This is a genomic window from bacterium, assembly GCA_037128595.1.
GTDB lineage: Bacteria > Verrucomicrobiota > Kiritimatiellia > CAIKKV01 > CAITUY01 > JAABPW01.
The window spans coordinates 1-40393 of sequence record JBAXWB010000038.1; the positions used below are offsets into that span (position 1 = coordinate 1).

Sequence of the window (40393 nt, forward strand, 5' to 3'; positions counted from 1 at the left end):
GAGTGCCGAAATATAAGTTAATGGCGGAGAGGGAGGGATTTGAACCCTCGGTACCAGTCCGCCCTCAAAATATACACTTTTGCTCAATATTTAGACATCTAAGATGTCGTTGACATCCCTAAACGTTATCCATTACGTTATCCATAGATAGAGGGGAATGTCTGGGTGCTGACTATATACAGAAAGAATATCTGATGCCAAGCATACACCGAAGGGATGGCCGTCCGTATTGGTACGCCGCTTTTTACAACAGCGATGGACTCCGCACCTTGAAGTCTACCGGAACCGACAACAAGAAGGAGGCCATGCGCCGCTGCCTCGAATGGGCAGAGGCAGCGAAAACCGGCAGGGAAGGCCGGTTGACCCAGGAACGCGCTCGCAAGGTCTTGGCGGACATATTCGCCAGAGCCAACAAGGAAACGATGTCCGCGAGCACGGTCAAAGAATTCATGGAACACTGGCTTGCCAAGAAAGAGCTGGAAGTTGAGGAATCCTCCCTTGTCCAGTATCGGAGTGCCGGGAATGCCCTTCTTGACCACCTGGGCGCCAAGGCAAACCGCCCCATTGAAACAATTGCCTTGAGGGATGTGTCGTCCTTTCGGGACGCCATGGCGAGGCGTATGGCGGCCGCCAGCGTGAACAAAGTGCTGAAGATCCTGGGGGGTGCATGGCGGCAGGCGCGGAAGGACGGATTGCTGGATGATGACCTGTTCTCAAAGATTACCCCCATAAAGGGAGCACGAGGCACGCGTCGCCCATTTACGATGGACGAATTGAAGCTCATTCTCGCTGTCGCGGATACTGAATGGCGAGGCATGATCCTTTTTGGCTACTACGTCGGCGCCCGCCTTTCGGATATCGCCGGCCTGACATGGGCCAATGTGGATCTTGCCTCTAGCGATCTTCACTACACCGCCCAGAAAACAAAAAGGCCGATGCACGTCCCACTGGCTGGCCCGCTGGTCGAATACATAATGGCTCTGCCTTCGAGTGATGATCCCCAGGCACCTTTGTTCCCAACGGCATACGAAGGGAATCGCACAGGGACCTTGAGCAATCGGTTCTACAACATCATGGTCGATGCCGGTCTTATGCCGAAACGCACCCACGGAAAGCAGAAGAAGGGACGCGAAGCCAAGCGGGCGTTGAATGAACTCTCATTCCATTCGTTGCGCCATACGGCGGCAAGCGCCTTGCGGAATCACGGAGTGACGGATGTTGTGGCCATGGCCTTGCTGGGTCACGAATCGGCGGCCATAGCCCGGCATTACACGAAAATTGATCGCGCCACCCTGCGACGAGCCGTCGACGCCCTGCCAAACCTGACCAGTAAAGAGAAATAAGGGGAATGCCATGAAAAAGATGCCCACCAAAATGAAGAAGATTCGCAAACAGAAACCCACGCGTGCCACCAAGCGGGCGCCGAATTCATCCCGGAAACCCTCAGCTACGCTGGCGAAATCCGATCAGCCACCCCAACCCCCCAAAACCACTGTGGACGCTTGGAGGGAACGACGGGATCAACGGAAGGCGGAACATGCCACCATGATCGCCGAGGACCCCTGGAAGGCATCGCAGACCGCCCAGGCTCAACTGGACGATGCGCTCGAGCTTTTCTCTGCCTTAATTGACAAAGGGGCACTTCACTACAGGCTGAAGAGTGTGGACGGCACCCAAGACCATTCCACCGATGAGGCGGCCCAGTGTCTTTGTTCTCGCATATCGTATTTGACTCGGTTGGTTGCCAGTTTCGCACATGCCGGTCACCCCGACTTCGTTGCGTCGGCATGGGGGGACGCAAAATTCCTAACGGAGTTAGTTCATGACCTTGCTTTCGACAAAAAGACGGCCCCCGTACTGGAGCGGTATGCTCGCCGATCCCTCTTCCTGCCCTCACTCCGGGCACGGCCGGCAACTTTCACTCATGACTTTCAGACGGTGGCCGAGACCCTTCATCTGTCGGAGGACTGCCTTTGCCATATGGAGGGCGCTTCGACACACAAACTCGATTCACCGATCACTCACTTGGTAGCCGAAGTGGTCGAGCTCATCGGGTGGATTCAGGAACACTTGCGGTCAGGGCGCGAGTTGTACACCCATTCTCGTAAGGTTTACGCCGAGCAGCGATCCAAGAAGCACCCTTCGAAGGGCGATAACGCTTTCGCGAGCCGCATTGACGCCATGACTGAGGACGAGTACCTCGTCTCATTCCAACATTGCCGCCCTGCAACCCTGCATTATGACAAATTGCCGCCGCTGACAAAGGCCACGGCGGACGAATGGTGGAACAAGGCTGTCCGGCCAGAAATCACACTCCGTTTTGCGACCCTCGACGGGACGCGAGTGTATGCCCTGCTGAATGGTAACAAGCCTCACGAGAAACTGGACGATCTCCGCCGGCGCGGGAAAAGCGCGTTACGAAGCCTCTCCCGGCCCACCCCTCAAGACCCCCACCCCTCTTGAGGGTACCCCCTCTTGAGGGGATACCCTCTTGAGGGCCACCCCATATGTAGAGTGCGGCGTGTGGCATTTTAGTCCGGCAACGTGTCAGAGTGTCCCCCATGCAAAGCAATGAAGCTTTGCGGAAATTAAAAGGGCACAACAATGACACGAAACATGATTCTAACCGAAGCGCCAGCGGACTCCACGGCTGGAGGCGATGAGACATACCCCGCCAAGTGGATCCGTCTCCCCACCCGCGGCCGCTGCCCGCACACGGGCCTGAGCCGCGCCGCCTACTACGAGCTCATCAAGGCGAGCCGGATCCGGACGGCCAACCTGAAGCGGCCCGGCGCGCTTCGCGGCACCCGGCTTGTCTGGTTGCCCTCCATCATGACCTATCTGGACCGTTTCGCCACCGGCGGGACTGAAACGTAAAAAACACAGGGCGGTTTATGAACGCAGTACCATCACCACTTCTGGATCCCGCCGAGATCAAGCGCGCGCTGGCTGTCATGGTAGCACCGCAACAGGCGTTTGAAATCCGGATACTGATCCCATACAGGTCGGGCCGGAACTATCAACCGAAGACCATATTCGGATACTTTGACGATCCCGGCCGCGTGGTGGAGTCTCTCATCGCCTTGCGCCTGGATGCCGCTAAGGGTATCTACATTACCCTTAACCCCATTGACCCCGCGCTCCTCGCACGGAGTCACAACCGTTTCACAGAAGCGAAAACAGATAGCACGACCCCCGACAAGCACATCCTGTCCCGCCGGTGGCTCCTCGTGGATTTCGACCCGGTCCGTCCTGCTGAGATCTCCGCCAGCGACGAGGAGAAGGCCCAAGCCCATGCCCGGTGCCAGGACGTTTACCGGGCATTGCAGGCTGCTGGCTGGCCGTCGCCCATCGTGGCCGATTCGGGCAACGGCTACCATCAACTCTATCGCATTGACTTGCCGAATGATGACGAACGGGTCAAGCGATGCCTCAAGGCGCTCGATCTGCGCTTCTCTGATACCGCGGTGAAGGTTGACACTGCCGTATTCAACCCTTCCCGCATCGTGAAACTCTATGGAACCAAGGCCATGAAAGGCGACAACTGCCCTGACTTGGGCCGTCCACACCGCATGTCACGCCTGCTCCATGTTCCGGATCAGATTGATCCCATTCCCGAAGGGCTTCTTGACGCCATAACTGGTGGTGATGTCGTCGAAGAGGAGCCCAAACCGCCCCGCGCCCAAGATCCGATGAAAAAGGGTAAAGTCAGTTGGGACAAAGCCCGGATGGAGGAGTTCATTGACCAGCACTTGTCCCATTGCGAGCCTGGGCCGGCCACACCTTACGCCGATGGCCTGAAATGGGTTCTGCGCGTCTGCCCGTTCGAGCCCGCCCACGATGACCGCTCCGCCGTCATAACCATGCGTGCCAGCGGGGTTCTCGGCTTCCGCTGCCAGCACGACAGTTGCCAGGGGAACAACTGGAAGGCTCTGCGCGAAAAATACGAACCCAAGACCGATAAACCGGTCAGACGGGAAATCCAGACCGTGACGGCGGCCGGTGGAGACGAGGAACTCGTGGCGCAATGTGGCCCTCCAATCCTGCTGGACGGCAACGACAAACCCACGGAAATCAATCAGATGTTCGTTGCGGCCCGCCACAAGCGCGACAATCTCATTCTCTTTGAGCCAACGCTGGCCATGTTCTACTGCTATGACGACCCCACCGGATTATGGAAACCCAAGACCGAGAGCCGTGTCGTGGTGGAAATGGGAGATAGCCTTCAGGTTCTGCTCAATTCCTATGGTGCAGCCGAGTTGCTGCGCAAACGCTCGGAGTCATTCATGAGCCAGATTCTGCGGTTTCTCAGGGGTATGGCGGAGGAGGCGGACGCTTTCCTGCGTCGGCAATCCGTCATCCATGTCGGCAATGGCGTCATCCACCTGGATGAGGATCCACCTGCGCTCCACGAGTTCAGCCCCGACTATTACTCCCGGAACCGGTCGGAAATCTGTTACGACCCGGACGCAACATGTCCCCGCTTCCTTGACGACCTGCTCCGGCCAGCCTTGCCGGAAGAGGACATCAGCCTGCTGCAGCGCTACGCCGGGCTCTGTCTCCTGGGCGGCAATCCTGCCCAGCGGTTCCTCGTCATCCGCGGAACTGCCGGGGGCGGGAAATCGACTCTTGTGGAGATCCTCGAGACCATCATCGGCCCCCACAACGTGGCACAACTCCGAGTCCAACTGCTTTCCGAGCGGTTCGAGATTGCCGGATTTCTGGGCAAGACACTCCTCTGCGGCAAAGACGTTCCCGGCAATTTCCTGGATAACCGGGCGGCCCATGTACTCAAACCCCTGACCGGCGGAGATCGGCTCAGTGCTGAACAGAAAAACGTCAAACACCGGTTTGAGGTCATCGGGGACTTCGCCGTCATTATCACCACCAACACCCGGCTCCACGTCCGGCTGGACTCTGACACCGAGGCCTGGCGTCGGCGCATGCTCATCGTTGACTTCACCCAGCCCCCAACGGCCAAGCCGATACCGAACTTTGCCCGCGAGTTAGTCCGGACTGAAGGCCCTGGTATCCTCAATTGGTGTATCGAGGGTGCCATGAACTTGATCGAGGAACTCCGTGTACACGGGCGTATCCAACTGACCGAGACCCAGAAGCACCGCGTTGACGGACTACTTTGCGAGTCTGACAGTGTTCGCCACTTCGTTTCCAAATGCGTTACACAAGACCCGTCCGGTGATGTGACCGTGTCAGAACTTCTCACCGACTACAACCTTTTCTGCGATTCCCAGGGCTGGCAGCCCGTTTCAGTTCGCCAGTTCGAAATACTGGTTTGTGATCACATGGTATCGCTCCATCACGCCCACAAACGGACCGACATCCGGCGGAATGACAAGAACCAGCGCGGCTACGCCCACGTCGTTATCCGGGATGGCAAATATGTCGTGGATTCCTTTGAGCCAGACCAGCCTGAACTGGTGCCATTCTGATGGTTATTATCGTGCTTCGTGACCGTATTTTCAGCCTGATCCTGTGCGGGTCAGAGAGAAATATGACTCCAGAGCGGCCAAAAGATCCTGCGGACGCGGCATGGCTGCACCAAGATCCGCCTTCAATGACTTGAGCAGATCCGGCCATTCTTGCGATTCGAGAGCAAACGCGGTGACGAACCGCTGGAGATCGGCGCGCACGGACTCCGCGATCACGGGACCGGTGTTGGCGGGCAACGCGGCGGCCAGGCGGAATACATCGCGGCGATGCTTTCGGATGTCCTTGTCATCCACTTGCTGGCCAGCCTCGCGCCGCTGCGTCAGGTCAAGCCAGGCGCGCGCCTTGAGCGGGATGAGCGCCGCGGCGGTGACGATCGGGAGGTCGCCGGACATGATCCTGCAGTCGAGGATCAGCCGGTAGTAGTCGTCATCCATCAAGATGGCGGAGAGGCTGGAGAGTTCGTCGGCGATGGCAATAGGCACGATTTCCTGACCGGCCGCCAAGTCTAGGCCCTCCGGCTGCCGACTGAAGATCTCGACGATGGCCGGGAAGTCCGGCTCTGTCGGTTTGCTGAAGCGGTAGTAAGTCCGTTTGCCGGTCGACCGGTGGCGGTTGTCGTACTTCCCGGCACGAACGAACTCCCAGAAGCGGGACACGAAGGCTGGCGTCAGCGCCTCGATGATGAGGACCATGTCCACGTCCTTGGTAGGGCGGAAGGGAAGCCCCTGCAGTCCCAACCACTCGTCGCACGCCACTCCACCGATCACCACGAAAGTGTCCGGATGATCGCTGAAGTATTCCCGAAATCTCTGGAGGCCCTTTACCATGGCATGCCCTCCAGAAGGGCGGTCAATGCTTTCTCGATACGTTCGTCGTGTGTGCCGCGCAGGCTCAGATACAGAGACAATCGGTCAACGGTGGGTTCGTCCGACAACAGTCGGGGATCGTAGGCCCAGCACTCCACGCGCGCTTGGGCGTCTTCAGGACCGAGGCATCTGACTATGTCTCCTCGCTCCAACTGGGCCCGATAGTCGGAGCTCTTCATGGCGTAGGTGGGAAGTTCATCATCGGAAACCATGGAAGATGATGCCAAGGCGGTCAGGCCCGCGTGGAGATTCCGCTCGTCCTTGCGAATGAAACGAACCCAATGGCGCGCTTTTACCGGACTCAGCAGGTGTGACTCGGCGCGCCCCCAAAGCTCGCGCATGGGTGCCGGAAACTCCATGTGAGTGCTGCGGCCTTGCTGGATCGACTTGCAGAGCTCCAAGGATTCCAGTTCGATCCGTACGGTGCTCAGGGTCATTGCCGAGTAGCCCAGTTCACCTGCCAGTTCGCGAAGTGAGACTCCCTCGACGTGTCTGCCTAGAAGATGCCGGAGCAGAACCACCTGTGCGGCGGCCGCCAGTCGGCTGACAGGCTGGCTTGTCGTCCGCGGGAAGCGTTCGTGCAAGTCAACCATCATGGGCGGAAGGAATGCCTGGCGATGCGGAACCACGAAGGGTATTCCCAGACGGACGAGTTGCTGTCGACCGTAGGAAGAAACCTGTTGCAGTACCAGCACCACCTCGTTGTCTAAACTGGACCGGAGTGTATTGTGATGCCGCGCGTATTCCGACGGCGTGGCGGTGTCTGTGTCGGGATTTTGGATGGCCAGCAGGGACTGGCGACCGAAAAGCTGAGTCTTCGCCAGTCGGTAATAGCTGCGCAAATAGAGCGGTAGCCTTCCGGATATCTCGCTCTGGACTTCTTCGATGAGGGGGGCGGTGCCGGTTGCTTCCTCTATGTACCGTCTATACTCTGCTTCAAGGTTCACGGGGGTATGTAAATCAATTTCAAACGATAAAGCAAGCAACTTTATCGTATCAATGATTGTTTACATGTGGCAGGATGAATGAATCTGGTTATCCTTGGAAAGCCACCATTCTGACGTAAATACTCTTTGATGACGTTTTAATTTCTGCTATAGATAAATTATGAGTTCACCTGTACGCACAAACATAATCAAGCGACTTCAGTCCTCCTTCCCTCGAGGGAGGCCGATCGACGTCCGCGATCTGACTTCAGTGGGGGTGTATCCCGCATTGGCCTATCGCTATGTCCAATCCGGCTGGTTGGAACGGCTGGGCAGGGGTGTATTCATGTTCGCAGGAGATCAGCTACAGCGCGACCCCAGTTTGGGCGTTCTTGCACGGCGTATCCCTGGCCTCCATATCGGAGGAAAAACAGCCTTGGCTTGGCGAGGCCTAGCGCATAACGTCGCGTTCCGGGAAACACTCTCTTTGTGGGGACCCAGAAACGTGCGCCTTCCGCCGTGGTTTGCCGAAAGATTAGCCTGCCGATACACGAGTCGCGGCCTCTTTGATGCCACCTTGGAGCCTGGGCTTGCTTTGAGCTCACTCCCCGAATCGCCAGGCGGTGTGGCCGTGTCGGAGCCAGAACGCGGGTTACTCGAACTGCTGAGTGAGGTGGGCCTCCGGCAGGAAATCGAAGAGGCTCGGAGTATTATGGAAATGACCTCATTTCTAAGGCCCGAAATCATAATCGCGCTCCTACGGGGTTGCCGCCAGATCAAGACGCTGCGGCTTTGCATCCAATGGTCAAATGAACTCGGCCTGCCATGGGCCGAACAGGCCCGTGATGCGGTTTCCAACCGGCTTGGCAGCAGCCGCTGGGTCAAGCAACTCCCTGATGGGCAAACCCTCATACTCAAGGTACCATGAACAAAACATGAACCTCGCCACCGGCAATTTCTTCTCAGCCTTGTGCTGGCCGAACCCGATTGGAGCCTGATGCAGTGCCCCCATCTGGCCGACCTGCCAGCCTTGCGCTGGAAACTCCAGAACTTGGGAAAGACGGGTTAAGCAATCAAATCGCAAGAAATTTGATCAGCAATCAGATGAATTGCGAGCGCATTTCAAAGCTTGACCAAAGAAGTTCCGAAACTTAGTGGCTGACTATGCCCAAACATTATAAACATATCGAAACGACGATCATGGCTTTTTTCAATGAGAAGGGCATGAGCGTTGAGATTGAGCCCTCGGGATCTCGCGGGCCGGACGTGCGCGGGGTGACATGAGCATATCCCTGCCGGGATTGACGACCTGAGCAATGGCGCCAGAGGGTGGGTTGCCGTTATTTGCGGCCAACTGCGGTATATGGTGAAGAAGGCAGGAATCACGCAGGGGTGGATTGTATACGAGAATTTTGATTCGTTTGAAACCAGTCTCCTGCAAGCCGCATCCTTTCTGAGAGAGAAAAGAATAATCACTTTTCATTCACCTGAGCACATGGAAAATGTAGGATTTCTCCAGGCAGATTACCTTTAAAATCAATTTCGCCAGCGAGACTTCAAAGATCGTTCAGTCCACCACCCTCCGGCCCAGCAGCAAATTACTGATCGGCAGAAGGCGATTGTTACCCGCGATTTGCTGAATCGGCGCCGTGACTGGTGCCGTTCTGGCAGGTATTTCCTCTTCCCGGGTATTCCCATCTACCTCCCAGCATCCGGCTGATACATGCCATGGCGGAAAAGAGATATTGATAGCCAACGACTTACGCGGCAGGTGCCTGTCCCTGATCCCTGATGAGGTTCGGCATGGAGAAGTTGACCCCCGCATTGCCAATGCAGTCGGATATCTTGCCAACGTCATCCTGAAGGCGCTTGAACAAGGCGAAGTCGAAAGCCGACTGGCTGAATTAGAGGCGGCGGTCAAAGGGCACCGCACCCCATCAAACTTAACCATAATGGAGGCATCATGAGCATTGCAACGAGCGAGAAACGTATTGAAACCATAGAAGCGCAACTGACCCCGAAGGAGTGGGCTATCCGGTTTGTCGATGGAATCAGGAAATATCCTTCGCTGGCCGATTTTTCCCGGGCTGACATCAAGGGAGGGGTACTGTTTTGCCAAAAAGCTCAACGGATGCTTATTAAGCAGGGAGAAGCCAGGTTTCCCGAAAAGAAGCAGCTACGCGAACAAAAGATTGAGGTCAAGCGGCTGAGTAGTGAGTATGCCATGCTGAAACATCTGGTATTCACCGTTAATATGGCCATCGGGACCCGGAACGACAAAGCTAAAGCTGAATTTGCGATGTATCAGCTTGCCCTGCAGGGAATAAGCCTGCAGGACGCCTTTACTGAGGCCGCTGAAAAGGCTTATGAATGGATCGTCGGCCAAAGAGGTCATGGTGGGGCGGGGGAGTCACAGCGCGCCGTTCTTGACGAACTGGAGGCATGCCATGCTGATGCCGAAGCGACAACTTATCCGTTTATAGCTGGTTTGGGCGCTGAGACCGTCTTGTTGCTGCCTTTTGACCTGATCTGCCACAAGGCGGCTGTTGGAATCCTGACTGAGTCATATTTTGAGGGGCACGGCATACTCTCCCGGGAAATTGAGGAGGAATTGAATAGCCACATAACGGCGATTGACGACTTAATATCCCAGCACAACGAGAAGCTGACGGTCCGGGGAAGGGATGGGAATTGGTTAAGAATCGATAAAGAGATCATGCCGGCCACTGCCGAGTCGGCCAGGGCCCTGGCGGATACATGGATTCAGGTTGCCCGGGACGCGGCGATCATCGACATTTTAAGCTGGATGCAGGAGTACGCTGAACGTGAATCATACCGCCGTCAGGTTGTCAGGCGTATGCTTGGCGTGGCCGAATGATCCCGCGAATCTCGTTCCTTCGGATATGTTCATGGAAATCGAGGCCTGTGTGGGGGGGGCGAAACGCTGACTTCAGGCTGTTTGATGAGCATTGAAGTGGAGGCCGCTTAGCATCCGGCTGATACATGCCAGGTCGGAAAAGAGATATTGATAGCCAACGATTTACGAGGCAGGTGTCTGTCCCTGGTTTCCCACCGTCATATCGCCTGAGGAATTCCTCGCCTTGCTGGAGATGGAACGCCGATCCAATATGTAGGGACAGGGCTCGATGGCGGTGGATAAGGAACCCCGCACACACAGGGGCGGGCCTTCTTGTAATCGCCGTGATATTCCCTTTGCTGCTGTCTTTGGCTGGAGCCCAGAACAAACTGCCAGTCATCGTGGCCGGGGATATGATTTCACTTCCGCTGGGCAACACTCCAGGCACATTTGTATCTTAACGGGCGAAAACCAGGTCGACGTGCCTGGGCACCCTGGCGGTGGGAACTTGAAGGCGTCAAGGCCGGAGAGAACCGATGCCAATTGCGGGTTCACGGCAATGGCGGAAACCTGCACAAGTTGATCTGCTCCAACCAGGCCCAAGGGTGGCTGGGGTGGGCTAGGTTGTGGCTAAATTAAGTAGCAATAAGCTATCGTCTCGCAAAAGGATCTCGTCAGGCGTGTTCCCAAACGGTGGTCATTACAGAGGCAATTGCGGAGCACCAGCGGACGGAATCAACGCTTACGCTTGCGCCGGTTCACAGGTGGGCTTGCCTTGTTGCGATCCTTCCAGAGGTGGGTGCGGTAGTGGGTGGGGGATTGCCCGATCTCCTGCATGAAGGCCCGGCTGAAGGCATAGATTGAACTGAAGCCGCAGGCTTCGGCAATGTTGGTGATATTCTGATCCGTTCGGCTCAGTAGGGCGCACGCGGCAAAAACCCTCGCCCTGCGGATATAGGACACGACCTTAAGTCCCAGTACCTTCTGGAAGCAGGTCCGGAGATAACTGGTTGATGTGAAAATCTTCTTCGCTACCCCCGTGACTGACAATTCAGGATCGGCGCGATGGGTTTCGATGAACCGGCAGGCCCGCTGCACAAGCCGATGAGCCGGGAGTGCTTGACGTGAGTCCCAACGGACGGTGGGTTGCTGTTGGATCTGTCGGAGCAGACGCAAGAGCAAGATGCTGAGGAGCACAGGGACAGCGTCGGCAGGTTTCTCCGGGTAAGCGGCCTTATATTCCTCCATCAGGTTCGTCACCAGGGGCCAGAGATCCGGAGCAATATTCACGGGATGATTGTGAAAGTCGGCCAGTAATTCAGTGTCCGGCATTTCGAAGGTAATGAAAAGCATAGCGGCGGAGGTGTCGCCATGGGCAAGATAGCGGTGGGACTGGAAGGGGAAAACGAGCAAGGCCTGCCCCGGCTCCAAATCCAGCAGGATGCTGTCCAGCATCAGTTTGATCTCCACCTTCAAGTTGAGAATTAACATGTACCGGTGATGGACGTTGCTTACCTGGCTCACGGGAAACTCCTTGCTGCAAAAAATGAGGATATTGCAGGGAGCGGGCATGCGACTATCAGGAAGACCTATAAAAAAGTTCTCAGGGAAGACGAGTTGGGTCGCCTGTTGTAATACGTCGGGAGGCGGCAGTTGCGATTTAGATAAACTTCTGGTCGTTTTAGCCATTTGTTTCTTCATAACAAAGATTCATGATGGTTTCAATAGATCAAATAAGGAATTGGCCATGACAAAACGACGGTTTGTACAGGTGGGGGTGGGCGGGCGTGGCGAGATGTTCTCGCTGGCGATCACAGGAAAGTACGCGGCGAGTTGTGAGTTGGTGGCGTTATGTGATGTCAACGAGGGACGCCTGAAACTGCGCTCGCAGGAAATCGAAGGCGCCGTGACGTATCAAGTGAAGACCTACCCCGCCGAACAGTTTGAAAAAATGATCGCGGAGATGAAGCCGGATTGCGTCATCGTCACCTGTATCGACCGGGAACACGATAACTACATTTGTCGCGCCATGGAGCTGGGTTGCGATGTCATTACCGAAAAGCCGATGACGATTGATGAGCAGCGGTGCCAACGGATTGTTGACACCCAGCACCGGACTGGCAAGAAATGCATCGTCACCTTCAACTACCGTTATGCTCCGGCCCGTACCCATGTGAAAGACCTGCTGATGTCCGGTGTAATCGGCCGTATTCTCTCGTTGGACTTCCAGTACCTCCTCGATACGAGCCACGGCGCTGACTATTTCCGGCGCTGGCACCGGAACAAGGCTAATTCCGGAGGCTTGATGGTTCACAAGTCGACGCATCACTTCGATGTGATCAATTGGTGGCTATCGTCGATTCCGGTTTCTGTTTATGCCGAGGGGCGTCGAGCCTTTTATACGCCGGAGCAAGCCAAGCGCTATGGGCTGAACAACTGTGGCACGCGATGCAGCGAATGCGTCGAAGTGGAGAAGTGTCCGTTCAAAATGAAGTTTGCTGATCATCCGTTTCTGGCCAAACTCTATCAGGCTAATGAAAAATATGATGGCTACTTCCGGGACCAATGTGTTTTCAGTCCCAAAATCGACATTGAAGATTCGATGAATCTGGTCGTCCGTTATCAGAATGGGGTACTGATGACCTACTGTCTGAATGCCTTTACTCCCTGGGAAGGCTTCCGCGTTGCGATTAACGGGACCAAAGGACGTCTAGAACATTCCTGGGAAGAAGCCGTAGCCAGCAAAACGGGGCAGGTTCCCGGTTCAGGCGAGACGATCACCATTTTCCCCCATTTCGAGCCGCATTACAGTGTGGAGCCTTGGAAGGGCCAGGGCTTGCATGGTGGGGGTGATGAACGGTTGCTTGAGAACATTTTCAATCCCGCCAGCATCAAAGAAGATAAATATATGCACGCGGCGGACTATCGTGCGGGGGCTTATTCCATCCTGACCGGGGTTGCGGCCAACCGCTCGATGGCTACGGGGCAGCCGGTACGTCTGGATAGCCTGATCAAGAATGTTGCGATGCCTGATTTTCCAGCGATGCCCGAGTGATTTTCAAAAAGTTAATTCAATAGAAAAGGTATGCCGTTCATAAATACTGAAGAGTGCGATAGAATGAAGTCGTATGGGGTTCGCCCCTCGGGCTCCATGGGAATGGTACTGGCGATGATGATGGGTGTCACCTCCTCGGCCTATGCACAGTCCCTGAGTGTCACCAACGGACTCGAACTATGGCTGAAAGCGGACGCCATTTCTGGCGCTAACGAGGGTGATGAGGTGGCTACATGGCCGGATGCATCAGGAAACAAGGCCGATGTTAGCGCGCCGGAAAGCAAACGACCTGTATTCCGGAAGGACTTTGCCAATGGAAAACCCGCCCTTGCATTTTCTGGTGGTCAAGGATTGGCCTCATCCAAGCGGTTCTCATTCAAGGACTTTACAGTATTTGTGGTATTCCTTGTCGAAGGATCACCGACCTATTATGAACGATTGGTCGACCATGGATTTACCGATGGGTTTTGGATTGGTCGCGATGGGATGAAATCCGATAGCTGGGGAGGGGGGACACCCGGGGCGAAGTTGTCTCCTTACGGAAATTTTAGCCGTTATAGCCCTCGAAGTCCTGGTTTCATGGTGGTATCGAGGAACGGTATGGTACAAAAAGTTGCGGGACCCCGAATTCGCCGGTGCAGGGAAAGGTCAGTGAGGATAAAACCAAGGAGAATCCCATCGCCATCGGCTATGAACCGAGGTCTGTCGAACGGAATCTTTGCGGTCAAATAGCAGAAGTCCTGGTTTATGGGAGAACCCTGACGGAGGCAGAGCGTCAAAATGTAGGTGGATATTTATGTGGGAAATACACCCTTATGGAATCAGTTGAATCTGAATCGAAATCAGCTGGAGCGGAAGCTGTCCGGCCAATGAAAGATCTGTCGGTCAACGTGGTGAGTTCAAAAGACGGTGCGCTTCAAAAAGCCATTTGTTTTGTTCCTCCCGAGGCGGGGAAAGGCCAGCCAGGGGAGTCAGTGCCACTGTTGGTGTTTTTGCACACTTGGAATGGTACCTACTAGCAGGGGGTTGATATCCTGCCTGAGGTGAAACAGCGGAAATGGGCATTTATAGCCCCTGACTTCCGCGGACCTAACAAGACCCCGCAGGCTTGTGCCTCGGAATTGGCTATCCAGGATGTTCAGGATGCTGTCGCGTATGCGCGGAATCATGCCAGAGTAGATCCCTCCCGGATTTATCTTCTGGGAGGCTCGGGTGGTGGTCATATGGCGTTAATGATGGCGGCGAAAGTCCCGGCGCTTTGGGCGGCAGTGGCGGCTTGGGTACCTATTACCGATCTCGCCCAATGGCATACTGAAAGCCTTGCCAGGACCAATGAATATGCCAGATATCTTGAGCAAACTTGTGGCGGGGCTCCTGGAATGAGTGGACCGGATAAAGAGTACCAGTCCCGATCTCCCCTCTTTCACCTTGAAGCCGCCAAGGGGCTGCCCATCGATATTGGGGTGGGAATCCACGATGGTCACAAGGGTGGTTCCGTCCCGATCAGTCATTCACTCCGGGCATTCAACACCCTGGCTGCGGCGAATAAGTGTGAGGATAAGTTGCTCAAGGAGAGTGAGATTGTGTTCATGACCGAACGCGAGCAAATTCCCCGGGAACTTTTCGGAGAGAAGGAGAATGATTCTGAACGCCGGCGTGCCATACTGTTCCGCCGTGTTGCAGGACCTGTTCGTATTACGGTTTTCGAGGGTGGGCATGAGGGTGAATATACGGCCTCCTATAAATGGTTAGCGCGCCAGCAAAAGGGTAAATCAGTGGTCTGGCGCCCGGAAAATCGTTCAGTGGGTGTGTTGCCTGGGACCGATAATGTCAATCAAGTGGCACGCTGATGATACCGTTACCTAAGGAATGTACATCCGAGTGAAAGGACGTGAGCGAATGTCAGGAATGAAGATGATGACGACGGTAGCGGTGCCACCATGGCGTGAGCCGGCGATACTTGATGAGTTGGTCGCGATGTGTCAGGCGAGCGGGACAACGGATGTTGCCATCATGTACATGTGCCATCCACAGGGATTTCCATTGCTTCAGAAATTCGGGGATTATGCCGCCCAATTTAGACGTATCAAGGTGCGGCTTGATGAAATTGGCGTGCGGTCGGGTATTCTCTTCCAGACCCTTGTCAACCATAGCGATCGGTTGGAGCCACTGTCTCCGGCTCCCTTTCAGCGTATCGTCGGTTATGACGGCACCGGTTGTCCCGCCTGCTTCTGTCCGTTGGATCCGGATTTTCTGGGCTATGTCAATGGCATGGTCACCCAGTTGGCCAAGGCCGGGCCATCCTTCTTTCTGGTGGATGATGATGTCCGGCTCGACAATCATTCTCCCGCCAAGTGGGCGTGCGCGTGTCCTCGTCATATTGAGCTTTTCAACCGGTTGTCGGGGCATTCCTGTACCCGTGAGGAACTGTTTCATATCATGCATCAGGAGGATGAGTCCGGGCGTAAGGCGAGGATTTCGTGGCAACAGGCGGGTGACGAAAGTCTCTTGTCGCTCATGCAAGGAATCCGGTCAGCCATCGATGCCGTTGATCCAACCATACGATGTGGAAAGTGCATCAGTTATGGCAAGCACATGTTCCGCAGTGAGCCCATCATCCGGGCGCTTGCCGGTGGGACCGTTCCGCTGGCAAGGTTGGCGGGGGGCTATTACAGCGCCACCTCCGTATCCGGATTTTCCAATGCCGTCACCCAGAACGCCATTCAGCGCAGTTTAATGGGGGCTGGCATCGAACTCCTGTGCGAGGCAGATACGTTCCCTCACAGCCGGCATGAAACGTCAGTCAAAGGCTTGAGATGTTTTATCACGACGACGCTGCTGGCGGCTGGCGTTGATGTTCCCTACACCTGGATACCGGGCGTAATGGAATGGATCCGCAAGGACGTTGATGCGTATTCGCACATGCTGGGAAAGAGCGCGGGTTATTTTGGTGTCGTAAAGGAAATTGGCAAGAGCGTGACATGGTTGGGCCCCACCGTGATTTACAAGGGCCCTTCCCCCATCAATAAGCCCTGGAGTCAAACGGCCGTGGAAAATGTCGTCGTCGGCCTTTGGGGTAGTTCGGTGTGTGGACGCTTGGGAATTCCCTTCACCTGCAATGATCCGGTAGCCTCCGTCAAGATGTTGGATGGCGACGCCGTCTATGGCCTGACGCGGACAGAGACCGAAGGACTGTTTTCAGGAGGGTTGCTCCTGGATGGGGCGGCGGCCATCAATCTCTCCCGCATGGGGTTCGATGAGTTGATGGGGGTACATGTGCAGGATGGTGATGAGGACTTGCGGTGCGACGCTGAAGAATTCGGGAGTGATCGTGAACTGAACGGGACTTCGACGGGAAAGTCCGAATGGGTAATGCGGTTCAATGCCCGTGACTTGAAGCGCATTACACCGGTTTGTCAAGGAGTCAGGATTGCCTCAGAGTTCGTGGCTTCGCCCTGGTTCAACAGCACTGAGCGGCGAGGGGTGTCTCCCGCCTTGACGGTGTTTGAGAACCGTCAAGGCGGCCGTGTGGCCGTGTATGCCCACACTCTGGGTACTTTTCCCGTGCATGTCGGTTTCATGAATGATATCCGCAAAGAGCAGTTGCTTTGTGTGATGTCGTGGCTTGGTGGGGAGCGATTACTGGGCGTGGCCCACGCCGGGGTGGATACCTATTGCCTTTATGGGCAGGATACTCGCAGCAGGGACCAATTTGCGTTGATTGTTGGCCTTGGTCCCGACGATATCTTCCCCCTTGTCCTGAATGGCGGTTCCGTTCCGCCGCTGGGGGTTGAGGTTTTGAAGGATGATCAGCATTGGGAATCCCTGAATTTCACCTGCAGTGAGGGACGGATCGCAGTTGAAATCACCCTGGGAATGATGAATCCCCTGGTGATGCGAATCCGATACGAATCATAACCCATCCGCTATGCGGTGAGTGGCGATATGGATAAATATCCACTCGCTACGGCCATTTGTTTTCGTGAAACAAAGGTCTAAAGTAATCTCAAATAAAGGGAGGCCTGTGTTTATGCGGAAGATCGGAATAGGGTTGATCGGTTGTGGCGGACGGTTGCGCGACGTTGTCAAACACCTGACGCGGGCGACCGACCAGGTGGAGGTGGTGGCGCTCTTTGATCCGAATCCGCAGTCCATCAAGGCCGCACAGGAGGCGTTTAATCCCGATGCCCGGGTCTACGGGGATTACCTCGAGCTGGTTCGAGATCCTGCGTTGGATTGGGTGATGATCGGGTCCTGGAATTGTTTCCATGCGCGCCAGGCGGTGGCGGCGCTTGAAGCAGGCAAGAATGTCTTCTGTGAAAAACCACTGGCACTGTCGGCGGCCGATTGTATTGCCATGCGCGACGCCTGGCGGGCGTCGCAGAAGATGTTCATCATTGGTTTCACCCTGCGGTTCTCGCCGCACTACCATCGCATCAAAGAGATCATTTCCTCGGGTCGAATTGGGAAGATCCGCAGCCTGGAGTTCAACGAGACGCTTCATTTTGACCATGGCGGTTACATTCACTCCGATTGGCGGCGCAAGACTGAATGGGCCGGTAGCCACTTGCTCGAAAAGTGTTGTCACGACCTCGATCTGGTGAACTGGATGACCGACTCCGTACCGGTCAAGGTCGCGTCGTTTGGCGGCTGTGATTTCTTCAAGCCTGAGAATGCGTATCATGTGGCGCGGCTGGGGCAGGCGCCGGGCGGTAAGGTTCCCTTCTCGACCTGGGACGTGACCAGCGAGGCGGGTCGTTTGACGACACCGTTCAGCGACGACAAGGATATTGTGGATAACCAGGTGGCCATCTTTCAGTTCGCCAATGGGGTTCGCGTTTCATTCCATACCGACTGCGCCACAGCCATTTTCGAGAGGCGGATGGTCCTGTGTGGAACGGAAGGGACCTTGCGGTCGGATGTGGTTACCGGTCAGATCGAGGTGGAGCGGTTCGGGTATAACATGGTGCGCGAGGATTGCCGCACGGATGCCTCGGGCGGACATGGCGGTGGCGATGAGGTGTTGGGGCAGGGTCTGGCGGATTCCATTCTGCATGGCAAGCCGCCGCCAGCTTCGCTGGACGAGGGATTGCGAGCGGCGTTTGCGGCGTTTGGCGCCGATGAGGCGCTGCGGACCGGTACGGTGGTGGATATGATGCCGCTGTGGCGGCAGGCGGGGATAGAATTGTAGGCGAATTGCGATGGGGAGGGGGGTTACATGAATACTAAAACAATGGGTTGGGCGGCGAGGTTGCTGGCGTGCTCCTTGATGTTCACGGCAGGGGTAAGTTTTGCCAACACGTGGACCGGTGGGGGAACGAGTTCCAATGCCAGCGAGGCGGCGAACTGGTCGGGCGGCGTGCCCACGACTGGCAGCGCCATTGTGCTCGATGGCACGAGCAGCAGTAAGAATATGAACTGGGACGCGCCCACCAACAGCCTGCCCTATTCGGTGGCCTCCTGGCTTCAGACAAACTACACGGGGACCGTAACGGTCTTCACGGTGTACGGTTCGAACGGGTTCACCAACTTCACGATCACGGGCGACTGCGTCATCAGTAACGGCATGTGGACGCATCTGGGGAACACGGGCGGGGAGACGAATCGGCTACGCGTGACCGTGAATGGCAATTTCACGCTGGGCTCCAATGCCAGTATCAATGTGCAGGGCAAGGGGTACGCGGCGGGAAAAGGACCGGGTGCGGGTTCATCGTATAGTGGCAACGGCGAACCGGCGGCCAGCTACGGGGGCATGGGGGCTGATGCGATCCGTAACACCTATGGTTCCATCGTCTCGCCGATCAATCTGGGTAGCGGTGGTAATGTAGCAGGTGGCGGGGCTGTCTGGTTGACGGTTAATAGTGCGGCGACCATTGATGGAACCATTTCGGCTCAGGCGACACAAGGCGTTCTGGCGGGCGGTTCTGGGGGCTCGATCCTGATTGAAGCGAGTAGCCTGACAGGGAGCACCAACGGATTGCTTGACGTATCGGTGCCGTACAACTCAAACAGCAGCAGCCAGCGGGGTGGCGGAGGCGGACGTATTGCGGTCATTTTGACCGGATCCTCCTTATTTGGTTCAGTGCGGCTGAAAGCCAATGGCGGTCAAACTTGGGATGGTATTTTTGGGGCGGCGGGAACGATTTACCTGCAAACCTCCACCCAGACGGCGGGGACGGGGACGTTGTTGATCGACAATGCGGGTCTGAACTCTCTGGCCCAAACATTGATGACGCCCGCAGACACGAACTTGAATGCCTTCGCATCGATCATCATTACGAACAAAGGCATGCTGGGTTTGAACACGAATACGGTTTGGAATCTTGGCAATCCTGTGAACCTGATCGCGTATGGCCCTGCAAATTCGTTTGTGGCGGCGGCGCAGACCAATGGGTTGTCGATCCCAAACGACTGGACACTCTCCGGTGGTTATACCCTGCGGTTGTACACGAACCTGAATATTGGAGGCAATCTGACGGTGAGCAACGCCACTTTGGAGTTGTTTGCCGGCTGGCGGACCAATTTACATGTAGGCGGCAACCTGCTGGTGGCGACGAACGGCACCATCTCGCATGCCGCCAATAACACCAATGAGCAGTATCGCCTGGCCCTGCAGATTGACGGAGATCTGACAGTGGCTGCGGGCGGCTCGATCGATGTGACCGGGAAAGGTTACACGAAATCGGCGGGACCGGGCCGGGGGGACGGGAGCAACTCCAACAATAAACCGGGGGCGAGCCATGGCGGCCTGGCCGCCGAATGGACCAGCGCCTGGGCCTATTGGGTGACCTATGGTTCTGTTACGGCACCGACCAACCTGGGCAGCGGCGGCATCGGGGCAAGCCTTTCAAGCGGGATTCTTTGGGCGGGGGGGGGCGGCGCGGCCGAGATCCGGGTCAATGGGGCGACTCGGTTGGCCGGTTCCATTCTGGCAAAGGGTTACCTGTCGAATATGGCGGGGAGCGCCGGAGGTTCCATTTTCCTGACAACCGGTACCCTCGCGAGCAATGGAGTCATTGACGCGTCGGCTAATGCGACCACTCAATACGGCGGTGGGGGCGGGCGGATTGCCGTGGTTCTGACCGGCGGCGACTCTTTCGATTCTGTGACCATGAGGGCGTTTGGCTCGGGAACCTACCGGGGTGCCGCTGGCACGATCTATCGGCAGACCGCCAGTCAGGGGGCCGGGCGCGGGGTGGTAACCCTCTATGGCGATGCGGCCACTTACACCACGAACACGGTCACTCGGATACCCGCGTCCACCAATGCCGCGGCCGGCGAGATTACCAGCCTGCAATATGTCACGCTGACGGCCACCAACTATGCCAACGTGGCGGTGACGACCAACCTGACCATGGGGGATTTGTACCTGACGGACGACAATGCCAAACTCCGGTTGAAAGGGTATACGCTCACCCTGGGCGCGGAGTATCACGCCTCGTGGGGCGCGTCGAATCGGGTGGTTTTCGACGGGGGCCAGATCGTGTGGTATCCCGGCGCTTTGGGCGTACAGGCACTGCCGCCGTCGAATGTTGGCTCTAACTTCGCGACCCTGAACGGGCAAGTGATCAATACCGGGGGAGCGGAGAATCCGCACACGTACTTTTGCCTGGCCTACGTGGACGCAGGCACCCTGAGCACCGGCGATTGGCTCCGTGTGGTCGACATGGGGAGCGGATACGGCAAGTCCGCCGGGTTCAGCACCAATCTGACCAGTTTGCTCCGAGGCAGCACCTACGTCTATCGCTGCTACGTCACCAATAGCGTCGGTCAAGCTTGGTCGGTCACGAACGGATCGTTTCTCACCGTTGTCCTGCCGACCGTCGCCAACCCCGGTGCGACGGCCGTGGGCGGCCACACGGCCACGCTGCGGGGACAGGTGACGGACACGGGTGGCGAAGTACCGAGCGTAGGGTTCGAGTACTGGGTGAACGGCAGTTCGACCACGACGACGGTGTCGAAAGGGACGCAGGCGGGCCTCTTCACGGCAGATCTGGGCAGTCTCCTCATCGGCAGCAACTACACCTATCGCTGCGTGGCGTCGAATGGGGCCGGCGCGGTGTGGTCATCGGCAAGCGGTTTCCAAACCCTGTCCAATGAGTATATCTGGTCGGGCGCCGGGGCGGACCAAAAAGCAAGTACCCCTGGTAACTGGCTGCAAGGCGCTACGCCCACCCATGCGACCGATCTCGTCCGATTCGACTCGGCATCCGGCACCAACATAACGTGGGACCTGACGAACACCGTGGCGGCATGGATCCAGACGTCGGACTACACCGGAACCGTCACCATCGCCACCACTTATGGGAGTTCATTCCCCTCCCTTGTGGTCGCAGGGGACTGCACGGTGCTGGGCGGCGTGTGGACGCATCTGACGAACTCCGCTGCGGAGACGTACCGGCTGGCGGCCAGTGTGGGCGGCAACTTTACGCTCGGATCCAATGCCAGTATCAATGTGCAGGGCAAGGGGTATGGAGCGGGGCAAGGACCGGGGGCGGGTGGGAGTGGCAACTACAATGGGTTGTCGGCGGCCAGTCACGGCGGCATGGGGAATGGGGCGGTCAACAATACTTACGGATCCATCGTTGCCCCGACCAATCTGGGCAGCGGGGCCTATACTGTTGGCGGCGGCGCTATCTGGCTGACGGTCGATGGCACAGCGACGATCGAGGGGACGATTACGGCCCAAGCGGCGCAACCCAGTTTGGCTGATGGCTCCGGCGGTTCGATCCTGATCAAGGCGAGAACTTTAGCGGGGAGTACGAATGGCCTGCTGGATGTATCCGTGCCGTATAACAGCACTGGGTCGGGTCAGAAGGGCGGCGGCGGCGGACGGATTGCGGTGAAACTGACCGGCTCCACCTCCTTCGGTTCGGTGCGCATGAATGCCGGTGGGGGGCAAGTCCATAACAACTACTACTCGTCTGACCTCTATCGCTATCACGGTGCGGCGGGCACGATTTACCGGCAAACCTCCGCGCAAGCCGAAGGAGCGGGAACACTGTTGATCGACAATGGGGGGTTGGTCAGTTTGGCTCAAACTCTAATGACGCCTTCAGACTCCAACTTGAATACTTTTGCGATGATCACCATCACTAATCAAGGCGTTCTGGGTTTGAATACGAATACCGTCTGGAACCTGGGCAATCCCGCGAACCTGGTGTCATACGGGCCGGCGCAGTCTTTCGTGGCGACGGCGCAGACCAATGGGTTGAGTATTCCAACCGACTGGACGCTCTCCAGCTATACCCTGCGGTTGTACACGAACCTGAATCTCGGCGGCAACCTGACGGTGAGCAACGCGATGCTGGAGATGTACGCCGGGTGGCAGACCAATGTACACGTGGTCGGCAATGTGCTGGTGGCGACGAACGGCTCGATCTCGCATGCCCCCAATGGGACCTCGGAAGTCTACCGCCTGGCTCTGCAGGTTGACGGCAATCTAACGGTGGCCGCCGGTGGCACCATCGATGTGACCGGAAAAGGTTACGGGCAAGGAAGCGGGCCGGGGCGCGGGGATGGCAACTCCTATGGTGTGGGTGCAAGTCACGGCGGTCTGGCCGCTGAATTCTCGACACCTTGGGCATATTGGGTAACGTACGGATCCATCCTGGCACCCACCAATCTGGGCAGTGGGGGCATTGGGGTGGGCGGCGGTTCGGCCTGGATTCAAGTCAACGGGACGACGCTGTTGGCGGGGTCCATTCTTGCCAAGGGGTTGCCCGGCACTTATTCGGGCAATGCCGGTGGCTCCATTTCCCTGACGACTGGAACACTCACCAGCAACGGGGTCATCGATGCGTCGGCCAATACGACCGCCAACTACGGCGGCGGAGGCGGTCGAATTGCGGTTGTTCTGACTGCTAGCGACTCGTTCGGCTCTGTGTCCATGCAGGCGTTTGGCGCGGGAACCTCTCGTGGCGCCGCCGGCACGATCTATCGGCAGACCGCGAGCCAGGGAACCGGGCGGGGGGTAGTGACCATCTATGGCGATGCGGCAACTTACACCACGAATACGGTCACTTGGATTCCTGCGTCCACCAACGTCACGGCCGGTCAAATCAATAGCCTCAAGTATGTCACACTGATAGTCACTAACTATGCTAACGTGGCGTTGACGACCAATATGACCATGAACGATCTCTGCCTGACGGATGATAACGCCAAACTTCGCTTGAACGAGCACACGCTCATATTGGGACAATATTATCACGAGTCCTGGGGGACTTCGAGTCGGGTCGTCTATGCCGGGGGGGATATCCTGTGGCCGCAGGGGACGATTTATAAGATTCGTTGAGATCAATAAAGGAGATTGCATGAACTGGGATACACCGGGTTGGGCGAGTAAGCTGCTGATATGTGTCATAGCATTTATGGCTTTGCCGGGCTATGCCAATACCTGGACTGGTGGAGGAACGAGTTCCAACGCCAGCGAGGCGGCGAACTGGTCGGCTGGCGTGCCGGTGAGCGGCGACGCCATTGTGCTCGATGGCACGAGCAGCAGTAAGAATATGAACTGGGACGCGCCCACCAACAGCCTGCCCTATTCGGTGGCCTCCTGGCTTCAGACAAACTACACGGGGACCGTAACGGTCTTCACGGTGTACGGTTCGAACGGGTTCACCAACTTCACGATCACGGGCGACTGCGTCATCAGTAACGGCATGTGGACGCATCTGGGGAACACGGGCGGGGAGACGAATCGGCTACGCGTGACCGTGAATGGCAATTTCACGCTGGGCTCCAATGCCAGTATCAATGTGCAGGGCAAGGGGTACGCGGCGGGAAAAGGACCGGGTGCGGGTTCATCGTATAGTGGCAACGGCGAACCGGCGGCCAGCTACGGGGGCATGGGGGCTGATGCGATCCGTAACACCTATGGTTCCATCGTCTCGCCGATCAATCTGGGTAGCGGTGGTAATGTAGCAGGTGGCGGGGCTGTCTGGTTGACGGTTAATAGTGCGGCGACCATTGATGGAACCATTTCGGCTCAGGCGACACAAGGCGTTCTGGCGGGCGGTTCTGGGGGCTCGATCCTGATTGAAGCGAGTAGCCTGACAGGGAGCACCAACGGATTGCTTGACGTATCGGTGCCGTACAACTCAAACAGCAGCAGCCAGCGGGGTGGCGGAGGCGGACGTATTGCGGTCATTTTGACCGGATCCTCCTTATTTGGTTCAGTGCGGCTGAAAGCCAATGGCGGTCAAACTTGGGATGGTATTTTTGGGGCGGCGGGAACGATTTACCTGCAAACCTCCACCCAGACGGCGGGGACGGGGACGTTGTTGATCGACAATGCGGGTCTGAACTCTCTGGCCCAAACATTGATGACGCCCGCAGACACGAACTTGAATGCCTTCGCATCGATCATCATTACGAACAAAGGCATGCTGGGTTTGAACACGAATACGGTTTGGAATCTTGGCAATCCTGTGAACCTGATCGCGTATGGCCCTGCAAATTCGTTTGTGGCGGCGGCGCAGACCAATGGGTTGTCGATCCCAAACGACTGGACACTCTCCGGTGGTTATACCCTGCGGTTGTACACGAACCTGAATATTGGAGGCAATCTGACGGTGAGCAACGCCACTTTGGAGTTGTTTGCCGGCTGGCGGACCAATTTACATGTAGGCGGCAACCTGCTGGTGGCGACGAACGGCACCATCTCGCATGCCGCCAATAACACCAATGAGCAGTATCGCCTGGCCCTGCAGATTGACGGAGATCTGACAGTGGCTGCGGGCGGCTCGATCGATGTGACCGGGAAAGGTTACACGAAATCGGCGGGACCGGGCCGGGGGGACGGGAGCAACTCCAACAATAAACCGGGGGCGAGCCATGGCGGCCTGGCCGCCGAATGGACCAGCGCCTGGGCCTATTGGGTGACCTATGGTTCTGTTACGGCACCGACCAACCTGGGCAGCGGCGGCATCGGGGCAAGCCTTTCAAGCGGGATTCTTTGGGCGGGGGGGGGCGGCGCGGCCGAGATCCGGGTCAATGGGGCGACTCGGTTGGCCGGTTCCATTCTGGCAAAGGGTTACCTGTCGAATATGGCGGGGAGCGCCGGAGGTTCCATTTTCCTGACAACCGGTACCCTCGCGAGCAATGGAGTCATTGACGCGTCGGCTAATGCGACCACTCAATACGGCGGTGGGGGCGGGCGGATTGCCGTGGTTCTGACCGGCGGCGACTCTTTCGATTCTGTGACCATGAGGGCGTTTGGCTCGGGAACCTACCGGGGTGCCGCTGGCACGATCTATCGGCAGACCGCCAGTCAGGGGGCCGGGCGCGGGGTGGTAACCCTCTATGGCGATGCGGCCACTTACACCACGAACACGGTCACTCGGATACCCGCGTCCACCAATGCCGCGGCCGGCGAGATTACCAGCCTGCAATATGTCACGCTGACGGCCACCAACTATGCCAACGTGGCGGTGACGACCAACCTGACCATGGGGGATCTGTATCTGACGGACGACCGTGCCAAACTGCGCTTGAACGGGCACACGCTGACGCTGAAATCTTCACAGCATACCGACTGGGGAACTCCCAGTCGGGTCGTTTACGATGGCGGCCAGATCATATGGACGGTGCCGGGGACGGTGCTGTTCATCTTTTAAAAAACCCGATAAAAACGCAGACAATATGAAAACAAATGTGTTTGTGGTTGGCGGTGGTCACCCTTGATGCGTCCGTGTGGAGACGCTGCCGTATGCAGAACCAGGCGGCGGGAATCCGGGGTTATGATCTGGGCCTCGCAGTAAATGTGCGAGGAGGGTATTTCTCCTTCAGTGAGTTGATAAATCATCAATCCCTTTGGACTTTGAGGTGCCAGCAGATCTTGTCGTGGTCGCATTGGTTAATTTCCCTGTTTAATTCCTGGATGAGTACGCTCCAAGTTTTTCACAAATAGGGCGAATGGGAAATAGCGGAAAAAAGTTGTTTTGGTTAAAAAGTGATGTGTTTTAGCCATTGTTTTGATTGGATTATGGGGCAAAATAGTCCTTATAAATTGTGGAAGAACTTTTATCTTAATTCATCTTGCAGACGGAAATGTGATGGGGCGTGGGCTCACATGAATCGAAAATTAGATAGGAACATAGACGACATGAACCGAAATTTGCGATGGGGTTTTGTTATTTTCGCCGCTGGCGCACTTGCTGTGTCCACGACGGCTAGGGCTACGGACGTTCCGGCGCGACCTGTGCCAGCCGGCGTGGTGCGCATCACGCCGGTCACGCGAAATTCCGCCGTGAGCAAGGCATCGTTGAAGCTGGCCGAGAAAGGCAAGGCACTCCTGCCGATCATCATCTCGCCCAAGGCATCCCCTGCCACAAAAAGCGCCGCGACCGAACTCGCGGGCTATCTGACGCGCATCTCCGGCGCCCCATTCACGGTAACCAATGGCGACGGACTAACCGGTATTGTAGTGGGGTCACTGGCTGAATTCCCGGCCCCGGAACTTGCCGAACCGCTGGCGATCTTCAACACCTTTGACGGCCGTGAAGCGTATGCCATCCGGACACAGGCGAAGCGGCTTCTCCTGATTGGTGCCACCGACCTTGGGGCGTCCCATGCCGTCTTCCGCTTTCTGGAGGAACTTGGTGTTCGCTGGTTATTTCCGGCTAAGGAGTGGGAAGTCGTACCGAATATCCCCGCTTTGCAATTCAGTCGTGACATCACCGATCGACCGGCCATCCTGTCGCGTGTGATCTGGTTTGAGGCGGGTTCCGGCGGGGAGCGACAGAATGCCGAGTACGCCGCCTGGAAGCGGCATAATGCCCAGGCCGAATCGTTCGTCGTGAATGCCGGGCATAACCTTGACACGGTGATTCGCCTCAACCAGGCGGTGTTCACTGCACACCCGGAATACTACGCCCTGGTCAAGCAGAAGGATGGATCTCTGAAACGGGAAGGGCCCCAATTGGAACTGTCCAACCCGGCCGTCCGCAAGATGGTTGCGGATTACGCTGTGGGCTATTTTAAGAGTCACCCAACGGCCGATATGGTGTCGTTGGATCCCGCCGACACGGCGTCACATTCCGTGAGCCCCGAATCGCTGGCGATGGGCAGCGTGAGTGAGCGGGTCTTCGGGCTGGCCAACGAAGTCGCCCGGGTTATTCAGAAGGAGTATCCCGGCAAAATGGTGGGGCTGTATTCGTATAGTGCGCACTGGGATCCGCCCTCGTTCAAGCTGGAGCCCAACGTGCATGTGTTGCTGGCCTCGCTCGGTCAGGGCCAATATACGGGCCCGGAGCGCGAAAAGGTGTGGTCCGAGAGAAGCCGGAACCTCGGGTTCTATGAGTACTTCTCCGTCTGGATGTGGAGTTACGACCGTCTGCCCGGCAGTGGGGTCAATGACCTCCGGAGCACGCAGGCGCATATGCGTGATATTGTGGCGCGCGGGGCGACGTCGGTCAGCGCTGAGAGTACGAGCAGCTGGGGCTCAAACGGCCGCGGCTATTATGCCGCCACGAAGCTGTTGTGGAATCCGGATCTGGATGTGAAAGCGCTTGCAAGAGACTTTTATGAGAAGGCGTTTGGTGCAGGCGCAGATGCCATGCAGCGATACTATGAGCGTCTCGACCCTGGTAATCGTCCTTTCCTCAGCAAACACCTGCTGGGGCTGGCCTACCGCGACGTGGACGAAGCGAGCCGGAAGACGTTTGACCGGCCCGATATCCAGGCCCGGCTTGACCACATCAAACTCTACCTCCGATACGTACACCTCGATTGGATGCGCAACCGCGAGAAGGTCTCTGCACATGAAGGCGAAGCCCTTTCCCTCGAGATCATGACGCACCTCTATCGCACGCGTTTCCTGGCCTTGACATCCTGGGAAATGATCCGCCAGCAATGGGGGAAGTCTGCAAAATCGGCTCCCTGGATGGTGGAGGTGCCCTATACGCATGCTGGTATTGAAACCGAATTTCAGGAGGGACTTCGCTATTTCCAGCCTCGGGATATCGGCCAGGCCGTCAGCTTCTCGGCTGATCTGGTTCCCGTGCGCTGGGCGGACCGTCCGGCGGTCAAGAGCGAACAGACCTATCAGGGTGGGGCCAGGTACTATCTCTATAGCGTCACAGGCGAGCCGCTTGAGTTCACGACGTGGGCGGGAACGGCCTGGGGCGGGATCAACCGTTTTACCGTCACCGACGCCAAGGGCGCGGAAGTTGCCAAGGGCCAGCTCCCCAACGGCACGAATACCCTCCACGCGATTAAGGTGCCAGGCCCGGGGTTGTATGTGCTGGACTATAAGGATAATGGTTCGTATTGGTCCATGACCGTGGAGGCGGGGAAAGCCGCCACGCTTCCCATGGGCCAATCCCACGACTTCCGCAACTCGAAGGTCATGCAGGACATGTTTTTCTACGTGCCCAGGGGAACACGGCAGATCGAATATTATTACACAAAAACACACTTCCAACCCGGTGGACCTCACCAAGTGCTCGACCCGGCGGGGGTGGTGGTAAAAGCGGTCGACGTCAATGGAGACTGGGTTTCGGTCCCGGTTCCGCCCGGAATGGACGGCAAACTCTGGCGGTTGCGCAACCCGGTACTGGGGCTATTCTGGTTCAACAACATACCGAACTATATTGCGGCTTCGCCGGACGCCTTGCTGGTGCCCCGTGAGGTGGTGGAGCGGGACGGACTTCAGAAATAAGAAAGGAAAAGTAATATGACAGTAGTAACCATGTTGGGTGCGGGTAGTGGATTTACGGCGCCACTGATGCGGGACATCATGCTGATTCCCGGAATGGATCAGGGTGAAATCAGGTTGGTGGATATTGATACCAAACGCCTGGCGCAAATGCAGGCGTTGATTGGGGTCATGGCTAAACGGCTCAAGGGGGACGCCTGGAAGGTGAGTTCCACCACCGATCGCAAAAAGGCGCTGCGGGGCAGTCACTACATTGTAAATTGTATCGAGGTTTCCGGCTTGCATTGTGTTCGCTTTGACAATGATATTCCTCTGCAATACGGCGTTGATCAGTGTGTTGGCGACACCATCGGGCCGGGCGGCATTTTCAAGGCGCTGCGCACGGTTCCGGTTTGGATTGATATCCTGCACGATATCGAGCAGCTCTGCCCCAAGGCGCTGGTGCTGAACTACACGAATCCCATGAGCATGATGATACTGGCAGCGGTACGTAATACCAGCGCCCAGGTGGTGGGGCTCTGTCATTCGGTGCAAGGCTCCACCCGTGAGCTGGCCCAGGTCGCTGAGATTCCGTACGACGAGATGGTCTATCGTTGTGCCGGTGTTAATCATCTCGCGTGGATCACGGAATTATCGCATCACGGGCGGAATCTCTATCCCCGCATATTTGAGAGGGTCCGCAAGGAGTCGGCCATTTATGAGCAGAATCCCGTGCGTTTCGAACTCATGCTTCAGTTCGGTGCCTTCGTCACGGAATCGAGCGGTCATGTTTCGGAGTATGTCCCGTACTTCCGTAAGACGCCGGAGACGCTTCGCCGCTATTGTCGCGATGGTAGCCGCGGCGGCTCCAGTACCTATGCCGACAGCTGGCCAGCCGGGCGCGCGCAACAGGATCAGCGCCGTGCCGAGCTGATCAAGGACATCACCAAGATGGACCTGGCTCGCGGTTTTGAATATGCAAGTGACATCATCGAGGCTCATGCCTTCAATCGGCTCAAGACGATTTACGGCAATGTTGCCAATCGTGGCTTGATTGATAATCTTCTGCCCGATGGCGTCGTGGAGGTCAAGGTCCTGGTGGACGAGGCGGGGTTCCAGCCTTGTCGGTTCGGCGCGCTCCCGCCTCAGATGGCGGCCTTGTGCCGGAGTCACCAGGCGGTTTATGACCTGGTGGTGCGTGGCATTATGGAAAAGGATCGCGAAGCGATCGTCCACGCCATGTTGCTCGATCCTCTGACGGCGGCCGTCTGTGGACCCGCCGAGATCCGTGAGATGACCGAACGTCTGGCGGCGGCGGAGAAAGATTATATCCCGACCTTCATGTCCAAGGGCCTTACGTTGCCTACCGGATACATGGGGGATCTTGAGCGATTTTCGAAACGGAAACTACGCGAGCGGCGGGCCGCGCAGGCCAAGCATTTCCCGAGATTTGAAGCCACGGGTCTTCTGCCCGCGTCCGGGGATATCCGTGCGGTCAAGTTGCCGGGCAAAGACCTGGTCTTCAGTCCCGTGCCAGGAGTCCTGGGCGATGGCTGCAATGACATCCGGAAGATTCACAATGGCAAAGACGGCTTGGTGTACCTGCGGAGCAGCGCCCTGTTAGCGCGTGCCGGTGCGGGCTATTTTCTCTATGGGCCTGATGCGCCTTTCAAGGCATGGGTCAATGGCAAGGAGATCGGCTGTGATGAGCACTGCAGCAATCCGGGCTGTTCCGGCAAGTATCGGGCAGCGGTTAAATGGAAAAAAGGCCGGAACGAGGTCGTGATGGCGATGCACACGAATCACGGCAATTCCTGGGGTGTCATTGCCCAGTATAGTTATGTCTGAAAATCATGAGCAGCCCCGAATAGGCGGCGGATCGGGGTTTTATGATGAGGAGATTAGAATGAATATCAAAATCACGTTAATGATGGTGTTGGGTGTGTTGGCGGCTCTGCAAAGTCATGCTCTGGATCTGGTCAAGGATGGGCAGCCACTGGCAACAATCGTTTTGCCGGCAGATCCGGTTCAGGATCAGATCGCCCAAACCCAGGCGACTACGAATAAAGCCAAGGCAAAGCCCAAACCCGCAAAGCCCAAGGAAGATGATGAACTGTTAGCTGCTGAAGAATTGCAATCGATCATTGAAAAGATCTCCGGGGCCAAACTTCCCATTCAGCGTGGGGGCGCCATGCCTGCGGGACCGGCTATCGTGTTGGGGAATGCTTATGCCAGTGAAGCCGGGTTCGGTAAGGAAATCGGGAAACTCACCACGGATGGCATCTTGTGTGTGGTGAAGGGGAATGCGCTTTACCTGTCGGGCCAGAGACCACGGGGCACGTTGTATGCGGCCTATGATTTCCTGGAATCGCTTGGTTGCCGCTGGGTGATGCCCGGCCCGTTTGGGGAGCTTTATCCTTCGATGAAAACCATTTCAACGGCGATCAACAAAACCGAGAACCCCTCGCATTCAGAGCGGTACTGGTGGTGCACCTATGGCAATGCCGAAGGTTACGTACGCTGGACCTTGCGGAATAAGGGTAATTTCCTCAAGGTCAAGGGCGACCCAGTGATCGAGCAGGGGCACAATTTGTCCACCCCCATGGCATGGGGCAAGAAACAGCCGAAGTATCTTGCAAAAAAAATGGTGGATGGCACGGAAGTAAGCATTCTGCCTGATGAGTATTATTCCATCGTAAATGGGAAACCCTCGGGGCAGAACCCGAATTTCTCTAATCCCAAGGTCTGGGATATGTATGCCGACTACTTCATCGACTACTTCACAAAGAATCCCGGCAAGAAATATGCTTCCATTTCGGCCGAGGATGGGTTGGTCATCGATGAGCGCCCGGAAAGTCGCAAGTTGGATAGCGACGATTTCGACTGGATGGCGGGGGCCTATTCGTCCACGGATAAACTCTGGTATTTTCATAATCAAGTGCTGGATCGGGTGGCGAAAGTGTTCCCGGAAAAGAAATTCGGTGTTTTGGTTTACTCGAACAACATGATGCCCCCGAAAAAATCGAAAGTGCACCGCAATATGGCGTTGGTGTTTGCACCGTTAACGGTGTGCCCTTTGCACGATGTGCGCGATCCAAAATGCAAAACCAATCGTACCTACGCCCAATGGCTGCCGGAATGGATGAGGCAGGCCAGAGCCGTCGGGGCTGAGACTTTTTACTACGACTACGAGCCACTGGGCTTTTCGTGGAATGTGGCGATGATCTGTCCGCGCTGGGGGATCATCGGGAAAAATTACCCCTGGTTCAAGAGTATGGGGTTGACCGGGCATACTACCCAGGGACATGACGACTGGGCTTCATGTGGACTGGATAACTACCTGATGCAAAAATTGTATTGGAATGCCAACCTGAACTACAAGGATGTGATTGCCGACTATTGCAAGGTGCGTTTCGGCGCGTCCGCTCCGGCGATGATCGAATACTACGCAACTTACGAAAAGCGGATGGATGAGGTGACCGATCTCTATGGCAACGAGGTGTGGGCCAATCATCTGGTGCTGACCCCCGAAGTCAGGAAGGCCGCGCGGGAGATTCTCAAGCGGGCCGTGGCCATGGCCGATAGCGAGCGGGCGAAGGCCCAGCTCCAGACGATGGTTGATTTGCAGGAGAGCACGGATGCGGCCTGTGACGCCGAGGAGATTGTTCGCAATACCGGTGATTATGGCCAGGCGGCCAAATCGCTGGAAACCGTTTTTGCGGTGCGTGACCGGTTGAATGCCTTGTATCCAAAGTTTATGAATCCGAGCCGGGTGGATCGGAAGGAGAAGAACCAGTATTTGACCGGCGGCATTTATAACCAGTATCTGGATTTCGATAAGAAGATCAAGGAGGCAGCGGCTTATGTCGTGTTACCGCGAATGTGGAAAGGGATGCTGGATACCGAAGCCAAGGCCGAGCAACTGGGCTACCAGAAGCCAGGAGCGGATGTTGAAAAGCTGGATGATCTCGACACCACCGTTATGCCGGATGTGAAGTATGGTACCGAACGTGAAGAGGCGGCGTTCTTCTATCGTACCCAGACGGAGGTGCCCGCCAGTTTCGGGGGCAAGCAGGTCTCGATGTTTTGCTCCAGCCTGATTGCGAGACGGGTACAGATCTGGATCAATGGTCAGGCAGTGGAATTCACTAAAGACGGTAAAACCAGTACGACCTGGAATGGGCCGGAGTATTTCTGGTATGACTACAACCATGCGGTTGAGTTTGACCTCACCCCCTACATCAAGGCGGGGCAGGGGAACACGATTGCCATGCGAGTGCTGAAGAGTCACGATGTCGGCGGCTCGTATCGTCGGATATTCCTGTTGGCGAAATAATCATTCCCCGCGACTCTAATAACGCTGCCGGATGGGTGTATGCCTAGGGAAACGGTTGGCTTAATGAAGCGGTTGCGGCGATCCAGACAGTTCGAATAGGCAATAGGTTTGTATGTAGGCTGGGTTCTTGGTTCCAGTCTCCCCGATTAGGATGAATGGATGACAATACATAGGATTTCTTCGGTAATAGACCGTGTGATCGACCGTACGACCCGTCGATCCGAGGCCCGTACTGAACCGCGCGTCTATACCTGTGGGACCCTGCGCTACACGACCTTTGGGCTGTTCATGGTGTTCTTCTGGCTCCTGTGGGGCGACTTTACCATGAGCCTGATGGAAACGGTGTTGCCGACGATCCTACCCCTGCAACTCAAGGCCCTCGGCGCGCCCAACATGGTCATGAGCGTGTTCCTGGTGACGGTCCCCAGTGTCATGAACTTTTTCGTCAACCCGGTCATCAGTTTCCGGAGCGACCGGCACCGGGGGCCCTGGGGGCGGCGGATTCCTTTCCTGCTGGCGCCCACGCCGTTTATTACCCTCGTGCTGGTGGCCATTGCCTTTGCGCCTGAAATTGGCGCGTGGGTGCATGGACTGATGGCGGGATATGGGGGCTTTGGGAAGAACACCGTCATCATTGGCATGATCGGCCTGTTGCTCGTCATCTTCCAGTTCTTCAACATGTTCATCTCGTCGGTCTATTACTACCTCTTCAACGATATGGTGCCGGCGGCCTATCTGGCGCGGTTCATGGCGGCCTTCCGGGTGGTGGGGACATTGGCGGGAATGACCTTTAATTATTTCGTTTTCCCCCATGCCCAGACGCACATGCGGTATATTTTCCTGGGTGCGGCGGTCCTCTATTTTGTCGGGTTCATGTCCATGTGTTTCGGCCTGAAGGAAGGAAAATATTCCCCGCCAACTTCCCTGGTGGGGAACAAGACGGGGCTATTGGCCAGCTTTGAGACCTATTTCCGGGAGTGTTTCACCCATCCGTACTATTTGAATATGTTCGCGATGTCGGCGGCAGGGCAGGTGGCTGGCGCTTGCGGTTTCGTGGGAACGCTGTTCTTTCTCCATTTGGGAGTCTCATTGGAACAGTTAGGTAAGTTCAATACCTGGATGGCGATTCCTGGATTGTTGCTCATGGTACCTATGGGGATGTTAAGTGATCGGATTCACCCGGTCCGGGTGCTTGTCGGGCTCGGGTTCTTTGGTCCCATCATGGCGATCGCTTCCTTCTTCTTTATCCATGATTTCAGGAGTATTGTCATCTTGACGCTGATTGCATTTCCGATCGGCCAGTTACAATCAGCGGCCGCCATGCCCCTGAATTGGCTGCTCTTTCCCAAGGATCAGTTTGGCCAGTTCGGCTCGGCGGATGCGATGGCACGTTCTATCGTCACGATTGTCGGCAGTGTGGTGGCGGGACTCTTCCTTGACTTCATGAAGCGGCTCTATCACGGGGATGAGGAATACTATCGCTGGATGTACATCTGGTCGGCCATTTTCGCGTCGATCAGTTACTTCTTCCTGTGGCGCGTTTATAAGGGATGGAAGGCGCATGGGGGACTTAAGAATTACAAGGCGCCGCGTGTTGAGCACAGCGGAACGTCAATAGCCGAAACAAACCATTGAAGGTCAAAAGCATGAGTTGCTTTTATGAAGACTAATCGTGTTCGTTCAATGAAATTTAATGCCATTCAACCTGGAATGATTCCGTTCTGGTTATTCAATGATGCCTCTTCCGTGGCGGAGAAAATCCAGTATCTTCGGGCCTGCCGGAAAGGCGGCATCCGGGCGTTGGCCATGCATTGCCGGAGCGGGAACCTGATTCCCTATGCCTCGAACGAATGGTATTCAGCTATTCAGGCGCTGGTGGCGGAGGGCCGCCGCTTGGATATGAAACTCTGGCTCTATGATGAGGATCCCTATCCCAGTGGGGCGGCGGGGGGACAGGTCATGGCCCGCCGTGCTGATCTGAAGGCCGCCCAACTGGTACTGCGCGAACCATCCTCTGGTCTCGCCGCAGGCCAACTGTGGGAGGTATCCGAACAGCCCGTCGTTTGGGCAGGCTTGGTCCCCGTTGACCACCCCTTGGCCGCCCGTGATCTCACGGCGCAAGTGGGGACGGTCCGCCGCGATTGGTTTGTGACGCCTTGGGACAGCCGAAACTATTATCCTGCGACTCCGACATTCCCCTGTGTGCGGGGCGATGCCATCCGTCAGGTTTATGTCTTGCGCGTTCCCTCCATCCCCAAGGGCTACCGGCTGGTGGCCATTGTGCGGGAACTATGTGGCGTCGACGGGTCGTGGGGTTCCTTACCGGACTGTCTGCATCCCGATACGTTTCCGACCTTCCGAACGCTTAGCCTGGATCCTTACAAAAAGTGGGTGGGGCACGAGTTCGGGAAAACGATCCCCGGGATTTTTACAGATGAGGAAAAGCCGCATGGCTTTTGGCCCGTCACCCCCGGTCTCTTCGAAGCCTTCCGGCAGGACTACGGGTTCGACCTCACGCCGAGGTTATATCAGCTGTTTGGCGAACCCCTCTCAAACCAGTATGTGGAGACGCGTCTGGCGCTGCGGGAATGGATCGCCAAGCGCTTTATTGAGGTGTTCATGATGCCTTATCGGAAGTGGTGCGAAACCTGTGGTATCAGGCTTGTGGGGCACATGTCGCCTGAGGATGATCCGGTGGCCGAGGCGGGTTGCCTCGGCAGCGTCATGCCGCTGATGAAGATTCTGCATTGTCCGGGAACCGACCTGATTGCGCCTTTTGTGGGGAACCGGGAGACCCCGACGGTGAATCTGGGGAGCTTGCGGGCCGGATCGCTCCGTGCCCAGACCCTTGCCCCGGCGGCGGTTGCCGAGACCTTCGCGCTTTTCGGCTGGGACACCACGACGGCGAAGTGCCATCAGATCATCGCCTGGCACAAGGTGTTGGGCATTGACCGGTTCTTTCTGCATGGGTTTTTCAATAGCGTGGAGGGGGTGGTGGCACATGAGGCCCCGCCTGATTACGGGCCGAACACGCCGATTTTCGAGGGGATTAGCGAGCTCAACCGGTGGACGGTTGAAATGGAGGGGATCCTGGATGGCGCCAAGGATTCGGGCGGAATCGCCGTGCTAAACAGTTTAGCATCGTACTGGGATCTGGCCCCGGGCATGGATACTTCCTCCCATGAGGCCATGCGTCACGCCTTATGGCAGACCTTGTTGTCCTGTTTGAGGACGCAGGTCGGGATCCATATGGCCGACGAAGCTGATGTAGCGGAGGCCACTGTGTTGTCAGGCTGGTTGCGCGTGGGAGCCTGTCGTTATCATACGCTCCTGGTTCCGGCGATGACCCGGATTCCGCGGCGTACGTTCGAGCGAATCACCAAAGCGGCGCGCGCTGGTGTCAAGGTGGTCTGGTTCGGGAGCGGGCCCAGTCATATCGTGGAGGCAGGTGGCCAGTTGCGATCCCGGCCCGCATTGCCCGGTAAAGTTGAAAAGGCTCCATATCCTTCGGAAACGTGGTGTCAGGCTCAGCTTCTCCCCTCACTTCGCATTACGGGTACCGATAGCGGGGATTGTTATGTGCGCCGTTTTAGGCGGAAACAGGGAGCGGGGGAGTGGCTGTTAGCGGTGAATGTGAGCGATGCCGAGTTGGCGCTTTCCCTGGTCGGAGAGGGGAAATTGGCGTGGGTACCGGAGCGGGTCGATGGAGAGGTTCGGCATGATGGTGCAATTGCTATCTGGCGTCTGTCCGCTAATGGTGTTGGGCTGTTCAAATTGGCGTCTTGCGACGGTCGGGCAGAAGGAGCGAAGGAAGATGCCGCCGACACGGCGGCTACTACAGAGGGAGCGCGGAGCACTTGTAGTAACCGGCGTCTCGCCGGTAGGGTCCAAAGTAAGATGCCGATGATGGATGGTGTTGAGAGCATCCAAGGACAAGTCCTTACTGGCGACAAGTGTCGGTTCAAGCGGTTGGAAGTGAACCGGGTGAGGCTGGATCGTCCTCAGATCCGGTGTAAGGGAATCAATCCGGTGACACTGGACTTCCCCAAACCCTACTGGCAACTCTCTGAGAATTACCGTACCGAAAAAGTGATTTCTCAGTATGTTGGCAAGGTGCCGGTCATCAGTACCGTGACAGATCTGGAGTTGCGGTATCGCTTTGCTTTTGACGTTAAGGGGGTGATTCCTGTGCCACTTTTGGTTTGTGACCCCCGATGCGCTCGTGGAGCGTTCAAGATCGAGGTTAACGGGTGTCAATTGGGTGGAACGCGTCACTTCCCTCTGGAGACGACCACGCCGCTCCGCCTCCTGCTCGGTGGGCTCAAGCAGGGTAATAATTCTATCGAACTGCGCTTCAGCGTTCGTAGTGCCATGGAGGGTCTTCTGGCCCAGTTGTATCTGGAAGGGGAGTTCAATGTTGATCGGATCAGGGAGAAAGCCCGGCTTTCGCCTGCTGTGTCTCGCGATTCGCGTCAGGGTTGGCAGAAGGCTGGATTACCTCACTACATGGGTAGCGGAGCCTATGAGTGGACGCATGAGTTCACGGCACAGGAAGTGGCGTCTGACTGGGGCATTGAATTTGAGGGGATTGTGGACAGCGCCGATCTGTATCTCAATGGGCGGAATCTTGGCCGGCGCGCCTGGGCCCCATGGAAGTGGACGTTAAAGGGTATTCGGTCTGGTCAAAACACCTTTGAATTGCGAGTCCATGGTACCGGCGGCAACTTTCATAAGTTGACCTGCCCCGCCCAGCCACAAGGTTGGATCGGCCGCGCGTGGCTCGAGTCGATTAGTTCTGGTGAAAGAAAAAGTATTTCACGCGAAAGCGCGAAAGGGGAGTAGGGTATAAACCCTTAACTTCGTGTCTTCGCGGCTTCGCGTGAGACAAATTTATTGATCATTGTTGAAGTGAATACTTGGAAAAAGGCTGGTTCAAATGTCAAAACCTGTACGCATGGCGTTGATTGGGGCGGGAAACCGCGGACGGGGGATTTTCGGGGCTTATGCCAAGCAGATGCCCCATCGGGCCGTATTTGTCGCTGTGGCAGAGCCGGATGAGGCGCGGCGGAAAGCTTTTTCTCAGGAGCATGGCATTCCGGAGTCAGCGCGTTTCCAGAACGCCGGAGATCTCTTTGCCGCCCAAGGATTGGATCTTGAGGCGGTGATCGTGGCCACGGTTGAGGATCAGCGGCTTGAGCCGGTGGTTCAGGCGATCAACAAGGGCTATCATGTGCTGGTCGAAAAACCGCTTGGACGGTCTGCGGCGGAAGTGGTGGCGATTACGGATGCAGCGAAGAAGTCCGACCGTGTCTTTGCCGTGTGTCATCAGATGCGCTATATGACGCCCTATGCCACGATGAAGGAGTTGATCGACTCCGACCGGTATGGGGAAGTCATTGCCATGCAGTTGAGTGAGAACCTCTCCTATCACCATCACGCCCATTCCTTTGTCCGCGGCTTTTTCAACTCCAGTCGCCTGACGCCCATGATCCTGGCCAAATGCTGCCATGATATGGACGTCATGTGCTATCTGGCGGGGCGGCGGCCCGTGCGGGTCTCGTCGTTCGGCTCCCTGACTTGGTTCAAGCCCGAGAATGCCCCGCAGGGTGCACCTGAATATTGTCTTCAGGGTTGTCCGGCGGCGGCCAGGTGTCCTTACAATGTCCTCAAACTCTATTTCAATGACGATACGGACCAGGCCTATATCCGGCAGATGGGGGTGGTGAAGAGTAAGGATGAACTTATGGAGTTGCTGAAGACCAACCGGTTCGGCCGTTGCGTCTACCGGTGCGGTAACGATGTGGTGGATCATCAGGCGGTCAATGTGGAATTCGAGGGTGGACTGACGGTGTCATTCAACATGGTGGGCCATAATGCGGTGGAGCGGCGGATCACCAAGATCAGCCTGACCAATGGCGAAATCGGCTATGATACCTCCGGGGATACGGTTATGGCCTATCAGTTCGAACCTCTACGCGAGGAACGGATCAAGCCGGCGGGCACGGTTGGGACACATGGGGGAGGGGACCGGTTGATCATGGAAGGCTTCGTGGACGCTATCCGCTCCAATGGCTCGGCCCCGATGCTGACTTCCGTGGAGATGTCACTCGACAGTCACCTGCTCGCCTTCGCCGCGGAACAGTCGCGGTTAGCGAAGGGCGCAGTGATCGAACTTCGGGATTTCGAGGCAAATGTAAGATCCTCAACAAAGTAATAAGGATGTTCTCTTATGCGTAAACTAAAAACGTTCCATGTGATGCCGCTTATTCCCGGTCGCGAGGTCGAACTCGCCGCTGATGCGGAGATCCTTCTCAATACTGGTGTCTGCACTGATATTGCCTGCATGCTCACCCTAGTCCCCGAAGGCGATCCCCCAGTGGACAAGGCGAAGATCCTCGGCGATCGTTTCACGGCCTTTCGCAACGGTTTCAAGGGTGACAAATCCCGGGTTGGCATTCTTGCCCAGGCCACCATCGGACATGGCTGGATTCCCGACGAACCTGCGCCCTTTGAGAAAATCATCCGACCCGACGGCAGCCTTGCCTACCAGATGTGCCCGTTGGATCCCTTGTTTCAGAACTATATCCGCGTCGCTTTCCAGCATCTCGCCGCGCTGAAGCCGGCCTTTTTCATGATCGACGATGACTTCCGGCTTCTTAACAGCCGGGACGGCTGCTATTGCCCGCTCCATCTTGCTGAAATCGGCCGTCGTCTGGGGCGGACCTTCATCCGCGAAACATTGCTGGACACGCTCCGTACGGATTCCGCAGCCGCGCATGAATATGACAAACTCCTGCTCGATTCCCTGATGCGCGTCGCCAGTATCATGCGGGAGGCGATCGATGGAACCGATCCCGCCATCCCCGGCAGTTTCTGCACCTGTCAGCTCGACATCCGTCATGCCGGCCCCATTTCGCGCGTCCTCGCCGGAAAAGGGAATCCCCGGGTTGTCCGCATCCATAACGCCCGCTATCTGAGCCCTGAAATGCGCACCTTCGCCATCCGTATGTACGCCGGCGCGGCGCAGATTGCCGGCCTGGATTCGGACGTCACCATCCTTGCGGAGACCGATACCTGTCCCCAGAACCGCTACAGCGCCGGTGCAAACCTGATGCATTCGCACTATGCGGGTTCGATCCTGGAAGGCTGCCATGGCGCCAAGCACTGGATCACCCGCTGCGAGCTTTATCAGCCTGCGAGCGGTGCTGCGTATCGCGCGATGCTCACGCAATACCATGGCTTTTACGAGACGCTTTTCAATG

25 protein-coding genes, 1 tRNA gene and 1 pseudogene are annotated in these 40393 nt (G+C 56.7%); 23 read left to right on the plus strand and 4 right to left on the minus strand.

Going from position 1 to position 40393, the window contains the following annotated elements:
- Nucleotides 1-21: 21 nt before the first annotated feature.
- Nucleotides 22-143: transfer RNA gene (locus WCS52_17475), tRNA-OTHER, on the minus strand.
- A 51-nt stretch (nt 144-194) separates the two neighbouring features.
- On the opposite strand from WCS52_17475, the gene WCS52_17480 reads away from it, so the two are divergent.
- The 4 genes from WCS52_17480 (at nt 195) to WCS52_17495 (ending at nt 5450) form a co-directional block, all read left to right on the plus strand.
- Nucleotides 195-1343: a tyrosine-type recombinase/integrase gene (locus tag WCS52_17480; GenBank protein MEI6168976.1), complete on the plus strand. Its 1149-nt coding sequence runs from the start codon at nt 195-197 to the stop codon at nt 1341-1343.
- Between the two features lie 10 nt (nt 1344-1353).
- Nucleotides 1354-2463, plus strand: coding sequence for a hypothetical protein (locus WCS52_17485; protein ID MEI6168977.1), 1110 nt, complete (start codon nt 1354-1356; stop codon nt 2461-2463).
- A gap of 141 nt (nt 2464-2604) precedes the next feature.
- The gene (locus WCS52_17490; GenBank protein ID MEI6168978.1) at nt 2605-2877 is read left to right on the plus strand and encodes a hypothetical protein; all 273 of its coding nucleotides are present in this window, start codon (nt 2605-2607) and stop codon (nt 2875-2877) included.
- 17 nt (nt 2878-2894) lie between these two features.
- Nucleotides 2895-5450 carry a phage/plasmid primase, P4 family gene (locus WCS52_17495; GenBank protein ID MEI6168979.1) on the plus strand — a complete coding sequence of 852 codons (2556 nt, stop codon included), beginning with the start codon at nt 2895-2897 and terminating at the stop codon, nt 5448-5450.
- Between the two features lie 30 nt (nt 5451-5480).
- On the opposite strand, the gene WCS52_17500 is transcribed toward WCS52_17495, so the two are convergent.
- Nucleotides 5481-6278, minus strand: coding sequence for a hypothetical protein (locus tag WCS52_17500; protein MEI6168980.1), 798 nt, complete (start codon nt 6276-6278; stop codon nt 5481-5483).
- The gene (locus tag WCS52_17505; protein MEI6168981.1) at nt 6272-6913 is read right to left on the minus strand and encodes a hypothetical protein; all 642 of its coding nucleotides are present in this window, start codon (nt 6911-6913) and stop codon (nt 6272-6274) included. The genes WCS52_17500 and WCS52_17505 overlap by 7 nt, the downstream gene beginning before the upstream one ends.
- A 676-nt stretch (nt 6914-7589) precedes the next feature.
- Between WCS52_17505 and WCS52_17510 the strand changes: the two genes are divergently transcribed.
- The 4 genes and pseudogenes from WCS52_17510 to WCS52_17525 all read left to right on the plus strand — a co-directional run bounded on the left by WCS52_17510 (nt 7590) and on the right by WCS52_17525 (nt 10121).
- Entirely contained in the window at nt 7590-8171 is a 582-nt protein-coding gene (locus tag WCS52_17510; protein MEI6168982.1) for a type IV toxin-antitoxin system AbiEi family antitoxin domain-containing protein, read from the plus strand.
- Between the two features lie 18 nt (nt 8172-8189).
- Nucleotides 8190-8294, plus strand: a pseudogene (locus WCS52_17515) (nucleotidyl transferase AbiEii/AbiGii toxin family protein).
- Between the two features lie 598 nt (nt 8295-8892).
- Complete coding sequence (locus WCS52_17520; protein ID MEI6168983.1) at nt 8893-9210, plus strand: hypothetical protein; 318 nt, start codon at nt 8893-8895, stop codon at nt 9208-9210.
- On the plus strand, nt 9207-10121 hold the full coding sequence (locus WCS52_17525) for a hypothetical protein (protein ID MEI6168984.1): 915 nt from the start codon (nt 9207-9209) through the stop codon (nt 10119-10121). The genes WCS52_17520 and WCS52_17525 overlap by 4 nt, the downstream gene beginning before the upstream one ends.
- A 714-nt stretch (nt 10122-10835) precedes the next feature.
- Here WCS52_17525 and WCS52_17530 read toward each other — a convergent pair.
- Nucleotides 10836-11624 (minus strand): AraC family transcriptional regulator, encoded by a 789-nt coding sequence (locus WCS52_17530; GenBank protein MEI6168985.1) that lies wholly within the window; start codon nt 11622-11624, stop codon nt 10836-10838.
- 223 nt (nt 11625-11847) lie between these two features.
- Here WCS52_17530 and WCS52_17535 point away from each other — a divergent pair, with 223 nt between their 5' ends.
- From WCS52_17535 to WCS52_17605, 15 genes are all read left to right on the plus strand, one after another.
- A complete protein-coding gene (locus WCS52_17535; protein ID MEI6168986.1) occupies nt 11848-13155 on the plus strand; it encodes a Gfo/Idh/MocA family oxidoreductase in 1308 nt (435 codons plus the stop codon).
- Between the two features lie 30 nt (nt 13156-13185).
- Nucleotides 13186-13887 (plus strand): hypothetical protein, encoded by a 702-nt coding sequence (locus WCS52_17540; protein MEI6168987.1) that lies wholly within the window; start codon nt 13186-13188, stop codon nt 13885-13887.
- A gap of 83 nt (nt 13888-13970) precedes the next feature.
- The gene (locus tag WCS52_17545; protein ID MEI6168988.1) at nt 13971-14174 is read left to right on the plus strand and encodes a hypothetical protein; all 204 of its coding nucleotides are present in this window, start codon (nt 13971-13973) and stop codon (nt 14172-14174) included.
- Between the two features lie 24 nt (nt 14175-14198).
- Entirely contained in the window at nt 14199-15005 is an 807-nt protein-coding gene (locus WCS52_17550; protein MEI6168989.1) for an alpha/beta fold hydrolase, read from the plus strand.
- Nucleotides 15006-15069: 64 nt separating this feature from the next.
- A complete protein-coding gene (locus WCS52_17555; GenBank protein MEI6168990.1) occupies nt 15070-17073 on the plus strand; it encodes a hypothetical protein in 2004 nt (667 codons plus the stop codon).
- A 112-nt stretch (nt 17074-17185) separates the two neighbouring features.
- The gene (locus WCS52_17560; GenBank protein MEI6168991.1) at nt 17186-18346 is read left to right on the plus strand and encodes a Gfo/Idh/MocA family oxidoreductase; all 1161 of its coding nucleotides are present in this window, start codon (nt 17186-17188) and stop codon (nt 18344-18346) included.
- A 27-nt stretch (nt 18347-18373) separates the two neighbouring features.
- Nucleotides 18374-23452: a hypothetical protein gene (locus tag WCS52_17565; protein ID MEI6168992.1), complete on the plus strand. Its 5079-nt coding sequence runs from the start codon at nt 18374-18376 to the stop codon at nt 23450-23452.
- Nucleotides 23453-23471: 19 nt separating this feature from the next.
- Nucleotides 23472-25775 carry a hypothetical protein gene (locus WCS52_17570; GenBank protein MEI6168993.1) on the plus strand — a complete coding sequence of 768 codons (2304 nt, stop codon included), beginning with the start codon at nt 23472-23474 and terminating at the stop codon, nt 25773-25775.
- A 488-nt stretch (nt 25776-26263) separates the two neighbouring features.
- Complete coding sequence (locus tag WCS52_17575) at nt 26264-28819, plus strand: DUF4838 domain-containing protein (protein ID MEI6168994.1); 2556 nt, start codon at nt 26264-26266, stop codon at nt 28817-28819.
- Nucleotides 28820-28834: 15 nt separating this feature from the next.
- Nucleotides 28835-30643, plus strand: coding sequence for an alpha-glucosidase/alpha-galactosidase (locus WCS52_17580; GenBank protein MEI6168995.1), 1809 nt, complete (start codon nt 28835-28837; stop codon nt 30641-30643).
- Nucleotides 30644-30701: 58 nt separating this feature from the next.
- Nucleotides 30702-33131 carry a DUF4838 domain-containing protein gene (locus WCS52_17585; protein MEI6168996.1) on the plus strand — a complete coding sequence of 810 codons (2430 nt, stop codon included), beginning with the start codon at nt 30702-30704 and terminating at the stop codon, nt 33129-33131.
- Nucleotides 33132-33290: 159 nt separating this feature from the next.
- Nucleotides 33291-34766, plus strand: coding sequence for an MFS transporter (locus tag WCS52_17590; protein MEI6168997.1), 1476 nt, complete (start codon nt 33291-33293; stop codon nt 34764-34766).
- Between the two features lie 24 nt (nt 34767-34790).
- Entirely contained in the window at nt 34791-37973 is a 3183-nt protein-coding gene (locus WCS52_17595) for a hypothetical protein (GenBank protein MEI6168998.1), read from the plus strand.
- Nucleotides 37974-38067: 94 nt separating this feature from the next.
- Nucleotides 38068-39345, plus strand: coding sequence for a Gfo/Idh/MocA family oxidoreductase (locus tag WCS52_17600; protein ID MEI6168999.1), 1278 nt, complete (start codon nt 38068-38070; stop codon nt 39343-39345).
- 15 nt (nt 39346-39360) lie between these two features.
- The coding region (locus WCS52_17605) for a hypothetical protein (GenBank protein MEI6169000.1) at nt 39361-40393 on the plus strand (1033 nt) is incomplete at its 3' end.

Coding starts and splice junctions, on each gene's coding strand:
- WCS52_17600 (MEI6168999.1), top strand. CDS start 38,068: ATGTCAAAACCTGTACGCATGGCGTTGATTGGGGCGGGAAACCGCGGA.
- WCS52_17485 (MEI6168977.1), top strand. CDS start 1,354: ATGAAAAAGATGCCCACCAAAATGAAGAAGATTCGCAAACAGAAACCC.
- WCS52_17505 (MEI6168981.1), bottom strand. CDS start 6,913: ATGATGGTTGACTTGCACGAACGCTTCCCGCGGACGACAAGCCAGCCT.
- WCS52_17480 (MEI6168976.1), top strand. CDS start 195: ATGCCAAGCATACACCGAAGGGATGGCCGTCCGTATTGGTACGCCGCT.
- WCS52_17540 (MEI6168987.1), top strand. CDS start 13,186: ATGCCGTTCATAAATACTGAAGAGTGCGATAGAATGAAGTCGTATGGG.
- WCS52_17570 (MEI6168993.1), top strand. CDS start 23,472: ATGAACTGGGATACACCGGGTTGGGCGAGTAAGCTGCTGATATGTGTC.
- WCS52_17575 (MEI6168994.1), top strand. CDS start 26,264: ATGAACCGAAATTTGCGATGGGGTTTTGTTATTTTCGCCGCTGGCGCA.
- WCS52_17565 (MEI6168992.1), top strand. CDS start 18,374: ATGAATACTAAAACAATGGGTTGGGCGGCGAGGTTGCTGGCGTGCTCC.
- WCS52_17545 (MEI6168988.1), top strand. CDS start 13,971: ATGGAATCAGTTGAATCTGAATCGAAATCAGCTGGAGCGGAAGCTGTC.
- WCS52_17510 (MEI6168982.1), top strand. CDS start 7,590: ATGTTCGCAGGAGATCAGCTACAGCGCGACCCCAGTTTGGGCGTTCTT.
- WCS52_17535 (MEI6168986.1), top strand. CDS start 11,848: ATGACAAAACGACGGTTTGTACAGGTGGGGGTGGGCGGGCGTGGCGAG.
- WCS52_17560 (MEI6168991.1), top strand. CDS start 17,186: ATGCGGAAGATCGGAATAGGGTTGATCGGTTGTGGCGGACGGTTGCGC.
- WCS52_17580 (MEI6168995.1), top strand. CDS start 28,835: ATGACAGTAGTAACCATGTTGGGTGCGGGTAGTGGATTTACGGCGCCA.
- WCS52_17585 (MEI6168996.1), top strand. CDS start 30,702: ATGAATATCAAAATCACGTTAATGATGGTGTTGGGTGTGTTGGCGGCT.
- WCS52_17555 (MEI6168990.1), top strand. CDS start 15,070: ATGATGACGACGGTAGCGGTGCCACCATGGCGTGAGCCGGCGATACTT.
- WCS52_17595 (MEI6168998.1), top strand. CDS start 34,791: ATGAAGACTAATCGTGTTCGTTCAATGAAATTTAATGCCATTCAACCT.
- WCS52_17495 (MEI6168979.1), top strand. CDS start 2,895: ATGAACGCAGTACCATCACCACTTCTGGATCCCGCCGAGATCAAGCGC.
- WCS52_17490 (MEI6168978.1), top strand. CDS start 2,605: ATGACACGAAACATGATTCTAACCGAAGCGCCAGCGGACTCCACGGCT.
- WCS52_17500 (MEI6168980.1), bottom strand. CDS start 6,278: ATGGTAAAGGGCCTCCAGAGATTTCGGGAATACTTCAGCGATCATCCG.
- WCS52_17590 (MEI6168997.1), top strand. CDS start 33,291: ATGACAATACATAGGATTTCTTCGGTAATAGACCGTGTGATCGACCGT.
- WCS52_17525 (MEI6168984.1), top strand. CDS start 9,207: ATGAGCATTGCAACGAGCGAGAAACGTATTGAAACCATAGAAGCGCAA.